52 protein-coding genes (1 of these 52 only partly in view) are annotated in these 57,264 nt (G+C 61.4%); 22 read left to right on the forward strand and 30 right to left on the reverse strand.

Features of this window, described 5'->3' with window-relative positions; genetic code table 11:
* Positions 1-20: 20 nt before the first annotated feature.
* Positions 21-605: a Fe-S biogenesis protein NfuA gene (gene nfuA, locus LCU97_RS23915; RefSeq protein ID WP_053154301.1), complete on the reverse strand. Its 585-nt coding sequence runs from the start codon at positions 603-605 to the stop codon at positions 21-23.
* Positions 606-688: 83 nt separating this feature from the next.
* On the reverse strand, positions 689-2,980 hold the full coding sequence (locus LCU97_RS23920; RefSeq protein ID WP_232777955.1) for a fatty acid cis/trans isomerase: 2,292 nt from the start codon (positions 2,978-2,980) through the stop codon (positions 689-691).
* Positions 2,981-3,133: 153 nt separating this feature from the next.
* Between LCU97_RS23920 and metH the strand changes: the two genes are divergently transcribed.
* The 4 genes from metH (at position 3,134) to LCU97_RS23940 (ending at position 9,826) form a co-directional block, all read left to right on the forward strand.
* Positions 3,134-6,844, forward strand: coding sequence for a methionine synthase (gene metH, locus LCU97_RS23925; protein ID WP_232777956.1), 3,711 nt, complete (start codon positions 3,134-3,136; stop codon positions 6,842-6,844).
* 86 nt (positions 6,845-6,930) lie between these two features.
* Entirely contained in the window at positions 6,931-7,149 is a 219-nt protein-coding gene (locus LCU97_RS23930; protein WP_024781254.1) for a DUF2970 domain-containing protein, read from the forward strand.
* 540 nt (positions 7,150-7,689) lie between these two features.
* On the forward strand, positions 7,690-9,348 hold the full coding sequence (locus LCU97_RS23935) for a nitrite/sulfite reductase (RefSeq protein WP_053154310.1): 1,659 nt from the start codon (positions 7,690-7,692) through the stop codon (positions 9,346-9,348).
* Complete coding sequence (locus tag LCU97_RS23940; protein ID WP_053154313.1) at positions 9,332-9,826, forward strand: DUF934 domain-containing protein; 495 nt, start codon at positions 9,332-9,334, stop codon at positions 9,824-9,826. The genes LCU97_RS23935 and LCU97_RS23940 overlap by 17 nt, the downstream gene beginning before the upstream one ends.
* A 125-nt stretch (positions 9,827-9,951) precedes the next feature.
* On the opposite strand, the gene sohB is transcribed toward LCU97_RS23940, so the two are convergent.
* Positions 9,952-10,983 (reverse strand): protease SohB, encoded by a 1,032-nt coding sequence (gene sohB, locus LCU97_RS23945; protein WP_053154317.1) that lies wholly within the window; start codon positions 10,981-10,983, stop codon positions 9,952-9,954.
* A 229-nt stretch (positions 10,984-11,212) separates the two neighbouring features.
* Between sohB and LCU97_RS23950 the strand changes: the two genes are divergently transcribed.
* The 4 genes from LCU97_RS23950 (at position 11,213) to LCU97_RS23965 (ending at position 15,150) form a co-directional block, all read left to right on the forward strand.
* The gene (locus LCU97_RS23950) at positions 11,213-11,923 is read left to right on the forward strand and encodes a histidine phosphatase family protein (protein WP_232777957.1); all 711 of its coding nucleotides are present in this window, start codon (positions 11,213-11,215) and stop codon (positions 11,921-11,923) included.
* 52 nt (positions 11,924-11,975) lie between these two features.
* Positions 11,976-12,293 (forward strand): SCP2 sterol-binding domain-containing protein, encoded by a 318-nt coding sequence (locus LCU97_RS23955; RefSeq protein WP_072394353.1) that lies wholly within the window; start codon positions 11,976-11,978, stop codon positions 12,291-12,293.
* 211 nt (positions 12,294-12,504) lie between these two features.
* Positions 12,505-14,223 carry a hydrogenase maturation protein gene (locus LCU97_RS23960; protein ID WP_232777958.1) on the forward strand — a complete coding sequence of 573 codons (1,719 nt, stop codon included), beginning with the start codon at positions 12,505-12,507 and terminating at the stop codon, positions 14,221-14,223.
* 63 nt (positions 14,224-14,286) lie between these two features.
* Positions 14,287-15,150 (forward strand): LysR family transcriptional regulator, encoded by an 864-nt coding sequence (locus tag LCU97_RS23965; protein WP_053154328.1) that lies wholly within the window; start codon positions 14,287-14,289, stop codon positions 15,148-15,150.
* A 64-nt stretch (positions 15,151-15,214) separates the two neighbouring features.
* Here the strand turns inward: LCU97_RS23965 and LCU97_RS23970 are convergent, their stop codons facing one another.
* Positions 15,215-15,451, reverse strand: coding sequence for a YdcH family protein (locus LCU97_RS23970; RefSeq protein ID WP_053154331.1), 237 nt, complete (start codon positions 15,449-15,451; stop codon positions 15,215-15,217).
* 230 nt (positions 15,452-15,681) lie between these two features.
* Between LCU97_RS23970 and LCU97_RS23975 the strand changes: the two genes are divergently transcribed.
* Positions 15,682-16,203, forward strand: coding sequence for a DUF4142 domain-containing protein (locus LCU97_RS23975; protein WP_232777959.1), 522 nt, complete (start codon positions 15,682-15,684; stop codon positions 16,201-16,203).
* A 69-nt stretch (positions 16,204-16,272) separates the two neighbouring features.
* Here LCU97_RS23975 and LCU97_RS23980 read toward each other — a convergent pair whose 3' ends face one another.
* From LCU97_RS23980 to LCU97_RS24010, 7 genes are all read right to left on the reverse strand, one after another.
* Positions 16,273-16,542, reverse strand: coding sequence for a hypothetical protein (locus LCU97_RS23980; RefSeq protein WP_053154337.1), 270 nt, complete (start codon positions 16,540-16,542; stop codon positions 16,273-16,275).
* Positions 16,543-16,649: 107 nt separating this feature from the next.
* Positions 16,650-18,761, reverse strand: coding sequence for an ATP-binding protein (locus LCU97_RS23985; protein WP_232777960.1), 2,112 nt, complete (start codon positions 18,759-18,761; stop codon positions 16,650-16,652).
* 168 nt (positions 18,762-18,929) lie between these two features.
* Positions 18,930-22,025 (reverse strand): error-prone DNA polymerase, encoded by a 3,096-nt coding sequence (locus LCU97_RS23990; RefSeq protein WP_232777961.1) that lies wholly within the window; start codon positions 22,023-22,025, stop codon positions 18,930-18,932.
* Positions 22,001-23,416 carry a Y-family DNA polymerase gene (locus tag LCU97_RS23995; RefSeq protein WP_232777962.1) on the reverse strand — a complete coding sequence of 472 codons (1,416 nt, stop codon included), beginning with the start codon at positions 23,414-23,416 and terminating at the stop codon, positions 22,001-22,003. The genes LCU97_RS23990 and LCU97_RS23995 overlap by 25 nt, the downstream gene beginning before the upstream one ends.
* A gap of 7 nt (positions 23,417-23,423) precedes the next feature.
* Entirely contained in the window at positions 23,424-24,056 is a 633-nt protein-coding gene (gene imuA / locus LCU97_RS24000; protein WP_232777963.1) for a translesion DNA synthesis-associated protein ImuA, read from the reverse strand.
* The gene (gene lexA, locus LCU97_RS24005) at positions 24,056-24,673 is read right to left on the reverse strand and encodes a transcriptional repressor LexA (protein WP_053154350.1); all 618 of its coding nucleotides are present in this window, start codon (positions 24,671-24,673) and stop codon (positions 24,056-24,058) included. The genes imuA and lexA overlap by 1 nt, the downstream gene beginning before the upstream one ends.
* 43 nt (positions 24,674-24,716) lie before the next feature.
* On the reverse strand, positions 24,717-25,766 hold the full coding sequence (locus LCU97_RS24010) for an AraC family transcriptional regulator (protein ID WP_053154353.1): 1,050 nt from the start codon (positions 25,764-25,766) through the stop codon (positions 24,717-24,719).
* Between the two features lie 204 nt (positions 25,767-25,970).
* Here LCU97_RS24010 and LCU97_RS24015 point away from each other — a divergent pair, with 204 nt between their 5' ends.
* On the forward strand, positions 25,971-26,915 hold the full coding sequence (locus tag LCU97_RS24015) for a SphA family protein (protein ID WP_053154356.1): 945 nt from the start codon (positions 25,971-25,973) through the stop codon (positions 26,913-26,915).
* Between the two features lie 145 nt (positions 26,916-27,060).
* Here the strand turns inward: LCU97_RS24015 and LCU97_RS24020 are convergent, their stop codons facing one another.
* The 4 genes from LCU97_RS24020 to LCU97_RS24035 all read right to left on the reverse strand — a co-directional run bounded on the left by LCU97_RS24020 (position 27,061) and on the right by LCU97_RS24035 (position 31,155).
* A complete protein-coding gene (locus LCU97_RS24020; RefSeq protein ID WP_232778001.1) occupies positions 27,061-28,317 on the reverse strand; it encodes a DSD1 family PLP-dependent enzyme in 1,257 nt (418 codons plus the stop codon).
* A 26-nt stretch (positions 28,318-28,343) separates the two neighbouring features.
* Entirely contained in the window at positions 28,344-29,642 is a 1,299-nt protein-coding gene (locus LCU97_RS24025) for a D-arabinono-1,4-lactone oxidase (RefSeq protein WP_232778002.1), read from the reverse strand.
* 117 nt (positions 29,643-29,759) lie between these two features.
* Entirely contained in the window at positions 29,760-30,119 is a 360-nt protein-coding gene (locus LCU97_RS24030; protein ID WP_232777964.1) for a c-type cytochrome, read from the reverse strand.
* A gap of 151 nt (positions 30,120-30,270) precedes the next feature.
* Entirely contained in the window at positions 30,271-31,155 is an 885-nt protein-coding gene (locus tag LCU97_RS24035; protein WP_053154369.1) for a LysR family transcriptional regulator, read from the reverse strand.
* 119 nt (positions 31,156-31,274) lie between these two features.
* Here LCU97_RS24035 and LCU97_RS24040 point away from each other — a divergent pair, with 119 nt between their 5' ends.
* Positions 31,275-32,918: a GMC family oxidoreductase gene (locus LCU97_RS24040; protein WP_232777965.1), complete on the forward strand. Its 1,644-nt coding sequence runs from the start codon at positions 31,275-31,277 to the stop codon at positions 32,916-32,918.
* 207 nt (positions 32,919-33,125) lie between these two features.
* Entirely contained in the window at positions 33,126-34,748 is a 1,623-nt protein-coding gene (locus tag LCU97_RS24045) for an MFS transporter (protein ID WP_053154375.1), read from the forward strand.
* A 68-nt stretch (positions 34,749-34,816) separates the two neighbouring features.
* Here the strand turns inward: LCU97_RS24045 and LCU97_RS24050 are convergent, their stop codons facing one another.
* Positions 34,817-35,224 (reverse strand): response regulator, encoded by a 408-nt coding sequence (locus tag LCU97_RS24050; protein ID WP_232777966.1) that lies wholly within the window; start codon positions 35,222-35,224, stop codon positions 34,817-34,819.
* A gap of 238 nt (positions 35,225-35,462) precedes the next feature.
* Here LCU97_RS24050 and LCU97_RS24055 point away from each other — a divergent pair, with 238 nt between their 5' ends.
* Positions 35,463-37,409 carry a DNA topoisomerase III gene (locus LCU97_RS24055; RefSeq protein ID WP_232777967.1) on the forward strand — a complete coding sequence of 649 codons (1,947 nt, stop codon included), beginning with the start codon at positions 35,463-35,465 and terminating at the stop codon, positions 37,407-37,409.
* 519 nt (positions 37,410-37,928) lie between these two features.
* A complete protein-coding gene (locus LCU97_RS24060) occupies positions 37,929-38,258 on the forward strand; it encodes a hypothetical protein (RefSeq protein WP_053154384.1) in 330 nt (109 codons plus the stop codon).
* 101 nt (positions 38,259-38,359) lie between these two features.
* On the opposite strand, the gene glsB is transcribed toward LCU97_RS24060, so the two are convergent.
* Positions 38,360-39,268, reverse strand: a complete 909-nt coding sequence (gene glsB / locus LCU97_RS24065) for a glutaminase B (RefSeq protein WP_053154388.1) — start codon at positions 39,266-39,268, stop codon at positions 38,360-38,362.
* A 144-nt stretch (positions 39,269-39,412) separates the two neighbouring features.
* Between glsB and LCU97_RS24070 the strand changes: the two genes are divergently transcribed.
* Positions 39,413-39,607 carry a hypothetical protein gene (locus LCU97_RS24070; protein ID WP_053154390.1) on the forward strand — a complete coding sequence of 65 codons (195 nt, stop codon included), beginning with the start codon at positions 39,413-39,415 and terminating at the stop codon, positions 39,605-39,607.
* A 9-nt stretch (positions 39,608-39,616) separates the two neighbouring features.
* On the opposite strand, the gene LCU97_RS24075 is transcribed toward LCU97_RS24070, so the two are convergent.
* Positions 39,617-40,636 carry a hypothetical protein gene (locus LCU97_RS24075; RefSeq protein ID WP_232777968.1) on the reverse strand — a complete coding sequence of 340 codons (1,020 nt, stop codon included), beginning with the start codon at positions 40,634-40,636 and terminating at the stop codon, positions 39,617-39,619.
* 109 nt (positions 40,637-40,745) lie between these two features.
* Between LCU97_RS24075 and LCU97_RS24080 the strand changes: the two genes are divergently transcribed.
* Entirely contained in the window at positions 40,746-40,913 is a 168-nt protein-coding gene (locus LCU97_RS24080; protein WP_232777969.1) for a hypothetical protein, read from the forward strand.
* On the opposite strand, the gene LCU97_RS24085 is transcribed toward LCU97_RS24080, so the two are convergent.
* The 10 genes from LCU97_RS24085 to LCU97_RS24130 all read right to left on the reverse strand — a co-directional run bounded on the left by LCU97_RS24085 (position 40,900) and on the right by LCU97_RS24130 (position 48,625).
* Positions 40,900-42,306, reverse strand: coding sequence for a saccharopine dehydrogenase C-terminal domain-containing protein (locus LCU97_RS24085; RefSeq protein WP_232777970.1), 1,407 nt, complete (start codon positions 42,304-42,306; stop codon positions 40,900-40,902). The genes LCU97_RS24080 and LCU97_RS24085 overlap by 14 nt on opposite strands.
* A gap of 126 nt (positions 42,307-42,432) precedes the next feature.
* Entirely contained in the window at positions 42,433-43,233 is an 801-nt protein-coding gene (locus tag LCU97_RS24090) for a DUF3618 domain-containing protein (protein WP_232777971.1), read from the reverse strand.
* Positions 43,230-43,661, reverse strand: a complete 432-nt coding sequence (locus LCU97_RS24095) for a phage holin family protein (protein WP_053154401.1) — start codon at positions 43,659-43,661, stop codon at positions 43,230-43,232. The genes LCU97_RS24090 and LCU97_RS24095 overlap by 4 nt, the downstream gene beginning before the upstream one ends.
* Entirely contained in the window at positions 43,658-44,314 is a 657-nt protein-coding gene (locus LCU97_RS24100) for a hypothetical protein (protein ID WP_232777972.1), read from the reverse strand. The genes LCU97_RS24095 and LCU97_RS24100 overlap by 4 nt, the downstream gene beginning before the upstream one ends.
* Before the next feature lie 213 nt (positions 44,315-44,527).
* A complete protein-coding gene (locus LCU97_RS24105; RefSeq protein WP_232777973.1) occupies positions 44,528-45,457 on the reverse strand; it encodes a ZIP family metal transporter in 930 nt (309 codons plus the stop codon).
* 73 nt (positions 45,458-45,530) lie between these two features.
* A complete protein-coding gene (locus LCU97_RS24110; RefSeq protein WP_053154410.1) occupies positions 45,531-46,412 on the reverse strand; it encodes a manganese catalase family protein in 882 nt (293 codons plus the stop codon).
* A gap of 234 nt (positions 46,413-46,646) precedes the next feature.
* Positions 46,647-47,024 carry a con-10 family general stress protein gene (locus LCU97_RS24115; protein ID WP_053154413.1) on the reverse strand — a complete coding sequence of 126 codons (378 nt, stop codon included), beginning with the start codon at positions 47,022-47,024 and terminating at the stop codon, positions 46,647-46,649.
* 471 nt (positions 47,025-47,495) lie between these two features.
* A complete protein-coding gene (locus tag LCU97_RS24120) occupies positions 47,496-47,750 on the reverse strand; it encodes a metallothionein (RefSeq protein ID WP_053154414.1) in 255 nt (84 codons plus the stop codon).
* 33 nt (positions 47,751-47,783) lie between these two features.
* Positions 47,784-48,053, reverse strand: coding sequence for a hypothetical protein (locus LCU97_RS24125; protein ID WP_232777974.1), 270 nt, complete (start codon positions 48,051-48,053; stop codon positions 47,784-47,786).
* A 62-nt stretch (positions 48,054-48,115) separates the two neighbouring features.
* The gene (locus LCU97_RS24130) at positions 48,116-48,625 is read right to left on the reverse strand and encodes a ferritin-like domain-containing protein (protein WP_053154420.1); all 510 of its coding nucleotides are present in this window, start codon (positions 48,623-48,625) and stop codon (positions 48,116-48,118) included.
* Positions 48,626-48,816: 191 nt separating this feature from the next.
* Here LCU97_RS24130 and LCU97_RS24135 point away from each other — a divergent pair, with 191 nt between their 5' ends.
* Positions 48,817-49,656 (forward strand): NAD-dependent protein deacetylase, encoded by an 840-nt coding sequence (locus LCU97_RS24135; protein WP_232777975.1) that lies wholly within the window; start codon positions 48,817-48,819, stop codon positions 49,654-49,656.
* 33 nt (positions 49,657-49,689) lie between these two features.
* On the opposite strand, the gene LCU97_RS24140 is transcribed toward LCU97_RS24135, so the two are convergent.
* Positions 49,690-50,592, reverse strand: a complete 903-nt coding sequence (locus tag LCU97_RS24140; RefSeq protein ID WP_232777976.1) for a LysR family transcriptional regulator — start codon at positions 50,590-50,592, stop codon at positions 49,690-49,692.
* A 129-nt stretch (positions 50,593-50,721) separates the two neighbouring features.
* On the opposite strand from LCU97_RS24140, the gene LCU97_RS24145 reads away from it, so the two are divergent.
* From LCU97_RS24145 to LCU97_RS24155, 3 genes are read left to right on the forward strand one after another with little or no spacing between them, the layout of a single operon-like run.
* Positions 50,722-51,420 (forward strand): CoA transferase subunit A, encoded by a 699-nt coding sequence (locus LCU97_RS24145; protein ID WP_053154429.1) that lies wholly within the window; start codon positions 50,722-50,724, stop codon positions 51,418-51,420.
* 35 nt (positions 51,421-51,455) lie between these two features.
* The gene (locus LCU97_RS24150) at positions 51,456-52,121 is read left to right on the forward strand and encodes a CoA transferase subunit B (RefSeq protein WP_053154432.1); all 666 of its coding nucleotides are present in this window, start codon (positions 51,456-51,458) and stop codon (positions 52,119-52,121) included.
* Positions 52,122-52,132: 11 nt separating this feature from the next.
* A complete protein-coding gene (locus tag LCU97_RS24155) occupies positions 52,133-53,314 on the forward strand; it encodes an acetyl-CoA C-acetyltransferase (RefSeq protein WP_053154435.1) in 1,182 nt (393 codons plus the stop codon).
* Between the two features lie 221 nt (positions 53,315-53,535).
* Here LCU97_RS24155 and LCU97_RS24160 read toward each other — a convergent pair whose 3' ends face one another.
* Positions 53,536-54,249: a FadR/GntR family transcriptional regulator gene (locus LCU97_RS24160; protein WP_053154438.1), complete on the reverse strand. Its 714-nt coding sequence runs from the start codon at positions 54,247-54,249 to the stop codon at positions 53,536-53,538.
* Between the two features lie 341 nt (positions 54,250-54,590).
* On the opposite strand from LCU97_RS24160, the gene LCU97_RS24165 reads away from it, so the two are divergent.
* Positions 54,591-55,937, forward strand: a complete 1,347-nt coding sequence (locus tag LCU97_RS24165; protein ID WP_053154441.1) for an MFS transporter — start codon at positions 54,591-54,593, stop codon at positions 55,935-55,937.
* Between the two features lie 28 nt (positions 55,938-55,965).
* Positions 55,966-57,264 carry the 5' portion of a glucarate dehydratase gene (gene gudD / locus LCU97_RS24170; RefSeq protein WP_232777977.1) on the forward strand. The gene runs 45 nt beyond the window's last position, so only the first 1,299 of its 1,344 coding nucleotides appear in the window; its start codon is at positions 55,966-55,968; its stop codon lies off the right edge, out of view.

The following is a 57,264-nucleotide window of genomic DNA, read 5'->3' on the forward strand; positions in this document are numbered from 1 at the left end:
TGGACTGCGGCGAATAGCCGTCAGTAGTAGGCGTTTTCTTTCTGGGTGTGGTCGGTCACATCGCGCACGCCCTTGAGCTCCGGAATACGCTCGAGCAAGGTGCGTTCGATGCCTTCCTTCAGCGTCACGTCCGCCTGGCCACAGCCCTGGCAGCCGCCGCCGAACTGGAGCACGGCGATGCCGTCGTCCACCACGTCGATCAGCGAAACCTGCCCGCCGTGGCTGGCCAGCCCCGGGTTGATTTCGGTTTGCAGGTAATAGTTGATGCGCTCGTTGATCGGGCTGTCGGCGTTGACCATCGGCACCTTGGCGTTCGGGGCCTTGATGGTCAGTTGGCCACCCATGCGGTCGGTGGCGTAGTCGACCACCGCGTCGTCCAGGAAAGCTTCGCTGAACGAGTCGATGTACGCAGTGAAGCTCTTGAGCCCCAGGGCAGTGTCTTCGGGTTTCTCTTCCCCCGGCTTGCAGTAGGCGATGCACGTCTCCGCGTACTGGGTGCCAGGCTGGGTGATGAAGATGCGGATCCCGATACCCGGGGTGTTCTGCTTGGACAGCAGGTCGGCCAGGTAATCGTGGGCGGCGTCGGTAATGGTTATGGCGGTCATGGAAACTCCTCGCAGGCTTGCCGGCAGTTTACGCCAAATCAGGGCGTCGGACAAAGTCCCAGTATTTTTGTCAGGAAAGCCGATCAAAGGTTCTGATAGCGATTCATATCCAACACACCCGCCTCCAGGGGCTCGGTTTCCTGGATGTACCGGCTCAGGTCATGGAAGTACTGCCAGAACTGCGGATGGCTGCGCCGGATGCCCCAGCGCTCGACAATCCGCTCGAAGGCTTGACTATCCTCGGCTTTTTCCATGGCATCGACAAACGCCGGGACCTGCCCGGCCGGGATGTTGAACATGAAATTCGGGTAACTGCTGAGTACGCCCGGGGACACCGTCAGGGTGTCCAGCCCCGGCTGGTAACGCATCGCTTCGCCCAGCAGGAAGGCTACGTTGCTGTGGGCCCGGTTGCGCAGCAAGCTATAGACCTCGCGCCGGCCGCCAGCGGTTTCGATACGCAGCAAAGTTGCCTCGGGCAAATGGTGTATCACGCCAAGCCCGGCGGCCGGCCGTGATACCAGGCGACTGAGGGCCTGTTCGGCATTTTGCAGCGCAGGATCGATGTTCGGGCGCGAGCAATAGGCGCCTTCGCAACGGTTGATCGGATCGGGTTGCGCATTGAGCTCCCCGTAGCGAAGCAGCAATTGCCTGGCGAAATCACGCTTGGGGTCCTGCTCATCGAGCTTGAGGGCGGTCGGCTTATCGTTGTCGATGTCCTCGTAATCCAACCACATCTTGAATTTGCCGCCGGACTGGTACCAGTCATCAAGGTAGCCCTGCCGTGAATCGGCTGGCATCAGGCGCAGGAAATTCAGTTCCGCGCCATTTCGGATCAGGTCGAAATACAGTCGGGTCTGGGCCTGGTGGGAGACATTGCCGAAGACATCGAAATTGACCGCCAACTGGTAGTAAGTGCGCTCCAGCAACGGGAAATCGAACAGCCACATTGTCTGCGGCACGTCACCGATCAGCCCCTTGGTGACCGAAGCGCTGTCGAAGTGCCGGAAAATGCTCAGCAGCGCGTTGTCGTTTCCGGCCCACAGGGTCGACCAACTCGGTGCCGGCAGCTCTGCGTAGTTGTCCCGGCGCAAGGCTTCGTACTCGTTGCGTTTGTCGCGGTAATCGAGCCACAAGCTGACGACACTGCCCACGTCGTCGTTCTGCCCCGGCATCGCCAGCAAGGGCGTGGCCTGGCCGCGATAGTTCGGGTCGGTGATGTAAAGATCATATTCGGGGGCCTGGAACAGCGCCCAGAAATTGTCGCGAATCACATCCGTGGCAATCTGGCCCCGGCACACCGGGCCTCGAATGAAAGTGCGGACAAAATACTCGGCATTGTCGAGCATGAACTGATAACGGGCCTGGGCCGGGATCGCCTCGAACGTGGAGAACGGGTTGGACCGCCGCTCCGGGCCGTAGCCCGGCAATGCCGTGACTTGCCAATTGCCCTTATAGAACAGGCTCTTGACCCGCGCCATTTTGGCTGCGCTCAACCCATAGGTGATGTGGGTCTTGTGCACAATCACCCCCTGCACCGGCCAGAGCCGGTAATAGAAGCGGGTGCCGGGATCGTCGTTCGGGCGGCGGGTATTGATCAGGTCGATGGGCTGGCCGGTGGGCGTGCGCGAACGCACCCACTGGAAGAAATGCCCTGGCTCGCCGTCCTTGAAGTGGATATGCGCCAGGAACCAATGCTCGAACAACCAGCGGGCGACCAGGCTTTCCCGGGCGCCAGGGGCATTGAGCAGGTTTTCCCACTGCACCACCTGCAAGGCTTCGGCAGCGCTCGGAGCAAGGGCCTGCTGGTCGATGGGGGCGCCGGCGGCCAGCCAGCGCTGCAAGGTCTGGTATTGCTGGTCGGTCAGGCCGGTGACGGCCAGGGGCATGCCTTCCCTGGGATGCGCGGCGGCATATTCAGCGAACTGCCCTGGCATTGCGCAGCTGTTTTCCCGATCCAGCCCCAATACGATGTCTTCCGGCAACTTGGCGTTGGGCTGTAGCGGCGTGCTGTGCCCCAGCTCCAGCATCTGCGCCATCAGCGCCGCCTGGCTGCCCTGGGCATCGAGTACGGAATAAAAGCCCTTTTGCTGCCAGGCACGCTTACCGGAAGCGTCATAGAACAAGCGCGTCGGAGCGGCCGCCTGGCGCCGCTCGCCGTCGTACACCGACAGCTTGCTGGCGCCCCGGGTCGCGCCCTCACCGCTGCCCAGGTTCAACTGGCAGGCGGAGTCATAGCAAGCGTGGCAGGCCACGCACTTCTCGGTAAAGATCGGTTGGATGTCGCGGGTGTAGGACAGCGCCTGGACGGGATCCTTTGCGGCCGTGTGAAAAGACAACAGCAGCAACAGACTGCCGAATAAGACGCGGTACGGCATGTCTCGATCCCTAAGCATGAATCCCGCGATTCTACCGGGCCAGCACGCCGATGCAAACATGAGCGATATTCATGTAAAAGCCACTCACGCTCAAATCCTGCACAAGCTTGCTATCATTTCCGCCTTCGTAATGGCTTTTTCCAGGTAGTCCTCATGTCTGATCGCAGCGCTCGCCTCTATCTTCTCCAGCAAGCCCTCAAGGAACGCATCCTGATCCTCGACGGTGGCATGGGCACGATGATTCAGAGCTATAAGCTGGAGGAACAGGATTACCGAGGCAAACGCTTCGCCGACTGGCCGAGTGACGTCAAGGGTAATAACGACCTGCTGGTGCTGACCCGCCCCGACGTGATCGGCGCCATTGAAAAAGCCTACCTGGACGCCGGCGCCGACATCCTCGAAACCAACACCTTCAACGCTACCCAGGTGTCCCAGGCCGACTACGGCATGCAGGGCCTGGCCTATGAGCTGAACCTGGAAGGCGCACGCCTGGCCCGCAAGGTCGCCGACGCCAAGACCCTCGAAACCCCGGACAAGCCGCGCTTCGTTGCCGGCGTGCTCGGCCCGACCAGCCGCACCTGCTCGCTGTCGCCGGACGTGAACAACCCCGGTTACCGCAACGTGACCTTCGATGAACTGGTGGAGAATTACACCGAGGCCACCAAGGGCCTGATCGAAGGCGGCGTCGACCTCATCCTGATCGAAACCATTTTCGACACGCTGAACGCCAAGGCGGCGATTTTCGCCGTGCAAGGGGTGTATGAAGAACTGGGCGTGGAACTGCCGATCATGATCTCCGGCACCATCACCGACGCCTCCGGCCGCACCCTGTCCGGCCAGACCACCGAGGCGTTCTGGAACTCCGTGGCCCACGCCAAGCCGATTTCCGTCGGCCTGAACTGCGCCCTGGGTGCTCGCGAATTGCGCCCCTACCTTGAAGAACTGTCGAACAAGGCCAGTACCCACGTCTCGGCGCACCCGAACGCCGGCCTGCCCAACGAATTCGGCGAGTATGACGAACTGCCGGTGGACACCGCCAAGGTCATCGAAGAATTTGCCCAGAGCGGCTTCCTGAACATCGTCGGCGGTTGCTGCGGCACCACGCCAGCACACATCGAAGCCATCGCCAAGGCCGTGGCCGGCTACGCGCCGCGGCAGATCCCCGAGATTCCCAGGGCTTGCCGCCTGTCGGGCCTGGAACCGTTCACCATCGATCGCAACTCGCTGTTCGTCAACGTCGGCGAGCGGACCAACATTACCGGCTCCGCCAAATTCGCCCGGTTGATTCGCGAAGACAACTACACCGAAGCCCTGGAAGTGGCCCTGCAACAGGTCGAGGCCGGTGCGCAGGTGATCGACATCAACATGGACGAGGGCATGCTCGATTCGAAGAAGGCCATGGTGACCTTCCTCAATCTGATTGCCGGCGAACCCGACATCTCCCGTGTACCGATCATGATCGACTCCTCCAAATGGGAAGTGATCGAAGCCGGTCTCAAATGCATCCAGGGCAAGGGCATCGTCAACTCCATCAGCATGAAGGAAGGCGTCGAGCAGTTCATCCATCACGCCAAGCTGTGCAAGCGCTACGGCGCCGCCGTGGTGGTGATGGCTTTCGACGAAGCCGGCCAGGCCGATACCGAGGCGCGCAAGAAGGAAATCTGCAAGCGCTCCTACGACATTCTGGTCAATGAAGTCGGCTTCCCACCGGAAGACATCATTTTCGACCCGAACATCTTCGCCGTCGCCACCGGTATCGAAGAGCACAACAACTATGCCGTGGACTTCATCAACGCCTGCGCCTATGTCCGCGACGAACTGCCTTATGCGCTGACGTCCGGCGGCGTGTCCAACGTGTCGTTCTCGTTCCGCGGCAACAACCCGGTGCGCGAAGCGATCCACTCGGTGTTCCTGCTGTATGCGATCCGCGCGGGCCTGACCATGGGCATCGTCAACGCCGGCCAGCTGGAGATCTACGACCAGATCCCGCAGGAGCTGCGCGACGCCGTGGAAGACGTGATCCTCAACCGGACCCCGGAGGGCACCGATGCCCTCCTCGCCATCGCTGACAAGTACAAGGGCGACGGCAGCGTCAAGGAAGCGGAAACCGAGGAATGGCGTAACTGGGACGTCAACAAGCGCCTGGAACATGCGCTGGTCAAGGGCATCACCACGCACATCGTCGAAGACACCGAAGAGTCGCGCCTGTCCTTCGCCCGACCGATCGAAGTGATCGAGGGACCATTGATGGCTGGCATGAACATCGTTGGCGACCTGTTCGGCGCCGGCAAAATGTTCCTGCCCCAGGTGGTCAAGTCCGCCCGCGTCATGAAGCAGGCCGTGGCCCACCTGATTCCGTTCATCGAAGCGGAAAAAGGCGACAAGCCAGAAGCCAAGGGCAAGATCCTGATGGCGACGGTCAAGGGTGACGTCCACGACATCGGCAAGAACATCGTCGGCGTGGTGCTGGGCTGCAACGGCTATGACATCGTCGACCTGGGCGTGATGGTGCCAGCGGAGAAGATCCTGCAAGTCGCCAAGGACGAGAAATGCGACATCATCGGCCTGTCCGGCCTGATCACTCCATCCCTGGATGAAATGGTGCACGTGGCGCGCGAGATGCAGCGCCAGGACTTCCATCTGCCCCTGATGATCGGCGGCGCGACGACCTCCAAGGCCCATACGGCCGTGAAGATCGAGCCCAAGTACAGCAACGACGCGGTGATCTACGTCACCGACGCCTCCCGCGCCGTGGGCGTGGCGACCCAGCTGCTGTCCAAGGAACTCAAGTCCGCGTTCGTCGAGAAGGCCCGTCAGGAATACGCCGACGTGCGCGAGCGCACCGCCAACCGCAGCGCCCGCACCGAGCGCCTGAGCTATCCGGCAGCGGTGGCCAAGAAGCCACAGTTCGACTGGAGCAGCTACGAGCCGGTCAAGCCGACTTTCACCGGTACCCGGGTGCTGGACGACATCGATCTGGATGTCTTGACGCAGTACATCGACTGGACTCCGTTCTTCATTTCCTGGGACCTGGCGGGCAAGTTCCCGCGCATCCTCACCGACGAGGTGGTGGGTGAAGCCGCTACCGCGCTGTACGAGGACGCCCGGGCGATGCTGCGCAAGCTCATCGATGAGAAGCTGATCAGCGCCCGCGCCGTGTTCGGTTTCTGGCCGGCCAACCAGGTGCACGACGACGACCTGGAAGTCTATGGCGAGGACGGCAAGCCACTGGCGCGCCTGCATCACCTGCGCCAGCAAATCATCAAGACCGACGGCAAGCCGAACTTCTCCCTCGCCGACTTCGTCGCGCCGAAGGACAGCGGCGTGACCGACTACCTGGGCGGCTTCATCACCACCGCCGGCATCGGCGCCGAAGAAGTGGCCAAGGCCTACCAGGAGGCTGGTGACGACTACAACTCGATCATGGTCAAGGCCCTGGCCGACCGCCTGGCCGAAGCCTGCGCCGAATGGCTGCACCAGCAGGTGCGCAAGGACTATTGGGGCTACGCCAAGGACGAAAACCTGGACAACGAGGCCCTGATCAAGGAGCAATACACCGGCATCCGCCCTGCTCCGGGCTACCCGGCCTGCCCGGACCACACCGAGAAAGCCACCCTGTTCCGCCTGCTCGACCCCGAGGCCAGCGAACTGAAGGCCGGGCGCAGCGGCGTGTTCCTCACCGAGCACTACGCCATGTTCCCAGCGGCAGCGGTCAGCGGCTGGTATTTTGCCCATCCCCAGGCGCAGTATTTTGCCGTGGGCAAGATCGACAAGGACCAGGTCCAGAGCTACACCGGTCGCAAGGGTCAGGACCTGAGCGTGACCGAGCGCTGGCTGGCGCCTAACCTGGGTTACGACAGCTGATCCGGAAGATCGCGGCCGGCAACGGTCGCGATCTTTTTTCGCGGGTTGTCTATGCTTGTCCCAAACACATGGCAGACGAGGGATATATGGACGATCCAGTCGACAACAAGCCGCCTACCCTGCTGCAGATGATGCACAGCGTACTGGCTGCCGCCTTCGGCGTGCAGAGCGGCAAGAACCGCGCCCGTGACTTCACCCACGGCAAACCGAGTCACTTCGTGATACTGGGCATCGCCTTCACGGTGATATTCGCCCTGACCCTGTTCGGCATCGTCAAGCTGGTGGTGCATCTGGCGGGGTTGTAACAGCCATTCCCCAATATCCTTGTGGGAGCGAGCTTGCTCGCGAAAGCGATGTGTCAGTCGACAGCAATATTGACTGAACCACCGCTTTCGCGAGCAAGCCCGCTCCCACAGAGGGTTATAGCGTGGACGAACGGATTATTGATGGCTGACCCAGAACACCGCCGTGCCTACCACCAGAATAATCAGGAACAGAATGGCCCAGGCATCAACGGTACTGTCGCTTTTCCTTGCTTTGGTCGGATTGCTCATTGCATCGCCTCTTGTCGGTTTTGTAGGTGATTGCATAGGGACTCGACCACAGTTAAGACGATGATTGCCCGCACGACAAATGTGGGTTAGGCAATAATCAAACTCATTAGTCGATTTGGTTCTTTGCATATACTCAAACATCACTTTTGCGCATATCCCAAAACAGGTATCTTGCATCGGCTCCTTTAGGAGTGCGCGGCCGTGCGCGCAGAATTGCCGAGGCAGAACCCGATTCCAGCGAGCCAACACGCAGCTGTTTCTGATCGGCCCAAGCCTGAGACCGAGACTTATATGTACGTATATGACGAGTACGATCAGCGGATCATCGAGGACCGCGTCAAGCAGTTCCGTGACCAGACCCGACGCTACCTGGCAGGCGAGCTGAGCGAAGAAGAATTCCGCCCCCTGCGCTTGCAGAATGGCCTGTATATCCAGCGTTTCGCCCCAATGCTGCGCGTGGCGGTGCCCTACGGCCAACTGGCCTCGCGCCAGGTGCGCAAGCTGGCGCAGATTGCGCGCGACTACGACAAGGGCTACGCCCACATCAGTACCCGGCAGAACGTCCAGTACAACTGGCCGGCCCTGGAAGACGTACCGGACATTCTGGCCGAGCTGGCGACCGTGCAGATGCACGCGATCCAGACCAGCGGTAACTGCCTGCGCAACGTCACCACCGACCAGTTCGCCGGTGTCGCCGCCGATGAGCTGATCGACCCCCGGCCGTGGTGCGAAATCGTGCGCCAGTGGACGACCTTCCACCCGGAATTCGCCTATCTGCCGCGCAAGTTCAAGATCGCCATCAACGGCTCGAGCTCGGACCGTGCAGCGATCGAGGTACACGACATCGGCCTGGAGGCGGTCTATAACGCCGAGGGCGAGTTGGGCTTCCGTGTACTGGTGGGTGGCGGCCTGGGCCGTACCCCGGTAGTGGGCTCGTTCATCAACGAGTTCCTTCCCTGGCAGGACCTGCTGAGCTATCTCGACGCCATCCTGCGGGTGTACAACCGCTACGGCCGCCGCGACAACAAGTACAAGGCTCGAATCAAGATCCTGGTCAAGGCGCTAACGCCTGAAGTGTTCGCCGAAAAGGTCGAGGCCGAAATGGTTCACCTGCGCGGCGGCCAGACCACGCTGACCGAAGCCGAAGTTCACCGGGTGGCCAAGCACTTCGTCGACCCGCAGTACAAGGCCTTGAGCAATCAAGACGCCGAGCTGGCTGCGCTGGACAAGGAATATCCAGGCTTCGCACGCTGGCGCACCCGCAACACCCTGGCCCACAAGAAGCCAGGCTACGTTGCGGTCACCCTGTCCCTGAAGCCGACCGGCGTCGCACCGGGCGACATCACCGACAAGCAGCTCGATGCCGTGGCCGACCTGGCCGACCGCTATAGCTTCGGCCTCCTGCGCACGTCTCACGAGCAGAACATCATCCTGGCGGATGTCGAGCAAAGCCAACTGTTCACCTTGTGGGGCGAGTTGCGCGAGCAAGGCTTCGCCACGCCGAACATCGGCCTGCTGACCGACATCATCTGCTGCCCGGGTGGCGACTTCTGCTCCCTGGCCAACGCCAAGTCGATTCCTATCGCCGAATCGATCCAGCGTCGTTTCGATGACCTGGACTACCTGTTCGACATCGGTGAGCTGGATCTGAACATTTCCGGCTGCATGAACGCTTGTGGTCACCATCATGTGGGCCATATCGGCATTCTGGGCGTGGACAAGAAAGGCGAAGAGTTCTATCAGGTTTCCCTGGGCGGCAGCGGTTCCCGTGACGCCAGCCTGGGCAAGATCCTCGGCCCGTCCTTTGCACAGGATGACATGCCCGACGTGATCGAGAAGCTGATCGACGTGTACATCGAACAACGTACCGAAGACGAGCGCTTCATCGACACTTACCAACGTATCGGCATCGACCTCTTCAAGGAACGCGTCTATGCAGCGAATCATTAAGAACAACGAGGTCATCGACGAAACCTGGCACCTGCTGCCCAAGGACGCGACCCTCGACGGTATCTCCAATTGCGACGATCTGATCGTCCCCCTGGCGCTGTGGCGGGATCACGCTCGCGCCCTGCAGGCCCGTGACGGCGGCCTGGGCGTATGGCTGGACGCGGACGAGGAAGCTGAAGAAATCGGTGACGACGCCAACCAATTCCAGGTCATCGCCTTGAATTTCCCGGCGTTCACCGACGGGCGCAGCTATTCCAACGCTCGCCTGCTGCGTGACCGTTACGGCTTCAAGGGTGAACTACGAGCCATTGGCGACGTACTGCGGGACCAGTTGTTCTACATGCGCCGCTGCGGTTTCGATGCCTTTGCCCTGCGCGCCGACAAGGACCCTTACGAAGCCCTCGAAAGCCTCAAGGATTTTTCGGTGACTTACCAGGCGGCCACTGACGAACCGCTGCCGCTGTTTCGTCGTCGCTGAGACTGCTCCAAATAAAAAGCCCTGATCCGGTCATGCCGGTTCAGGGCTTTTTTTGTCGTCGATGACCAGCGGCCTCTTGTGGGAGCGAATCTGCTTGCTCCCACAAGGGATTGCGATGATTGGTATTACCAGAACCGCTGCTGAGTCAGGCGACTCCACCAGTTCAGCAGCAGCCGGTCCACCGAACCGCTGGCAGCCACGCCGATACGCTCCTGCAAGCTTTTGCGTTCGGCGTAGTGCAAGTGGTAGAGCTCGGCAGTCTTGGCGCGTTCGGCCAGGTACTCGTCACTGGTCTTCAATTCGTCCACCAACTGTTTGCCCAACGCTGCGACCCCTAGCCAGACTTCACCGGTCGCTACTTCATCAATGGCCAGTTGCGGCCGGTAGCTGGACACGAAACGCTTGAACAACTGGTGGGTGATGTCCAGGTCTTCCTGGAATTTCTCCCGGCCCTTCTCGGTGTTTTCGCCGAATACCGTCAACGTGCGTTTGTATTCACCGGCCGTCAGGACTTCGAAGTCGATGTCATGTTTCTTCAACAGGCGATTGACGTTCGGCAACTGTGCCACCACACCAATGGAGCCGAGAATGGCGAACGGCGCGCTGATGATCTTCTCGCCGATACAGGCCATCATGTAGCCACCGCTGGCCGCGACCTTGTCGATGCACACCGTCAGGGGTATGCCGGCTTGCCGGATCCGTGCCAGTTGCGAAGAGGCCAGGCCGTAGCTGTGGACCATGCCGCCACCGCTTTCCAGCCGCAGTACCACTTCGTCCTTCGGGGTCGCCAGGGTCAGCAACGCGGTGATTTCATGACGCAGGCTCTCGGTGGCCGATGCCTTGATATCGCCATCGAAATCCAGCACGAACACCCGCGACTTGGCCGCCGGCTTGTCCTTCTGTTTCTTTTTGGCCTTTTCAGTCTTGCCTTCGCTCTTGCGCAGGGCCTTGAGCTGATCCTTGTCCAGCAGCGTCTGTTCCAGGCGCTCACGCAATCCTTTGTAGAAATCGTTGAGTTTGCTCACCTGCAACTGGCCGGCCGACCTGCGCCGCCCCTTGCTGCGCAATGCAGCAAAACTGGCCAGCACCACCAGTATGGCGATCACCAGCGTCACGGTCTTGGCCAGGAACCCGGCGTATTCGATAAAAAACTCCACGATGACTCCTAATAGATTCAACTCACCGCTCGGGGGCGGATACCAGACGCTCCCAGCATACCCATGCACCCGCATCGCTGCCAGCCGGGAAACCTGTGGTTACCTTACGCCGGACGAGGCCGGACAAGGCTGTAACGAGCATTTCAAACAAGCGTATGTTTTTTCATTGACAGCTCTCCGTCATCCTCATAACCTCGCCAGACCTTCAACGTACCGGGATGACGCGGACGTGGGCAGTATTTATCTGATTCGACATGGCCAGGCCTCCTTTGGTGCGGACGACTACGATGTTCTGTCGCCCAATGGTGTCCGCCAGGCGCAAGTGCTGGGAAGTCACCTGGCAGAGCTCGGTGTCGTGTTCGATCGCTGCCTCTCGGGCGACCTGCGCCGCCAGCAGGACACCGCCACGGGCGCGCTGGGCCAGATGTCCGCCGCCGGGCTGCCGGTGCCTGGACTGGAAATCGACCCGGCGTTCAACGAATTCGACGCCGACGCGGTGATCCGCGCCCTGCTGCCGGACATGTTGCCCGAAGAACCCGAGGCCCTGTATATCCTGCGCAACGCCGCGCAGAACCGCGCCGAATTCCAGCGTATCTTCGCCTTGATCATCGAGCGCTGGCTCAGCGGCCAGTACGACCCGCCAGGACTGGAAAGCTGGTCGGGTTTCGTGGAGCGGGTCCAGACCGGCCTGCATCGTCTCCTGGATCAGGCCGACAACACCCACAAGATCGCCGTGTTCACCTCCGGCGGCACCATCACCGCCCTGCTCCACCTGATTACCCGGATCCCTGCCCCGCAGGCCTTCGAATTGAATTGGCAAATCGTCAACACCTCGCTCAACCACCTGAAATTCAGGGGCCGCGAGGTCGCCCTGGCTTCCTTCAACAGTCATGCCCATCTACAACTGTTAAGGACCCCGGACCTCATCACTTTTCGCTGAGGTCGAATTACCACAGACCCTTGCTGTATCCACCCGAATAAGGATCGAAACCATGACCTCCGTAGTCGACGCCGTACAAAAGATGAAAGCCAAGTTCAACGCCGAAGCCGCCAAAGGCCTGGACCTGGTGTTCGGTTTCAACATCACCGATGAAAACAAGCAGTACGCCCTCATCGTCAAGAACCAGACCTGTGAATTGCAGGAAGGTGAAAACGCCGATGCCAACTGCACACTGGTCATGGACAGCGAAACCCTCAAGGGCATCGTCAGCGGCGAAACCGACGGCATGCAGGCCTTCATGGGTGGCAAGCTGCGCGTCGAAGGCGACATGATGCTGTCGATGAAGCTGTCCGAACTGTTCCCGGCCTGAGACCAGGCGCCCTCGCGGGCGCTGCCCGGCTGCCAACGAATCCCGCCCCGAGGCGGGATTCGTGTTTCTGCCCTTCCGAATCTCCCAAGGGCACACAACCTTGATCCTCGTCAGTTCATCCTCATCCCTCAACCGCTAACTTGGCGTCTCCATCAAGGCCAGGGACGGCTCATTCGGAGCCTGTGCCCGCTCATCTCAAGGAAAGAGACCCATGCCTGCACTGAAGATCATTCTTCTGTCGACCGCCTTCAACGGCCTGTCCCAACGCGCCTGGCTGGCGCTGCGCGAAGCCGGTCATCGTCCCAGCGTGGTGCTGTTCACCGATAGCGACTCGGTCTGTCGACAAATCGAAGCAAGCGACGCCGACCTGGTGATCTGCCCGTTTCTCAAGGATCGCGTCCCCGAGCGGTTGTGGCGCAATCCCCGCCGTCCGGTGGTGATCATTCACCCTGGCATTGTCGGCGATCGCGGCGCCAGCGCTCTGGACTGGGCCATCATGCGGCAAGTCGAACGCTGGGGCGTGACGGCACTGCAAGCGGTAGAAGAGATGGATGCCGGGCCGGTCTGGGCCACCTGCGAGTTCAACCTGCCCGAGGGTTTGCGCAAGTCCGAGCTGTACAACGGCCCGGTCAGCGATGCGGCTATCCAGTGTATCCATGAAGTGGTGGAGAAATTCACCAATGGTTTCGCACCGATACCACTGGATTACAACCGTCGTGACGTGATCGGCCGTCTGCAACCGAACATGACCCAGGACGACCGGACCTTCAGTTGGCACGACAGCACTGCATTCATCAAACGGTGCATCGACGCCGCGGACGGCCAGCCCGGCGTGCTGGCAAGTCTGGCCGGTGACCAGTTCTATCTCTACGACGCCCATGCGGATGTCCGCCGTGGCTTGCCCGGCACGCTGCTGGCCGTGCGTGACGATGCGGTGCTGGTGGCGACCGGCGATGCGAGCCTGTGGATCGGTTCCCTGCGTCGCAAGCCACAACCCGGCGAGCAGAACTTCAAGCGACCGGCGCGCCACGTACTGGCGGGGCAACTCGACGATGTCCCGGTGCTCGACGGCTCGCTGGCCCGGCATCCCTTCAGCGATGAGGCCTACCAACCCATTCGCTACCGGGAATGCGGTCATGTCGGGGAGCTGACGTTCGAGTTCTATAACGGCGCGATGAGCACCGAACAATGCCGACGCCTGGTGGACGCACTGCGCTGGGTCAAGTCCAGGGATACTCGGGTCCTGCTGATCCGGGGCGGACGCGGCAGTTTTTCCAACGGTGTGCATTTGAACGTGATCCAGGCTGCCACCGAACCCGGCCTGGAAGCCTGGGCCAATATCCAGGCCATCGATGACGTCTGCCTGGAGTTGCTGAACGCCCGGCAACTGGTGGTCTGCGGGCTGACGGGCAACGCCGGGGCCGGCGGTGTGATGCTGGCCCTGGCCGCCGATATCGTGTTGGCGCGCAGCGACATCGTGCTCAATCCCCACTACGCGACCATGGGTCTGTACGGCTCCGAATACTGGACCTACAGCCTGCCGCGCGCGGTCGGCCCGGACATGGCCTGGAAGCTCACCCAGGACTGCCTGCCCATCAGCGCACGCCAGGCGCTGCGCTACGGCATGGTCCAGGAGATTGGCCCACGTTGCCTCGATGAATTCGGCCTTTGGTTGCTGCAACGGGCCAATGGCGCGTGGCTCGATCCGGCCTATGAAGCCATCCGGACCCGCAAGGCCGAACGGAGCCTGCCGGCGATCCAGGCGTGTCGTGACGGTGAACTCAAGGAAATGCGTCACGACATGGTGGACAACCGCCGCGGTTTCGCCGAGAAGTGTCGCCACTTCGTCTTCAAGCACAAGGCCTGCCGTACGCCCGAGCGCCTGGTTGCGCCATGGGCGCGGGTGGCGCAGGTCGAAGCCGTCCAGTGACTGCCGGTATCGGGGAGGCGAGCCAGCTCTTACAATGCCCGCTTCCCCAGCATCGGCTTGAACATGGACATCGACCTCGCCCGCACCTTCTTGGAAATTGTCCGCCACGGCAGCCTCGCCGCCGCGGCTGACAAGCTGCACGTCACCCAAACGGCGATCACCGCCAGGGTCCAGAAGCTCGAAAGCCAGTTAGGCTGCGCGCTGTTCGTGCGCAATCGCGCCGGCGCACGCTTGACTCCAGACGGCGAGGCCTTCGTCGTCTACGCCAATCAACTTGTGCAGACCTGGGAAGCGGCCCGTCGGGACTTGCCATTGCCCGAGGGCTATCGCAATGTCCTGCACATCGGCGGCGAGGTCAGCCTGTGCAACCCGTTGATGCTCAGTTGGGCCCGGGAACTGCGCCAGAAAATCCCCGGCCACGCCTTGCGGATGGACATCCGCGATGGCGAAAAACTGCTGCAGCAACTGGAATTGGGTCTGCTGGACGCGGCGGTGGTGTATCAACCCGAGTACTGGCCAAGACTGCAGGTGGAACAATTGCTGGAGGAGAAACTGATCCTGGTGCGCCTGGCCACGTGCCCCGAGCCCTACGTGTACATCGACTGGAGCAGCGATTTCCGTCGCCAGCACGACACGGCCTTGCCGGACAAAGCCAAGGCCGCCGTGACCTTCAACCTGGGCCCACTGGCCCTTCAATACATCCTGGAAAACGGTGGCAGCGGCTACTTCCGCACGCGCGTCGTGCAAAGCTACCTGGACAGCGGAATTCTCGAACGGGTACCCAAGGCACCTGAATTCAACTACCCCACTTACCTGGTTTATTCCCGGGATCGGGATTCAGCGGCCTTGCAACAGGCGTTCGAAGTGCTGCGAGCCATCATCAGGAGCGGCAGCGACTGGTCCCAGCGCTGGGACCCGTTGAGCTGATCGCCCCTGGAAAAACCGTTGAAAGGGCCGCTCGCGGCCCTGTGGGATGACCCTCGCCACCCGTTTATTTCTTCAGGTGCAGCACGATTTGGTCCTTGATCATCAACCGCTCCTTCTTGAGTGTCTCCAGGGCAGCGTCAGGCATTCCCGCGGATGTCGGCTTCTCGGCCTCTACGACCTCGGCATCGAGTTGGGAGTATTTTTGGAGTAATGAATCCAGTCTTGGATTCTCGCTGCGCTTTTGCTGGATCTCGTCCTTGGTGAAGTTGAGATCCTGGGACAAATCATGGGGCACCGGCATGGAACACCTCCTTTGGTGGTTCGGTGGCAAGCACCTTGACGGGGCTCGTCAATTATCAGGATGGCCTCGCCAACGGGGTTCTGTCGACCGTCAATCCGACCAGCGGTGACCGTTCGTCGTACCGCAGCGCTTTCCAATCAAACCTTTGCCCGCACGCCGTCCTCCATTGAACAGTGATACCAAGAATCACGCGTACAAACTGTTCGTACAACCTGTATGGAGATTGACCAATGGACGGAATTACCCTGCGCCGACTCGGCCTGGCAGTAGCCCTGAGTACCAGCATGGGCATGGCTTGGGCCGCGAGTTCCAACGACTTCGTCGACGACGCCGCGGTCGGTGGCATTGCGGAAATCGAAACCAGCAAATTGGCCCTGGAAAAAAGCGCCTCGGCGGATGTGAAAGCATTTGCCAACACAATGATCACCGACCACACCAAGGCCAACCAGGAACTGATGTCGCTGGCCAAACAACACGACATCGAAGTACCGGACGAAACCACGCTGATGAAGAAGGCCAAGGCCAAGATCCTCGAAGTACGCGACGAATCCTTCGATGCCGCCTATGCGAACAATCAGGTCAAGGCCCACGAAGAAACCATCGCCTTGTTCAAGAAAGAAGCCGAGACCGTGACGGACGACAAGAAAGCGGGCAACACCGAGCTCAAGGCGTTCGCTCAGAAGATGTTGCCGCACCTGCAAGAACATTTGGAAATGGCCAAGAAACTCCAGGCCGCTCATCCCAGCAAATAACGTTTTGCTACCTGCATCGTGAGTAAAAAAGGGTCGTCCCAGGAGGACGACCCTTTTTGCGTGATGCCATCAACCGCCGTCGGTGTCGATATCGGCGTCGGTACTGTCACCCGATTTCGGCCGGTCTGGATCGGGCTTGAAGCCCGGGCTGAAGGTATTGTCGTTCTCGTGGTGATGTTGTTTCTGATCGACCTCCTCGGCAGCGCTCTGCGCCTGGTCCGCTCCCGCCGGGCCGACCGGACTGGCACCCGGCACCTGGGGATCGATAGCCGGGTCGTTACGCGGTGATGAGGTCTGCGTCTGACCTTGATGCTGAGTGTTTGCAGGCTTGTCGTTCATGGACACCTCTTCCCGACAGGGGCTCTTGACAGGGGCCGGCGCGATGACCGGCCTTGATCATTCGAAGGGAGCCTTGCAGCTTCGGTTCCATTTGTTTGAGCCCGCGATCAGCCGTTGAGCACCGCCCTGACCATCTGCGTCAGGGCGTCCGGCCCGTAGGGTTTGCTCAGCAGATGAGTGTCCGGGCTCAACTGGTGGTTGCGGGAGATGATGTCCCGGGTGTAACCCGAGGTGAACAGCACCGGTACCGGCGGGGTCTGTACCTTCGCCCACGCCTCCAGGTCCGAACTCTTGATCAGACCGGGCATGACCACGTCAGTAAAAATCAGGTCCACCGAGGCGCCTTCGAGCAGCAACTTCATGGCCACGTCGGCGTTGGGGGCCGTGATGGTTCGATAACCCGCCTGTTCCAGCAGCTCTACCGATGCACCACGCACGTCGTCGTTGTCCTCCACCACCAGGATCGTCTCATGCTTGCCAGGTGCCAGTGGGTGACAGTGTATTTGTTCCCCGGTTTCTGGCTTGTGGCTGCGGGGGAAATACATCTGCGCCCGCGTGCCCTCGCCTACGTCGCTGGTTATCTCGATATGACCGCCGCTCTGCTTGACGAACCCGAACACCATGCTCAGTCCCAGGCCGGTACCCTGGCCGTCGGTCTTGGTGGTGAAAAACGGTTCGAACACTTGATTCAGTACATCGGGCGGCATGCCTGCGCCGCTATCGATCACCGACAGTCGCACATAATCACCTGCCGGGATGCCCTTGCCGGCACAGTCCGACTCATCGAGCACGATGTTCTCGCCGACCATGCGGATGGTGCCCTCGCCGCCCATGGCATCGCGGGCGTTGATCGCCAGGTTCAACAGCGCGTTTTCCAACTGATTGCGATCCACGTGGATGCACCAGGGATCGTCGGGCAAGGTCACTTCGATCCGGATGGTCTCGCCCAAGGCCCGCTGCAGCAATTCGACCAGACCATCGAAAATGCGCCACGGGTTGTAGACCATCGGCGACAACGGCTGGCGACGAGCGAACGCCAACAGTTGCGAGGACAACTTGGCGCCCCGCTCCACGGCTTCAATGGAAGCACTGACCCGCCGCTGCACGTTACGGTTGTCCGGTTCGTGGCGCGCCAGCAAATGCAGGTTGCCGGCGATCACTTGCAACAGGTTGTTGAAGTCATGGGCCACGCCGCCGGTGAGCCCGCCAATGGCTTCCAGTTTCTGCGATTGACGCAACTGCTCCTCGGCCGCCAACCGCGCCTGGACCTCATCGGCTACCCGTTGCTCCAGGTCTCGGGTAAACCTGAGCAGCGACGCTTCGGCAGTCTTGCGCTCGTTGATGTCGATCAGCACGCCAGGGAAACGCAAGGGCCTGCCCGCCGCATCGAACTCGCACCGGCCACTGGCTTGTACCCATAGATCGTCATCCCCAGATCGACGAACCCGATACTCGGCATTGAAAGGGCCGCCCGTGCGCAAGGTCAGCTCGATCCGTTGGTTGAGCTCATTCAGGTCGTCGGGATGAATGCGCTGGCGGGCGACCTCGATGGGCAGCGCATCCAGCGACGTGTCCGGCGGGTAGTTGAAGGTACGGGCGAAACGCTCATCGCCCGACAGCGTATCGGATTGGATGTCCCAGACGAACGAACCCAGCAAAGGCCCGGCGGAAAGGGCCAACTGAATACGCTCGTTGACGGCACGATAACTGCGCTCCGCCTCCTGGCGCGCTCGCTCGGACAAAACCAGTCCGGTGGTTTCCACGACAATCGCCAGCACACCGGCCGGGGCCTGGTCATCGTCGGGCACGGGGCTGTAGAACAGGTCCATCCACACATCTTCGGGCTTGCCATTGCGCAGCAGCACCAGCTCCTTGCTGCGATAGGACAGAGTGCCACCGGCCAGGCAGACGTCCAACACGTGACGGTTGAACTCGGCCACCTCCGGCCAACCCAGTTCCACCGCGCATCCCAACAGATAGGGGTGACGCCCGCCGGCAAACTCGGCGTAGGCGTCGTTGTAAATCATGAAGCCCTGGCGCCCCCACAACATGACCATCGGCAAGGGCGAAGCCAGCAACATCTGGACGGCACTGCGAAGGCTGGCGGACCAGTGTTCGATAGCGCCCAGTTCAGTCTGGCTCCAATCGTACGAGCGGATACGCCGGGCCATTTCACCGCCCCAACCGGGACACCCGTGGTGTTGGGATAAGAACTGCATGGGTCGACTCTGAACCTCGAATACCTGCCGGGAAATCGGCTTGCGAACTTCTTGTGTTCAGAGCTTCGAGCATGGGGTTGGCGTTTGGTTTCATGTTCAAGCCATGGCGATGGCAGTAAAGTCAGAATCCATGGGCACAGACACACCGCCATCGCGAGCAGGCTTGGGTCAACGAAAATCGCGACTGCGTACGTTGATGCCTGCCAACAGCCCGGTCAGGTCGCTCAAGCGTCCGGCGATCAGGTGGCGCACTTCGCCGACGCTTTCCCAGCGTCCATCGACCCTGAGCAATTGCGACCCCACCAGGATTTTGCGTTGGCGCTCGGCCAGGTCGCGCCAGACCACCACGTTGAGGTTGCCGAATTCATCCTCCAGAGTGACGAAAGTCACGCCGCTGGCCGTGCCGGGGCGCTGGCGGCCGGTGACCAGACCGGCGACGCTGACGTTGCGTCCATGTTCCACGTCCTGCAATTCCCGCGAACTGCGACAACGCCGGGCGCGCAGTTCAGGACGCAGCAGGGCCAGCGGATGGGGGCCCAGTGTCGTACCGAGCGTGACGTAATCGGCGAACAGATTTTCGCCGACCGACGGTTTGGGCAGCATCACAGGCGGCTCTTCCTGGCTGGGCAAACCGGCGAACAGGCCCAATTGTTTTCGCACCCCGGCCACCTCCCAGCGGGCGCGATGACGATCCCCCGCCAGGCCGCGCAAGGCACCGGCATCGGCCAATTGTTCCAAGGCCCGTGCATCGAGTTGCGCACGCTCGCCCAGGTCAGCCACGTCATGGAAAACCCGTTGCCGACGTGCCACTTCGATGCGCCGGGCATCGTCCTCGCGAAAACCCTTGATCAGCCGCAAGCCCATGCGGATCGCCGGTTGCCGGCCTTCCAGGGGCTCCAGACTGCAATCCCAGTCACTGGCGCGCACATCCACCGGACGGATCTGCAATCGATGCCGGCGGGCATCCTGCAGGATCTGGTCCGGGCTGTAGAAACCCATGGGCCAGCTATTGATCAGGGCACAGGCGAACGCCGCCGGTTCGTGGCATTTGAGCCAACTGCTGACGTAGGTCAACAAGGCGAAACTGGCGGCGTGGGACTCGGGAAAACCGTAATTGCCGAAGCCCTTGATCTGCTCGAAGAGTTGCGCGGCATATTCAGGGCTGTAGCCGTTTTTACGCATTCTGTCGGCCAGACGTTCCCGATGAGGCTCAAGACCACCGTGGCGCTTCCAGGCAGCCATGGAACGGCGCAACTGATCTGCTTCGCCGGGCGTGTAATCGGCAGCAACGATGGCGATCTGCATGACCTGCTCTTGGAACAGCGGGATACCCAAGGTGCGCTCAAGCACCTCTTCCAATTCTGGCGAAGGGTAGATGACAGCCTCCTCCCCGTTTCGCCGTTTCAAGTACGGATGCACCATTCCGCCCTGGATCGGGCCTGGCCGAACGATAGCCACCTCGATCACCAGGTCGTAATACTTGCTGGGCCTGAGCCGAGGCAACATGGCCATCTGCGCCCGTGACTCGATCTGGAACACACCGATGGTGTCGGCGCGGCTGATCATCTCGTAGGTGGCCGCATCGTCACGGGGCAAATCCGCCAGGGTGTAGCGCTGCCCCCGATAGCGCTCGATCAGGTCGAAACAACGGCGGATCGCACTGAGCATGCCCAACGCCAGGATGTCCACCTTGAGCAGCCCGACCGCATCCAGGTCATCCTTGTCCCACTGGATGATGGTGCGCTCGGCCATGGCAGCGTTTTCCACCGGGACCAGGGTGTCCAGGGGTTGTTCGCTGATCACGAAGCCACCGGGGTGTTGGGACAGGTGGCGGGGAAAGCCGATCAGTTGTTGGGTCAGGCTCAGCACCCGGCGTAACACTGGGCTGTCCGTGTCGAAACCACCCTCACGCAACCGATCCAGCGGCGGAGCTTCGTCGCTCCAGCGGCCGCAACAATCGGCCAGGGCGTTGACCTGATCCGGCGGCAGGCCCAGGGCCTTGGCGACGTCCCGCACCGCACCGGCCCCGTGGTAACTGCTGACCACCGCCGTCAATGCCGCACGGTGACGACCGTAGCGCTGGAAGACGTACTGCAACACTTCTTCGCGGCGCTCATGTTCGAAATCGACGTCGATGTCCGGCGGCTCGTTGCGCTCCCGGGACAGGAATCGCTCGAACAACAGGTTGGTCTGGCTCGGGTCGATTTCGGTGATACCCAGGGCATAACACACCGCCGAGTTGGCCGCAGAACCACGTCCCTGGCAAAGGATGTTCTGCTTGCGAGCGAAGCTGACGATGTCCTGTACGGTGAGGAAATAGCTGTCGTAGCCCAGTTCGGCAATCAACGCCAGTTCGTTGTCGATCTGCCGCCGGACCTTGTCTTCCACACGTCCTTTCCAGCGTTCACGGATGCCATGTTCAGTCAGCTCTCTCAGCCAGGACGCCGGATCATGCCCTTGCGGCACCAGTTCACGAGGATATTGATAACGCAACTGGCCGAGGTCGAAGGTACAACGCCGAGCGATGTCTAGGGTCTCGTCGAGCAATGCGCGAGGGTAGAGATCGGCCAGGGCCTGGAGACTGCGCAAGTGCCGCTCGCCGTTGGGGTGCAGACGCTGGCCGGCCTCGGCCACCGTGACGTGGTGGCGGATGGCGGTCATGGTGTCCTGCAAGGCGCGACGTCCACGTACGTGCATGTGCACGTCGCCCGTCGCCACGGCGGGAAGCCCAAGGTGCTCGGCCAGCGCCAGCAGGTCGGTCAGGCGACGCCGGTCGTCCTGCCCGCAATGCAATTGAACGGACAACCACAAGCGCCCGGCAAAAATCGATTGGAGCCAACGCCCCTGCTCCTCGGCGCTCTCGTCAGGCACCCACAGCACCAGCAGCCCCGGCAAGGGTTCATCGAAATCCTCCCGCACGATGCGATAACGGCCCTTCTCGCTGCGACGCCGGGCGCGGGTGATCAACCGGCACAGGGCTTGATAGCCCTCCAGGTTTTCCACCAGCAACACCAGTTTCGGACCGTCCTCGATCTGGATCTCACTGCCGACGATCAAGTGCAGTTTCAGTTCCCTGGCCGCCTGCCACGCCCGGACGATCCCGGCCAACGTGCATTCGTCGGTGATCGCCAGGGCCCGATAGCCCTGTTGACTGGCCCTCCGGCACAGCTCCAGCGCACTGGAGGCACCGCGCTGGAAACTGAAGTTGGACAGGCAATGCAGCTCGGCATATTCGACGCTCATGCGAACCAGCCTTGCAGCCACAGCGGCCCGCCCTCGCCCACCGGTCGATAGGCCCAGCCGCGTTGCCCGGCGCGGGTTTCGACCAGGTAGTAATCCCGACGCACGTCGGCCCCGTCCCACCAACCGGTCTCGATACGCTCCGGGCCCATGAGGATACGCGCCTGGCCTTCCGGCAAGACCTGGCATTCGTCCAGCAACCAGCCAGGACGCTGTACACCGGCGCGCACGGGACAGGGCTGGGGCTGGGACGACATCTGCCAGGCACATTCAGGCCGGTGGTCATCACGAAAACCCAGGCCCTGCACCGCCTCATCGCCCAGTCGTGCCCGCAGCCGTTCCCGCAGTTGCTCCCAAGGCAAGGATTGCTGAGGGCGCTCATCGAACAATTCCAGACGCTGGGGTACGAAACTCGGCAGGTCTTCGGCACACAAGCGAAAGCCACGCACCGGCGCCTCGACCTGCACCTGCTCCAACCGGCCACGGGCCAGTTCGAAGAGCATCGACGGCTCGCGTTCGGCGCTGAGCAGGCCGACCTTGATCACGGTGTCCGGCAACCCGGCATGCTCCAGGTGCAGGTCAAAACGCTGCACACCGCTGTCGCGACCACCCAGGAAGGCCGACAGATCCCCCGTCAATCGACGTAACGGAAACAGCAGCGCCTGGTGGGACTGGACGTCGTAATTGAGTTCGATGCGCACATCGAAACGGTCCGGCGGCAAGTAGAACGACAGCGCCAGGGTGCGGCTGCCGATCAACGCATCGAGGTGCTTGAGCACCTGGGCTTCGAAGCGTCGCGCCAGGGTGTGCCGGGGCAAGGACTGGACCTGCCCCAGGCAACGCAGCCCCATGCGCGACAATGCGGTGGCGACGTCGGGCGCAAGGCCGATCCGGTCCACCGGCATCTGCGCCAGGCGTTGTTGCAGGGTTTCGGCATCGGGCACCACCAAGGCATCGTGGGCATTGGCGAGCACCCGGGCCGCCACCGGGTTCGGAGCAGCGACGATGCGATGACGAAACCCCAGCTCGGTCAGTTCGGCCCGCAGCCGCGCCTCGAACACCGGCCAGGGGCCGAACAGGCCCAGGCTCGACTCGATCTCGAACAACACCGTGCGCGGGTAATGCACGCTGACCTGGGAGCTGAAACGATAGGCCCAGGCCGCCAGGAACTGTTGCCAGCGCTCGATCTGCGCTGCGTCGTATTCGGCGGTGGCAAAGCCTTTGCTCAAGGCCTGGGCGGCGGTCATGGTCTGGCCGGGGCGCAAACCCAGGGCCCGTGCCGAGTCATTGACCGCTTGCAGCACCCGACGCTGGGGCGGGCCGGTCAGCAGCGCCAGGGGCTCCTCGGGATCGGGGCGCTGGCGCAGCGCGGCGTCCAGCGCCAATTGCGGGAAAAGAATGCAGACCCAGCGCATCGCAACCTCAATACCCGGTTCGTGATGCAGGTGTAGCGAAGGCAATCGGCCCGGAATGGGCCAAGCCACCTCGGCATTTGAGCACGCGCAATTGCCCGGGCCGAGCATCGATGGCGATGCGCAGTGCGGCCGGCGACGGGTTGACGGCTTCCTGGATCGAGCGCCAGGCGAATGCCAGGGTCTGGCCGGTTTCCGCCGCCACTTGCAGGCGGCGCAGGGCCCGGTCGTCCGCCTGGCGAGGCCAGCACAGGACCGCGCCGCAACTGCCCGAACGCAGGCACTGTTCGGTGGCCCAGAGGGCATCGCGCTCGTCGGCCCGGATCACCGACAACTGGCGCAGGTCTATCCCGGCATTCTGCCAGGCCTGGGGATAGGGCACGAACGGCGGCGCCACCAGCACGATCCGCTCCCGCGCCGCCGACAGCCGCGCCAGGGTCGGCCACACCAGTTGCAACTCGCCTACGCCCGGCGCGGCCAGGAGAATTTCCGTCAGCGCCGCCTCCGGCCAGCCGCCGCTGGGCAACGCCGCGTCCAGGGCGGCATGGCCGGTGGGTTGCGGGCTGGCGGCCGGCGGCGCAGGGCGGCCCTTCCAGACCTGGCCGCCGTTGAACAGCGTATCCAGCGCAACGACCGCTCCCATCAGCCTTGCCTCAACAGGCCACAAAACACCCCTTCTATCGCCAGGTCCCGGTCGGCCTCGACGATGATCGGCTGATAGGCCGGGTTGCGCGGCAGCAAACGCACCTGTTCGCCGACTCGCTCGAAGCGCTTGATGGTGACCTCACCGTCGAGCCGTGCCACCACGATCTGCCCGTTCGAAGCCTGAGGCGTGCGTTGTACGCCCACCAGGTCACCGTCGAGAATGCCGTCGCCGATCATCGAGTCGCCCTGGACTCGCAACAGGTAATCGGGCGCTTTACTGAATATCGCCGGGTCCAGCATCAGGCGGTCATGAACCTCGGCATCGGCACCGATGGGCAGGCCGGCGGCCACCCGTCCCAGCACCGGCACGTCCAGCAGCTCCGGGCGCGGCGGCTGGTTCAGCAATCGGATGCCCCGGGCCTGGTGCGGATTGACTTCGATAAAACCGGCTTCGGTCAGCGCCAGCACATGCTTGCGCGCCACGCTACGGGAGGCAAAACCGAACGCCTCGCTGATTTCAGCGAGGCTGGGAGGCTGGCCCTGATCGGCGATGCGCTCGCGAATGAAGGTCAGGATGGCGGTGCGGCGGGGAGTGAGTGTCGTCATGGAGTACATTTGTACTCTTGTCGGTTTTTTCTGACAAGCGCCGCCAGTCAGTTCACAGGGTCGTGCTGTGAGCCTCGGCCCCTTCACTGCGAAACGCGCTGGGGCTCATGCCGGTCCAGCGTCGGAACGCCCGGCGGAAACTGCGCACATCGCTGTAGCCCACCTCCTCGGTGATGCGTTCGATGGACAATCCGGGATTGGCCAGCAGGATGAGGGTCCGTCCGCGCCGCACCTGCTCCAGCAAGGCTTCGAACGTCAGGTTGTGTTCGGTCAGACGACGGCGCAGGGTGCGGCTGCTCATGTTGAGATCGCCGGCGATTTTCTCGATGTGGCTGCCCCGGGTCAGGTCCCGGGCAATCGCCCGTTCCACGGCCTGGATCAGGTCGATCTTCTGATGCCCCTCGGCGGCCTCCTGTTCCAGCAAAGCCAGGGCCTGACGCAGGGCCAGCGGGTGGTGATTGGGCAGGCGCAGGTCCAACCAGCGGACATCGATCAGCATGCGATTGTGCCGGCATCCAAAGCGCACGACGGGGCCCAGTATGCGCTGATACTCCTGGGCATAGGACGGCGCGGCATGCATGAACTCCACGGCTTCGGGCTTGAAATCCGACCCTGCCAGTGCCCGGCCATAAACCATCAGGCTGGCGAAGAATTCTTCCACCGCGAACACCTGGATCTCGGCAAAGGGCAGCCGACAGCTCGCCTCGACCATGATCCGCTCCGGGGTTTCTTCGACGCTGGTCACCGCGATTCCGCCGGTGGTGTGCTGGTAACGCACTCCCAGGGCGAAGGCATCGCGCAGGGTTTCGCACAGCGACAAGACATGCCCCAACAAGCCCAGGGTGCCCAGGACGTTGCGATCGCCGACCCACAATCCCAGGCCCTTGTCGGGCAACAGCTTGAGCGCCCGTTGAATCATGACGACGGCCTGACGATAGGAAATTCGTTGCGCAGGATCCTGTAGATCGTCGAGACCGAACCCCAGCCCGCGACACAGGCCGGCCGCGTCGAAGCCTTTGTCCGTCACGACTTCAGCCAGGGTTTGCAGCAGGAACGGCGACACCAGCGCCAGTTCATAGGTAGGGTCGATGACTTTGAGCATGGGCGGGTCCGGGGCACGTTAGGAGGCGTTTTTGTAACCGGTTATTTCATGAACGTTAGCATGAGCCAATGCAACGGGGGATACAAAATGTGGCCGCCCAAGTCCCCTGTGTGGCCGCCAATACCCTGCCCTACCGGTCACGAACGGCTTATTTCTATGGCTCGGACTTTAGGTGCTTCTCCAACAATAATAACGAGCTCCCCCATGAACCCGATCCGCACGACATTCGCCTTGCAAATGACCCTGGGCCTGGCCTGCGCTTGCGCTTTGCCGGCACTGGCCACCGAAACCGGTGTCGATAACATCGGTCCCGGCACCGACGGCTTTTTCGTGTTGCCGCTGGAGGTCGACAGCCTTCCGGACAACATGTTCGCGTTCAACCTGTATTACAACCATTACAAGGCTCGGAAATTCAACATCAGTTCATTGGGCGGTGAAGTACCCAATGTGGAGATCGAATCCACGGCAGTGGTCCCGCGTATCGATTACCTGAGCCCGCTGCGGGTGGCAGGCGGACGGTTTGGCATCTATATCGCCCAGCCCTGGCTCAAGCAGGAAATCTCGGTGTTCGGTCTGCAGGACACTCGCGAAAGCATGGGCGACACCACGATTTCACCCATCGTGCTGTGGGACATGGGCAAGAACCTGACCCTGGCCGCCGCCGTGGAAATCACTGTGCCGACTGGCGAATACGACGCGGATCGCCTGGCCAACACCAGCACCAACTTCTACACCTACAAGCCGCTGTTCTCCTTCACCTGGCTGCCCACGGAAAGAACCGAGGTGTCAATGAAGACCACTTACAGTTTCAACCGCGAAAACAAGGACACCGATTACCGTTCGGGGCAGATTTTCCACTTCGATTATTCCGTCAGTTACCGCGTGACTGACAACCTGCGGCTGGGCCTAAACGGCTATTACCTCAAGCAGACCACCGACGACAAACAGTACGGACGCACCGTGCAATTCGCCGGGCAGGATGTGGACGATGGCGTGCGCGGACAGGTGTTCGCCATCGGCCCGGCGCTGCACCTGACGTTCCTCAAATACGCCAGCGCCGAGATCCGCTGGGCCAAGGAATTCGACGTGGAAAACCGGCCCGAGGGCGAAATGCTGTGGGCCAAGGTCAGTATTCCGTTTGAGCTCTGATTGACATCAATCATCCCGTGGGAGCGGGCTTGCTCGCGATAGCGGACTGACATTCAACATCGATGTCGACTGGACCTCTGCTATCGCGAGCAAGCCCGCTCCCACATTGGATCTGTGGCAACTCTTCTATCTCTCTGGTTGTCGGTCAGCTGTAGACCGGCCACGTCTCGACAATTCTTCCCCCACGCACCGCCAGCAGATCGCCGAATTGCAGCAACACCGACTCGGTCTGGGTCGGTCTCAGGAACACCTGGTCTTCCACCGCCAACCCTACTGCTTCGGAGCCGTTGACCATTTCCTGGTTGGAGCTGCGGCCATACAGGCCGTTGCTCTTCAAGCCGGGGGGCGATTCGAGGTCGGCCATCCAATTGCCCCCGTAGATGAAAAACGTGGCGCGCTGGTTCACGTCCCACCAGGAAAAAATCCGCGACGTGTCATCCAGCGCCGGGATATTCACCGCGCCGGTACGTTTCAACACTGGCGTAGCGATGTAGGCCGCCGGTACATGTTCACTCAGCGACGGCAAATCGTAATGGCTGGGCTTGAGCATGGCGGTGCCCACCGAGACTTCGGTGCTGAGGTTTTCCCGCTCATGCAGGCGATAGCTTGGGCTGCCGGCGGTGTTGAACGTCAGGCTCGGGTGCCACAGGTCGGGGTAGCGCAAGCGGAGGAGATCCACCCGAGCGTTATAGATTGCCATGACCCGGGCCAGCAGGGTTTCCGGGCTCGCCAGCAGCTCCGGCACACCCATCCCGACGAAGGGGTCGTAGCCCATGAATCCGGCGAACTCCAGCTGCGCCGGGTGAGCGCGGATCAGCTTGAGCATCGCCTCCAGCGCCCCGTCATCGGTCACTCCGCCGCGATGCAGCCCCACATCCAGTTCGATATTGATCCGCATGCGCGTGCCGAGCCCCTGGGCCAGGGCCCGGTACTGCTCGAGACGTTCGGGCGTGTCCAGCAGCCATTGCAACTGGCGCGACGGATCGAACGCGCCTTTGTGAAGTCGATAGAACAGCTCGGCGGAACGCACCGGCAGGGGCTTGCCCAAGAGAATATCGGCCTCGGGAAACTGCCGCGCATCGTGATTGAGGAATGGCTGGTGGAATGACATCAATCGTCGGGTCTCGGCCCGCCGACCGATGTAATCGAGTAACCCGGGTGCCGGCAGGGATTTTTCCACCAGCCGCAATTGCTTGCCGGTGCGTCGGACCGAAGCCTTGACCACGTCGATGTTGTGATCGAGTCGATCCAGGTCGATCAGCATGACCGGTCGCATGGGGCCATGGGCCTTGAGTTCACGGTTCAGTTGGTGGAAATAATCGCTGTAGCCGCTGCCTTGATCCGTCGGCCGTAGCCAAGCCCCGGCACCCACCAGCAAGACCCCGGTGCCCAGCGTCCCCATGAGGAAACGACGACGATTGAAGCCCATCAGCTCACCCCCAGAATCGATGAAAGGTGCCCGTTGAGAAATTTCCCGTCAGGGTCCAGGGCCTGGCGCACCTGAGCGAATTCGTTCCAGCGCGGATACAGCGCCCGAAGCGCCTTGGCGTTGAGCGAATGCAATTTGCCCCAGTGCGGACGGCCCTGGTATTTCCAGAAGATCGGTTCGATGGCCGCGAAGAAGTTGTGGTGATCCATCTGGTAATGCTGGTGCACCGAGATCGAACAACTGTCGCGGCCCTCGAACATGCTCAAGGCAATGTCGTCGGCCCGCACGTAACGGTATTCGATGGGAAACCAAGTGCGCAGGTCCTTGTCACGGATCAGCGCAAGGATCTCTCGCAGGCACGCCGGGCCGTGTTCGGCCGGCACCGAATACTCCATCTCGTTGAAACGCACGGTGCGGGCATTGGCATAGATGTCATGGGAATCGCCGACCCGGTCGTCAAAATCCGCCACCAGCCGAAGGCTATTGAGCAGGGCCCGTCGTGTGGCCGGAAAGTCGCTGCCATACTTGTCGAGCTTTTCGATCAGGGTGACGAATTCGTTGCCGCCCTCTTCTTCGGGGCTGATGGGGGGCGTGGCCGGGTCCTCGGTTTCGTTCAGGGCTATCGACAGTGCGTAGTCGGAATGGGTCACCACCTGCATTTCCCAGTGTTGGTTGTCCCTGGTGTTGGTTTCCACGTCCTCCAGCAACTCTTCGGTTTTCGCCACCCATTGGCGCTCGCGCAACCGATACGCGGCACGGTTCTGCAGGCGTACGCGGGTCACCAGCCCCAACGCGCCAAGCGATACCCTGGCCGCCTTGAAGACGTCCGGATGGCGATTGGCATCGCAATCGAGCACCTCGCCACGGGCGGTCACCATCTGCAAGCCAACGACCTGAGACGCATACGAGCCAAAGGCCTTGCCGGTGCCATGGGTCGAGGTGGCAATCGCGCCCGCCAGGGTCTGGTAATCCACGTCCGCCATGTTCGGCAGTGCCTGGCCGATGGCCTTGAGTGCCGGCCCCATGCGCGACATTGGCGTACCACCGCCGAACTCGGCTTGCAGGCTCGCCGCGTCGTGATCCAGCAGACCGCTGAAATGACTCAGCGACAGCAGCGTCCCATCGGTGGGCACCAGCGCGCTGAAGGAATGGCCGGAGCCCACCGGACGAATCCGTCCTTCGGCACGGCTCACCACTTGCACCAGCTCATCGAGATCCTTGGGCGCCAGGCGCGCTGCCGGAAGGCAACTTTGCCCGCCAGACCAGTTGCGCCAGGGAATCAGGCGCGGGGCGCGCATCAGGTCGGCCAGCACGCCCTGGCTGCCCAGAGCCGTGAAGGCGGCGACAACACCCGCCTGCTTCAACAAGCGGCGCCGTGAATAACTCATCGTCATGCCTGGGTACCCATCTTCTTGTTATTGGAATTGTTGGCCGGACATAAAGGCGATCAATGCCATGAACTGCTCTTCGGAACAGTGCATGCACAACCCCATCGGCGGCATGCCGTTGTAGCCGTTGATCGCGTGGTCCAGCAGGGTGTCGGCGCCCTGGGCCACTCTGGGCGCCCAGGCATTTGTGTCACCCGTCAGGGGCGCTCCGGCGCCAGGGTTGGCATGGCAGAGCTTGCAACTGCTGTCGTAGATCTGGGCAAGCGCCGCGTCGGCGGGCATGGCCGTGAACACAGTAGGTGCGGGAGGTCTGGCGTCTTCGCCGCAGCCTGCGAGCAGCACAAAAGTAAGGACCTGCAACAACGTCCAAGGGATTTTCGCCGACATGGGAGCTCTCTTATTGTGGTCTGGCGGTTACCACACTAAGACATGCAGAGCCATCGGCTGAGGTCATTGCCGGCCAATAAAGGGGACTTGAACGGCCAGCGCAGACGAGCCTTGCTCCCCACAGGACAGCCCTCCTTTGGGGATCGCCCGCTCAGGGAAGCAATACCCCCTGCTCGCGCTCGCACAACTGCACCACGTAATCCCACAGCACGCGCAGGCGCACGGACCTGTGCAATTCGCGACGGGTACTGATCCAGTAGCTGCGCCGGATGGTTTCGTCGGGCAGGAGGGGCACCAGCGCCGGGTCGCTGCTGGCCATGAAGCAAGGCAACACGGCGATGCCCAGCCCCGAGCGCGCAGCCTGTTGCTGGGCGATGACGCTGGTGCTGTGGAACACCACCCGTGGGTTACGGCAGAAACTGTTGAGGAACATCAGTTCCTGGCTGAACAGCAAGTCGTCGACATACCCGATCCAGGCATGACGGGCCAGGTCGTCGCGACTGCGCAACGGCGGCGAGCGATCCAGGTAGGCTTGGCTGGCGTACAGCGCCAGGCTGTAGTCAGTGAGTTTACGAGTCACCAAAAGGTCGGCCGCCGGCCGTTCGAGATGAATGCTGATTTCCGCTTCGCGGTTGAGGATGCTGACGAACCGAGGCACCGCCACCAGCTCCACTTCCAGGCCCGGATAGCGCTGGAACAGGCTGTCCATGCGACTGGCGAGGAACATGATGCCCAGCCCTTCGGTCACGCCCAGGCGGATCTTGCCCAAGGGCGCACTGGACTGGGTGATGTCCTCCTGAGCCAACAGCGCCACGTTCTCCATGGCCTCGGCATGCTTGAGCAGCGTCTCGCCGGCCGGCGTCAGTTCGTAGCCTTGGGCATGCTGGACGAACAGCGCGGTGCCCAGGCTCTTTTCGATGGCCTCGATGTGCCGAGCCACCGTGGCATGGGTGGTGTTGAGGCGTCGTGCGGCGGTCAGCAAGCGGCCGCTGCGTTGCAGTTCCAGAAAATAACGCAGGTCATTCCAGTCGAACATGTCAGCTCCCTTGCACCTTGCTGTTTGTAAACGCACAGCGGGTGCGTGAAAACTAACATTTTTCAAACGAAAACTAACAACTAGGATGGGTACCACAAGAACAAGAAACGAGGTCGCGGATGCAACCTGTCATCGATGAATACGATTATGTAATCGTGGGCGCCGGCCCTGCCGGATGCCTGTTGGCCAACCGGCTTTCGGCCAATCCACAACACCGGGTACTGTTACTCGAAGCCGGGGCGCGCGACAACTATCCCTGGATCCATATCCCCGTGGGTTATCTATTCTGCATCGGCAACCCGCGTACCGACTGGTGCTTCAAGACCGAAGCCCAACCTGGCCTGCAAGGACGTGCCCTGAGTTATCCGCGTGGCAAGGTACTGGGCGGCTGCTCCTCCATCAACGGCATGATCTACATGCGCGGCCAAGCGGCGGATTACGATGGTTGGGCCGCAGAGGGCAATCCCGGCTGGGCCTGGAAGGACGTACTGCCACTCTTCAAGCAAAGCGAAAACCACTTCGCCGGAGCCTCCGAACTGCACGGGGCCGCCGGCGAATGGCGGGTGGAACGCCAGCGCTTGTCATGGCCGATCCTCGATGCCTTCCGTACCGCCGCCGAACAGAGCGGCATTCCCAACGTCGACGACTTCAATGGCGGCGACAATGAAGGCTGCGGTTATTTCCAGGTCAACCAGAAAGCCGGGGTGCGCTGGAACGCCGCCAAGGCCTTCCTCAAACCGGTACGCCAGCGTGCCAACCTCAGGGTACTGACCGAGGTTGAGGTCGACCGCGTACTGCTGCGCGACGGTCGGGCCGAAGCCGTCAGCGCACGCTGTCAAGGCAAGGCGATAAACTTCAAGGCGCGCAAGGAAATCGTGCTGTGCGCGGGGGCCATTGGCTCGCCAGGCATCCTGCAACGCTCCGGGATCGGTCCGCGCCATCTGCTGCAACGGCTGGGTATCGGTGTGGCCCAGGAGTTGCCCGGCGTAGGCGGCAATCTGCAAGACCACTTGCAACTGCGCTTGATCTATCAATTGGAAAACGCCCGCACCTTGAACCAGATCGCCGGTAGTTTATGGGGCAAGATGGGCATGGGCCTGCGCTACCTATATGACCGCAGCGGCCCGCTGTCCATGGCTCCCAGCCAGCTCGGCGCCTTCGCCCGTTCGGGGCCGGAACAGACCTCGGCCAACCTTGAATACCACGTTCAGCCATTGTCCCTGGAACGCTTCGGGGAACCGCTGCACACCTTCCCGGCCTTCACGGCCTCGGTCTGCGACCTGCGTCCGCAAAGCCGTGGCCGGGTGGACATCCGCTCGGCGGCCCCGAACGAGGCGCCGCTGATCCAGCCCAATTACCTGAGCCATCCCGAGGACCTGCGAGTCGCCGCCGACGCCATTCGTCTGACTCGCCGTATCGTCGCCGCCCCGGCCTTGCGCGTCTTCAAGCCGACGGAATACCTGCCGGGCCCGAGCCTGCAGACGGAAGAAGAACTGCACCAGGCCGCTGCCCGGATTGGCACGACGATTTTTCACCCGGTGGGCACCTGCCGCATGGGCCAGGATCGCGAAGCGGTGGTGGATGCGCAGTTGCGCGTGCATGGCATCAAAGGCCTGCGCATCGCCGACGCCTCGATCATGCCGCGCATCACCTCGGGCAACACCTGCTCACCGACGCTGATGATTGCCGAGAAGGCGGCGCAGATGATGCTGGAGCAGCAAACCCGGAACACTACAGTGCAAAAGGAAACCGCTACGGTCTGAGGGAATAATGAAAATCCGGTGTGGGAGCGGGCTTGCTCGCGAAAGCGGTGTGTCAGCCAACATCGCCGCTGACTGATAGACCGCCTTCGCGAGCAAACCCGCTCCCACATGGGACGTGCGCCGATTTCAAGGAATGCAGCAAGCAACAACGCCAATACCGGCGTCGACAGTGGAACAACAAAAACAATCACTGTGAGGGATACCGCTATGTCCGAACATGTTCAGCCCCTGGAAGCTACGCGCAGCATGGGCACCAGCCAGGAAACCCAGAAAGTCATCTTCGCCTCGTCCCTGGGGACGGTGTTCGAGTGGTACGACTTTTTCCTCTATGGCGCCCTGGCCGCGGTGATCAGCAAGCAGTTCTTCGCCGGCGTCAACGACACCACGGCGTTCATCTTCGCCCTGATGGCCTTCGCCGCCGGCTTCATCGTGAGGCCATTCGGCGCCCTGGTGTTCGGGCGGCTGGGGGACATGATCGGGCGTAAGTACACCTTTCTGGCCACCATCGTTCTCATGGGCCTGGCGACCTTCTGCGTCGGCCTGCTGCCCAACTACGCCAGCATCGGCATCGCCGCGCCGATCATCCTCGTCGTGCTGCGCATGCTCCAGGGCCTGGCCCTGGGTGGAGAATATGGCGGTGCGGCCACTTACGTCGCCGAGCACGCGCCGATAGGCAAACGCGGTTTCCACACCAGCTGGATCCAGTCCACCGCCACCCTTGGGTTGTTGCTCTCGTTGCTGGTCGTGCTGGGCTGCCGTTATTTCACCGGCGATCAGTTCGAAGTCTGGGGCTGGCGCATCCCGTTCCTGCTGTCGATCCTGCTACTGGGCATTTCCACCTGGATCCGCCTGAGCCTGCATGAGTCGCCAGCGTTCCTGAAAATGAAAGAAGAAGGCAAATGCTGCAAGGCGCCGATTCGCGAATCCTTCGGCAAGTGGGAAAACCTCAAAGTGGTGCTGATCGCCCTGTTCAGCATCAATGCCGGCCAAGCCGTGACCTTCTATGCCGCACAGTTCTACGTGCTGTTCTTCCTCACTCAGTTCCTGAAGATGGACCCGGCCCTGGCGAACAGCCTGCTGATCGTCAGCGTGATCATCGGCGCGCCCTTCTTCATTTTCTTTGGCTGGTTGTCGGACAAGGTCGGACGCAAACCGGTACTGATGGTGGGTCTGCTGCTGGCGACGGCGTTGTACTTCCCGATCTTCAAGACCCTGGCCCATTACGCCAACCCGGCCATCGACCAGGCCAGCCGCCAGGCACCGATCACCGTGGTCGCCGACCCGGCGACCTGTACGTTCCAATTCGATCCCGTGGGCAAGGCGCGCTTCGACAGCCCCTGCGACAAGGTCAAGACCTTTCTGGTCAAGCAAGGCCTGCCCTACAGCAGCGTCGCGGCCCCGGCCGGCAGCACGGTGCAAGTCAGCGTGGGCGACGTGAAGCTGGAAGGCTTCGACGAAGCCGCCCTGCGCGGCGCGGTGACCCTGGCAGGCTACCCGCAAAAAGCCGATGCCCAGCAGATCAACCGCACGATGATCGTCGTGCTGATCGTGGCGCTGATCATCATTTCGGCGATGTGCTACGGCCCACTGGCGGCGCTGATGGTCGAACTGTTCCCCACCCGCATCCGCTATACCTCCATGTCGTTGCCCTACCACATCGGCAATGGCTGGTTCGGCGGTTTCCTGCCCACCGTGTCATTCGCCCTGGTGGTCTACACCGGGGATATCTTCTATGGGTTGTGGTACCCCGTGGTCATCACCGCGGTGAGCCTGATCGTGGGCATGCTCTGCCTGCGGGAAACCCGTAACGTGGACTTGGACAAAAACTGAGGGAACGGCGGCGGTCCGGCACATCTGTGGGAGCCAACCTGACTTCCACAGAGGCTCCTCATTCTCCATCAATGGACCTGGTGATTCTTCACCGTGCTTTCTACCAGATCCAGCATCTGTCCCAACGCCCATGGCTTGGCAATGAACGAAGCGTGGTGCTTGATACCGGCGCTTTCCGGCGTTTCGTAGCCCGACATGATCAACAGCGGGATCTGCGGCCAACGGTCCCCGGTGAGGTTGGCCAGGTCCGCGCCGTCGATCTTGCCGGGCATGGTGATATCGGTGAGCAGCAAGTCCACGTAATCGGCGCTCTGCTCAAGGAATGTCAACGCTGAGTCAGCACTTTCCCGGGGTTCCACGACAAAACCCTCGTCCTCCAGTATCTCGCACAAGAACTCCAGGATGGTCGGGTCATCTTCAACGACAAGAATCAAACGTGTGGTCGCCTGCCCGTTGCCGTTTGGCATCGAATTCATGTGATTGACTCTCCTTGCCCTCGGAAATTTTCACGGTTTTTACCGCTCTGCCATTTATGAGTTGCACCTTTTCCATTAATTCATTCTGCTTGCCGCTACACCCGCCGAACGTCATGCCAAACGCTCTGCTGCAACGCAGCGCAACGTTTTATCTGTATATGCATACAGATAAAACTTGCCCTCGGGCCGATCCCTGACCATGCTACGGCCTCAGTAAACCGTTAGGAAAACAGGCGTCATGCAGCTCTACCTCTGTGAAAAACCGTCCCAGGCCAAGGACATCGCCGCCGTACTCGGTGCAAGGCGGCGGGGTGACGGTTGCTGGGTAGGAGCAGGCGTCACGGTCACCTGGTGCATCGGCCACCTGCTGGAAACCGCCCCGCCCGACGCCTACGATGCGCGGTACAAGCGCTGGGTGCTGGCCGACCTGCCAATCGTGCCGACGCAATGGAAAATGACCGTCAAGCCGAAGACCGCCAGCCAGTACAAGGCGGTCAAGCGCCTGCTCGGAGAAGCCAGGGAACTGGTGATCGCCACCGATGCCGACCGGGAGGGCGAGATGATCGCTCGGGAGCTGGTGGAACATTGCCGTTATCGCGGGCCAATCAAGCGTCTGTGGCTATCGGCCCTGGATGAAGCCTCGATCCGCAAGGCCCTGGCCGCCCTCAAACCGGGTGCCGAAACGTTCAACCTGTACCATTCGGCCCTGGGTCGCTCCCGGGCCGACTGGCTGATTGGCATGAACCTGAGTCGCCTGTTCACCTTGCTGGGACGGCAATCCGGCTACCAGGGCGTGTTGCCGGTAGGCCGTGTGCAGACACCGACCCTGCGGCTGGTGGTGGACCGCGACCGCAGCATCGCCGATTTCGTGCCGGTCGCCTATTGGGCCATCGACGTCCAGCTGCGCCATGCCGGCACCGGGTTCACCGCTCAGTGGCGGGCCGATCCGCAAGCCTGTGACGACCAGGAACGATGCCTGAACCAGGCCCTGGCCCGCGAAGCCGCCCAGGCCATGAGCACCGCCGGGACCGCGCTGGTCACCCAGGTACGGACCGAGCGCCTGCGAGAAGCGGCGCCGTTGCCCTTCGACCTGGGCACCCTGCAGGAAATCTGCTCGAAGAAGCTAGGCCTCGGAGCCCAGGAAACCCTGGACATCGCCCAGTCGCTCTACGAAACCCACAAGCTCATTACCTACCCGCGCAGCGATTGTGGCTACCTGCCGTTGAGCCAGCACAGCGAAGCGCCGGCAATTCTTGCCGCCCTCGCCCAGGCCGACCCGAGCCTCGTGCCGCTGGGCGAGCATCTGCAGCCGCAACGCAAATCCCGGGCGTGGAACGACGCCAAGGTCAGCGCCCACCACGGCATTATTCCTACCATTGCCGCAAAGAACCTCGACAAGCTCGCCGGCAAGCAACGAGCCGTTTATACCCTCATACGTGCGCGCTATCTGGCGCAGTTCCTGCCGCTCCATGAATACGACCGCACCCAGGCCGATTTCGCGTGCGCCGGTCAGGTGCTGCGTGCTGTGGGCAAGCAGATCGTCGAGGCCGGCTGGAAACGCGCCCTGCCCGAAGCCCTGGCTCCCGCACGAGGTCGGGAAGCCCCGGCACCGCAAACCTTGCCGGCATTGATCGAAGGCCATGACTGTGCCGTGGATGAAGTGACGCTCAAGGACCTGTGGACCCAGCCGCCCAAGCCATTCACCGAGGGCGACCTGATCAAGGCCATGAAGAACGTCGCCAGGCTGGTGGAGGATCCGCTGCTCAAGCAGAAGCTCAAGGACACCACCGGCATCGGCACCGAAGCGACGCGGGCCTCGATCATCCAGGGCCTGCTCGATCGCGGTTACCTGATCAAGCATGGCAAGGCATTGTCGGCCACCCCCGCGGCTTTCAGCCTGATCGACGCAGTGCCCCGCGCCATTGCCGACCCGGGCACCACCGCCATCTGGGAACAGGCGCTGGACATGGTGCAAAGCGGGGAAATGAGCCTGGAAGAATTCGTCACACGCCAGGCCGCCTGGATGAGCAAGCACATCGCCCGCTGTCAGGGCATGAGTCTGACCATCAGCGGTCCGGCCAGTCCCGCCGGTCGCAGCGCCACGCCCTGGAAGAACAAACGCAAACCGGCCAAGCGCAAGGCTGCCGGCACACCGCGCAAAGCGACCAAAGCCAAGGCAACCTGAACAAACCGGCCATCGCACCCAGGCTAGCCTTTTCATACCCAAATCATCTTGTCAGACAATATGTAGTGAACAAAAATAATCACTACAAAACCGTTGACGATACAGATTTGCCCTTGCATGATGCAGACGTCTCCCCGATCGGGAGCACAGGTAACCGTTTGAGCAAGCTCGTCTGACCGCCGAGCTGTTTTTTGGATAAGGGACTGCCCACAAGGCAGATTGAAGGTGCTGACCTGGCATGACCGTCCGGAAACAAGGACGAGAAACGCTGGCGAAAATCCTCATGACGCGCGGGTCGACCCTCGAAAGTTGACGATGCCTGAATGGTTCTTCGCTGTTTCTCTTCGTTGTAGCGCATTTGCGTAGCAGCCCTTCGATAGCACTACACAGCCGTTTGACGACACCGCCGAAGCTCGACGGATGAATGCTGACGGCCTGGTTTCGGTACCCGACTTACCGAATGGCGAAGTTTTTTGCGAACCACCAGACAGATCAACCGAATGGTCAAGGGGCTTACACATGAATCTGAACAATCAACCATCTATTGATGAACTGGCTCGCATGTTCGCTGCACACAAGGACACCCTCGACAGCCATATCCTGTGGATCAGCAAGACTGGTCAGGTACATATGGATTGCCTGTCGCCGTACACCCAGGAAGACGAGTTCGAAAGGAACACGCAAGACCTGTGTGCCCGGCTGAAGATGTATCGCCGCGGGCAGGGCTACGTCGGCAAGAAGGCCGCCGCCGACAAAGACTACATCGGTCGCGTACTGCAGACGCTGACCCAGGCCTGGCAAACGGTGCAAAACACCTCGCAGGTGCAGGTCATCGACCGCCTCTACTGATTGCTCCTGAATGAAAAGGGCCCGATTCCTCACCAGGAACGGGCCCTTTTTCGTCTTCCTTCATAGGACATGATCATCGCGCTGGCGCATTTCCGACAAAGCTAGAACACCGACCAGCCGATCCGCTGGCTCATCAGTTCCAGCGCTGCCATGCCGGCCAGTGAGTTGCCTGCGCCATTGAGTTCCGGCGACCAGACACATACCGTGAAACGCCCCGGCACCACGGCCACGATCCCGCCACCTACCCCGCTTTTGCCAGGCAGACCGACGCGATAAGCGAAATTGCCGGCCTCGTCATACAGCCCGCTGGTGGCCATAATGGAGTTGACCTGCTGGGTCTGGCGGGCGCTCAGGATCTGTTCGCCGCTGTGCTTGCAGAAACCGTCATTGGCCAGGAAACAGAACGCCCGGGCCAGGTCGATGCAGTTCATACGCAACGCACAGTGACTGAAATAGCTGCGCAGCACCGCCTCCACGTCGTTATGGAAGTTGCCGAACGATTGCATCAGGTAAGCCATCGCCGCGTTACGGGCGCGATGCTGATACTCCGACTCGGCGACCTTGCCGTCCACCATCACTTGGGGATTACCCGACAAGCGCCGCACGAAATCGCGCATCGACAACGCCGGAGCGGCAAAACGCGACTGGTTGATGTCACAGATCACCAAGGCACCGGCATTGATGAACGGATTGCGCGGGCGGCCGCGTTCGAACTCCAGCTGTACCAGGGAGTTGAAGGGCTGGCCGGACGGCTCATGGCCCAGGCGTTCCCAGATCGCTTCGCCGGAGTGTTGGATGGCCTGCACCAGGCTGAAAACCTTGGAAATACTCTGCACGGAAAATGGCGTTTCGGCGTCGCCGGCGTAATACATCTCGCCGTCGTTGCCATACACGGCAATGCCCAACTGATTGGCGGGCACGGTGCCCAGGGCCGGAATGTAGTCGGCCACCTTGCCCTGACCGATCAGGGGGCGGACCGCATCGAGGATCTCGTTCAACAGTGCTTGCATGGGTGCGGGGGTCCAGTCATTGCCCGTTCGTATGCGGGGATACAGACCCTAGACGTCGACAAGCGGGAACAGAGCACACTCATGCCCGCATCAGTCGTCCAATCGGGCGGTCTATAGTGAAAGATCAACCGGCAGGAGCACACGATGCGTCAGATCATGCAAAAGGAACCCTGGTGGGCGTCGCCACCCCAGCCGGGACAGGACGAGAGCGAACTGGAATGGGGCTGGCTGGTGATATACAGCGAAGGCGAACCGCGCTTCGAATTCATCAAGGAACGGCCCTCGGACGAACAGATCCGTCAACGCAAGGGTTGCCGCATCACCCTTGGGACGGAATGAGCCCGTCATCTACGGCTTGAGCTGTGGCAACTCTACGGGCCGGTTTGTCAGTTCCATTTCCACCAGGCTGTCTCTGATTTCTTCGTCCAGGTAATAGACCGGCGCCAGCACGCCGCTGAGGGGGTGCTTGAGCGACTTGAACCACGCCTCGTCGAAAGCGGCGCTCAGGCTTTTGCGGATCTGCGCTTCCATTTCCGGCCGCTCGCCCTCGTGAATGATTGCGCGAATGCCCGCCACTCCCACGGAAATCAAAGCCCCCGCCGCCTTCCCTGCCACGGCCGCGGCCGCACCGGTCGCTCCCCGCGTGGCGAACTGCCCTTCGATCTTTTCACTGGTGCGTTGCGCCACCGTGGCGATCACCGCGTCCGATGGGCCCGAACCCGTGGCGGCGGCTTTATTGACGTGATCGATCAAGGCAGCGTAGGCCGGCAAGGTATTCAGCGGGTCGGTGTGGACCAACTCGTACAGCGAAGCATTGCGCGCCGCTGGCGGTCCCAGGTTGATCGCCGGAATGCCGTGCAGACGACGGTTCATCAGCTCCAGCGGGATACGATGACGCTGGGCGATCACGGGGACCTGCTGATTGAGCAGGCTCGCGTAATAACTCGTTGCGTTGGCCCGGATCGCTTCGGGAGCGATTTCCACAGCGACAGGTTCCAGCACTTGCTCGCGATATTGCTCCTGCAGGTAGGTCGCCAGGCGCCTGGACGGGGAATCCGCCTCCCCTTCGGCACTGGCGGCATACCAACTGACTTTCACCGCCAGCCATTCCTGAGTCCAATAACTGCTGAACCAGGGGATGAACTCCGCCTCGGTCCGTTCGTAGACCAGCACCCGCCAATGTTCCATCGACCCACGAGCGTAGCGTTCGGCCTGCTCGATGGCACTCTTGGACGCCGCGACTATCTCCCGGTCAGCCTGCCGCCAGGTGTCCTGGGCAATCGCCACGGTGTCCGGCTGTTGACCGCGCTGCGGCATGGCGCACCCCGCCAGGACGATCAGGACCGCCAGCATCAGCGAACGCAGCACGATTGCGCCCCCCGGGCTCATGTCATGGTAATGAGTATAGGCCGCCGAGGGCGTGGCACCGCCTCATTAAGGCCGGGCTCGCGGCCCTGTCGTCACGGCTTGATGCACCGTGGCTGGTTGCGATTACCCTTGCCGGACTACCATCGATCACCAATGGCAGGAGAACCAGGGCCAGCGCCCGGTCAACAAGGTGGCCGCCGTGGTGATCGTATTGCTCTGGCTAGCCGCGCTGGTGGGGGTGTGGTTCCTGTTCCGAGACTCGTTCAGAGACGCGTGAACTGCTCGAATTGCCAATCCTCGACCGTCCCCTCCCCTGACGCCTCGTGATGGTTGCCGCTGGGCGTCCAGTCGGTGCGCTGGCCGACCAGGGTGCCCAGGTAGGGCCTGGCCACTTCCAGCACACGCTCATAATCCATCTGTTCCGGCTCGACAATGCCACGCGCCGGATGCTCAACGGCCCAGACCACCCCCGCCAGCACCCCGGCGGCCACTTGCAGGCTGGTGGCATTGTTGAAGGGCACCAGCGCTCGGGCTTCATCGACGCTCAATATCGAGCCGAACCAGTAGGCATTCAGCGCATGCCCCATCAGCAGAACGCCCAATGCATCGCCCCCACCACTTTCGATCTCGCTGTTGAGGATGCGCTCCTGGCGCTGGGTCTGCCATCCGCGCCCGATCAACTCATGGATGGATAACAGCGCGTCGTTGCACGGGTGATAGGCGTAATGCACGGTGGGCCGATAGACCAGGCTCTGACCCTTTTTCACCGTCAGCAGGTCGGCGGTGGACGCAATTTCGTGGTGGGTGATCATCAGCCCCAGGCAGGGGCCGCCCAAAGGGGTCCAGGTCTTGACCCGCACGCTGGCGCTCGGGCGTTCGAGGTAGATGGCGTTGCGCGCACCAAAGCGATGACGCCTGGCGGATGCTGGCCAAGTTCGCTCGTGACTGCCCCAGCCCAGCTCCGCCGGTTGGCTGCCCTCGCTGATGAACCCCTCCACCGACCATGTATTGACGAACTCATCGTCCTGCTTGATCCGGTGAGAAACCTGGGTGTCGCGCTCGGCGAAATGAATGACCTTGATCCCCGTTTCCATGCACAGCCTGGCCCAGTCCACACCGTCGCGATTCTGCGGTAGCGGGTGGTTCAATTGCAGCGCCAGGTCCACCAGCCCGGCCTTGAGCAGATGCGTGATCAGGCCGGGGTTGGCACCGTGCGCCACCACGGCCGTCGGACCTTTGCCCAGCTTCTTGCGCAACGCCAGTACATCGTGACGCAACGCGTAGTTGGTGCGACGCGAAAGCTCCAGGCGGGGATCGTCATAGCCGCCCGCCCAGGGTTCGACACAGGTGTCGAGATACAACGCGCCTCTGTCGAAGGCATACGTGATGAGTGCCAGTGAACTGACTTCCACGGAAAGATTGACGATGAAATCATCCTGCCGGACGACACGGTCCAGGACCTGGACAAAAGAGTGTTCAGTCAACGCCTGGCGGACAAAGCGGATCCCCCGCTCCTTGAACCAGATGTTGTGGTCGATTATTGGCGCGATGACGGTGATGCGCTTGACCGGGATGTGTTCCTGGCTCAACAGCAACGGCAGGATGGCTCGGGCAATGGTGCCAAAACCGATGAAAATCAGATGTCCGCTGAACGAAACCTGATGCTCCATGCGCTGTTCCCCGAAGCTGCGGTCATTGAAGCCATGAAATACCGGTCATGGCGCCTTGGCTACTGTCAGTCTCGACAGTCGATGGCGCAGGCTCGCGCAGCACCTGCGCCGATCCGGTGCCCTGGTCTATGACGTGCCCAGCCCATCGGACAGGTCCGTAGCGGAGGAGGCCTGGGTGCGAGCGGGTGGTTCCTGGCGATGCTCGGTGGTCTTGCTCACGGTATCGCGCACCGTTTCATAGCCCTCACGCGCTGTCCGCCTGGCCTTGTCAGCGAGGTCGGCGCTGGTCCTGCCCATCACCCGTTGCTCCGTAGCGGTGGCGGGCAATGCCGCGCCGAGCATGGCGCCCAAGGCGATGCCCGCCGCAGCCATCATCAGCGGTTGCTCCTTGAGCAGGCGACTGAACTGATCGCCCAGGTCCTGTGAGCCCTGGCTCAGGCGCTCACGGGTTTCCCGCGCACTGTGACGGGCATGGCGGGCATTGGCGCCGAGGCCGTCGGCCAAATGCGCTGCCTTGTCCTTGAGATGATGGAAACCATCGCGCAGTGAGTCGCTGGTGCTGTGCAGATGCTCCCTGGCGCTGCCAAGGCCATCGGCAAGCCCTTCGGCCCATCCGGAAGAATCCTGGTCCGGCCCGACACGGTAACCGACGCGTGGCGGATGGTTCTGGCCGAGCATCAGCCAGCACAGTCCCACCGTGGTCAGTACGGTGGGCACCGGGTTGTTGCGCACGGTGGCGCCCAGGTTGCCAAAGAACTCCGAGCCGTTGCCCTTTACCAAAGTCAATGCCTGGTCAAGCATTTGACCCGGCGTGAACTTACTGCCCAAGGCATCGACAATATGGCTGATATGAGCCCTCTGCTCGTCGATTTCCCGTTCGATGGTTTCCGGGCTCTTCTGCGATTCGGTTTTGAATTCATCCTTCATGAGGCTTTCCTCCGCAAGGCGTCCTGATCTTTGTTCAGCGCATCGAGCGTGCGGTCAGGCTTGAAGTGGGATGGCTCGAACTGCTTTTTGCCCGACTGCACCATGGCAAAACCGATGACCATGACCACCACACCCACGATCAGCGCCGCCAACCATGGCTGCATGATCGTGCTCAGGCCATAGACCACTGCCATCAGCAGAATGATGAAACCGGCCAGCAGCACGATTGCACCGCCCGCCACGGCGGCAATACCGGCCTTGAGGGTGGTGAGGCTGGCCTGGAATTCGGCCTTGGCCAACGCCAGTTCCTTGGTGAACAGCGAGGGGACTTCATGGGTCAGTTGCTTGAGCAACCCCACCACGGAGGCATCGTTATCGGTGACAGAAGCGCCCGTCGAACGCTGGATATCTGGGTCAGGTCGATTCATTGCAATTCTCCTCTGCTGTTGGCCGAGCCCGGCAGCAAGCCGGTGGGGGCATCACCGGGGTGATCCTGGACATTGGGGGACGTGGGGGTGATGCCGGTGGCCAGGCCAGTGGCGGTGCCGGCGCCAGGACCGATGGGGTCGGGGATCGGATCGAAGGGCTCGCGTCCGGCAAAACCACCCTGCGGCGGGTTGGAATGACCGGCGGCCGGATCCTCGATCTCCGCGCTCACCGGCGAATTACCCGCCTTGAGAAACCGCGACAGCCCGAAGCCCACGGCGATGCTGCCGGCCAGGAACAGACCCGGGTTTTCCTTCGCCAGCCGGGAGCCGTCATGCAGCAGTTGCTCGGCGCTCATGTTGCGCAGTTTCCCGGCCAACCCGGTCATCGAATCCGCCATGTCCGCCAGGTAGTGGGACAAGCCTAGGGTGTCATTGGCTTCGAGTTCCGACATGGCCGACTTGGCACCGCGCGCCAGGGCGTCGATCTGGTCCGCCGCCGTATCGCGGTAACGGCCGAACTGCGCGTCGGCCTGTTCGCGGGCGCTGCCGAGGGTCTCGTTCACGTCCTCCTTGATGTGGTTCAGGTGATCTTCAGGCCGGGGCTGGCCCGAATTACCGCGTTGTCGCTCGGAGTTGTTGTCCGGGATAGTCATGTCTGTCTACGCCTGCTCGATGAAAACTCATTAACGGGCAACCACCAAAGCGATGCCCGACTATGTGCCTCTCAGAACAAGTGACGGAGTGCGGCGAAGGGTAGTTCCAACGAGTTTCGGCATTGGACGCTGTGCGGTATGCATCCCCGCTTGATCACGTGCAGGCGAAAAAAAATCGGGCCAGTGCCCGATTTTTTTTGGCGGCAATCGCCTTCAACCCAGCGCCGTATCGAGAAACATCATCACCGCAAACCCCATCATCAACCCCAGGGTTGCGGGCGTTTCGTGACCATTGCGGTGAGTCTCGGGAATCACCTCGTGGGACACTACGAAAATCATCGCCCCGGCCGCCAGGCCCAGACTGATGGGATAAGCCACGGCCACACCCGAGGACATGCCCAAACCAATCACCGCGCCCAGCGGTTCCATCAGCCCGGAACCCACCGCGATCAGTGCAGCGCGCAAAGTGCTGATACCGGTGACCCGCAGCGCCATGGCAATGGCAAGTCCCTCGGGGATGTCCTGGATGGCAATCGCCGTGGTCAGCGGCAGACCGACCTTGAAGTCGCCGTCGGCGAAGCTCACGCCAATGGCCATGCCTTCCGGCAGGTTATGCAGGGTGATCGCCAGCACGAACAACCAGACCCGGTTGATGCGCTCGGATTGTGGGCCTCGCCGGCCACTCAACTCGTGTTCGTGTGGGACGAAACGGTCGAGGCCGATCATCAGCGCAACGCCGAGCCCCAGGCCGAGCACGACGACAAACGCGGCGAGCAACTGATTGCCGCAAATGATCTGGGCGGCTTCGATGCCAGGCAGTATCAGCGAGAACGAACTGGCCGCCAGCATCATGCCTGCGGCGAACCCCAGCATGATGTCCTGGGTTCGCGACGAGATGTCCCGCAGCACCACCGCCATCATGGCGCCAAGGGCCGTGGCGGCGAATCCGGACGTGCCGCCCAGTACCGCATAGCCCAGGTTATGGCGATCGGCCCCCACCAGCGCGTTGTAGCCGCTATAGAGCAGCAGCGCCGCGACCATGATCAACCCGAACCAGAAGCTCGCCCCCAGCAACGGATTGTTTTGCACCGGGTCCAGCCAGGTACGCCAGGGGGATCGGATCCGGGAAGTGGGCTGGTCCATCGAATATCCTTAAAAGTGTCAGGCGAGGAAGCCAGGCCCCCTCGCCGTTTTGTTTCTACAGGTCGCTTTGTTTCTATAGTTTGTCACCTTGCATCCCCGAACCCAAGTCGGCACCCGTGGTTGGGTCACTTTCAGGGTTGGACATCGTCCGCGCTTTCATGTCCATCAGCAGCGCTTCATCCTCTTCGCTCAGTTGCACGCTGGCCATGCCGTCACCGCCATCCACTGCCGGCGTCGGGTTCTCGACGAATTCCCACTCATCGCCCTGGTTCCAGGGTCCGCGCACGGTCGGTTCGCCTTGCGACATATTGAAGTACACGTTGGTGAACTCCGGCATGCCTGGCAATTTACCCTGCGGGAAATTGGGCTGAATCGAGTGCAAGGCTTTCTCGAACGACATCTGGTGCGCAATTTCGCGCGTCATCAAAAAGCCCAGCGCTTCTTTCACACCTGGATCGTCAGTAAGGTTCATCAGACGCTCATAGACAATCTTCGCCCGGGCCTCGGCAGCAATATTGGAGCGCATGTCCGCAGTGGGCTCGCCAATGGTGTCGACATAGGCAGCGGTCCAGGGCACGCCGGCCGAGTTGGTCAGCGGCGCACCGGCACCGTAAAGCAGGCTCGTGACGTGGGAGTCATTGCCGGCGCCGTTGATGTCACGGTACAGCTGGCCTTCCTCGTCAACGCCTTCGGCCATTTTGCCTTTGGCGCCCTTGTTCAACATCACAATGATCGAACCGATCACTTCCAGATGGCTGAGTTCCTCGGTGGCGATATCCATCAGCAGATCCTTGCGACCTGGATCGTCCTCAGCCAAGGCCTGGGTAAAGTAACGCGAGGCCGCTGCCAGCTCACCCTGCGGACCGCCGAATTGCTCCAGCAACAAATTCGCGAGTCCCGGGTTAGGCTCGGCGACACGCACGGTGTACTGCAATCGTTTGTTATGTAAAAACATGATTGAACTCCTCGATCAGGGCACGGGTCATGAGCAGGCTGCCAAATAGCAGGCCCATTAACGTCTGAAGAAATCAAATGAATAAAATTTATCTTTTATTCAATAAACGAGACGGACGGTAATTTATACGAATCGTATAAATCATCACGCAATAAAATTATTATACGGAGCGGCAATATATAACCGACCGTTGCAGGCCCCAGCTAACAGCCGGGACCCGCAAGGTTTCAGCACTTAAGATTTGCGACCGCCGCCGTGGCTGTTTTCGCCACCTTTTTTACCGGCTTCGGAGGCTTTCTCACGGTCATTGGCGAAGTTGCCGCCAGAGGCCTGACCACCTTTTCTGCCGGCTTCCGAGGCGCGCTCAGGGTCGTTGGCGAAATTGCCACCGGAGGCTTGGCCGCCTTTACGGCCGGCTTCTGCGGCGCGCTCGGGGTCGTTGGCGAAATTGCCGCCCGAGGCTTGTCCACCTTTGCGTCCAGCCTCGGCTGCGCGTCCCGGATCATTGGCAAAATTGCCTCCCGACGCCTGGCCGCCTTTTTTGCCGGCTTCCGATGCCTTCTCACGATCGTTAGCGAAATTGCCAGGGTTGTTATTGCCTGTGTTAGCCATTTCATTCACCTCGTTAGTTGCTGTTAGCGAACCAGTTGGCTCGTCTTATTCGGAAAGCTTGCGCAGACCAAGGTTTTAACTAACTGTCGCAAGCGGCGACGAACGGTCGACGCCATCGAGTTCACGTTTATTTAATAAAGCCACTGCATAAGCACACCCTATTGAACAAACGGCATTCGATAAATAGTTTTAAACTTTTCGACAATCAGACACTGTCTTGTGGGAGCGAGCTTGCTCGCTCCCACAAGAAGTTTGTCTATCAATCCGCCGAATAAAAAACAGTGCGTGTCTTTCCACGCCGTCTGCCAAAGGTCGGGCGGCGCCGGCACCCCATTGCACCGGTCTCGTCACCCTGGCCTCGCGCCGTTCCAGGAAGCCAAAACTCGCGGGCTGCCGGTGTTGTCCTGCACCACCGCACTGACCGGCTTGCGGTGTCCGGATACCCTGTCGCCGATACCCGGATAAAAATGCTCACGGAGAAATCGGATCGCTGGCCGGAAACGTTTCCTCCAGCGCATCGTCCAGTTGGTTATTGGTGATGTCCCGCTCATCGACCTTGCCGCTGCGCTCACAGTGGCAATCGGGCGATGGACAAGGCTCGCCGTTGGGGTGTTGTTCCGCACAGGCCTGACAGCAATATGCCTCACCGTCGTGATTGAACACCCGTTGTGGGTCGACCTCGCATTGACAATCGGGACAGCCGCATTTCAATTTCGATTCGCTCATGCTCCTTCTCCTGGGTACGCTTCATGGCCCCATTCAAGAACCCACCAGCAACTGGACTTCCAGGTTGGCGGCCGCAACGCCGTGCTTGACCACATACACCTCGGCGCTCCAGCCCTTGGTCAAATTGCGATAGGGCTGGCTGCCCAGGGCGTCGCCACTGTCCCATTCGAGAATGTCGCCGATATCGATGTCCTGGGCCGAACGCAGTTCAAGCACGGTGTGGCCATCCTGTTCCGTGACGTACACCCCCGCCATCGCGCTCTGTCGATTGATGGCCCGCACCTCACCGGTGGTTTGCTTCATACCTCTTCTCTTCCTGGCAAGTTCAGGGAGCGCCCGGACATGGCCGAGCGCTTTTTGTTATCTCAGCGCTTGGCTTCGGTATGCGGATTTGCCGAACGCTCGAGGAACGCTTGGGTAATTTCCGGCAGATGGTCGCGCAGCCAATCGGCCATGGCGATTTCCTGGGGCAGGATCTGTTCGCAGGCCCGCTGCGTTTCGACGTCGCCGGCCACTTTCGCCGCTTCGATCAGCACCGTGTAGGAGGCAATTTCCAGGTTCTCGAACACATAGCCGCTCATGGCGCCCTTGACCACCTCATCGCTCATCGTCATGCCACCGACCGCCTGACCGAAGGCCATGAGTTTGCCGGCCATGTCCTTGAGCATCGAAGTGCTGCCGCCCAAGCGCTGGATGCATTGCTCGACCAGTTTCTGTTGCCCGAGGGTTTCCTGGAGGTGCTCTTCGATCCGGGCTTTGAGTACCGGGTAATGTTCCAGGCGCTCGGCCTGGGCCTTGAGCATCTTCTCCGCTTGCTGCTCCATGGCATGGGCGTCGTTGAGCCAGTCCAGCAGGTTCTCTTTAGGCGTTGCCATTTCCTTCTCCTTACCCGTGGTCGCACAGCATTGCAGCGCGACGGTTCTGAAGTACCGCACATAGAGGTGGATGTTCCGGGCAGGAAGAAAGTTTGAAGCAACGTTGGCCCAGGGCGACGAAAGGCGTCGTGAGCGACCACACGCCAAACCCAGTGCTAATCTCAACCGCTCCAGGACAATGGAGAACACAGATGCCCGACGATCTGCACCTCGAACCGATCGATCAGCTACAGGCTCAAATGACCGGACGCCGTTTCCTGGTGCTCACCGGAGCGGGGATCAGCACCCCCTCCGGCATCCCCGACTACAGGGACAGCGACGGTGTACGACGGGGTCGGCAACCCATGATGTACCAGGAATTCCTCGCCAGGCCCGAAGCGAGACGGCGCTACTGGGCCCGGGCGATGCTCGGCTGGCCGCGCCTGCAACAGGCCCGGCCGAACGCGGCTCATGAGGCGTTGGCAGTGTTGCAGGCACAGCAACGCATCACCCACCTGCTCACTCAGAATGTCGACACCCTGCATGACCGGGCCGGCAGCCGGGACGTGATCGAACTCCATGGCAGCCTGCACCGTGTGCTGTGCCTGGATTGCAACCAGCGCAGCGAACGCCAGCAGATCCAGAAACTGATGGAGACTGAAAACCCTTACCTGGCCGGCATCGACGCAACCCAGGCGCCCGATGGCGATACCCTGCTGGATCCGACATTCGAAGCACGCTTCCAGGTGCCCCGCTGCCCTCACTGCGAGGGTGATCGTCTGAAGCCCGACGTAGTGTTTTTCGGCGAAAACGTCGCCGCCCCCACCGCCACCCGCGCCACCCAAGCCGTCGAGTCGGCGGACGGTCTGCTGGTGGTGGGTTCGTCGCTGATGGCCTGGTCGGCGTTTCGCTTATGCCGTGCGATCAAGGACCAAGGCAAGCCACTGCTGGCGATCAATCAGGGCAAGACCCGGGCAGATGAGTTGCTCGATCTGAAGGTGGAAGAGCCTTGCGAACGGGTGTTGCCGTTGCTCGCCGAGCGCCGAACCTGATGATCACCGCAGATCCCCTGTGGGGGACGGTGCTCAGCCTCTGGTTAGTTGTACGCCCAACTGCTGATCCCTGAATGTGTCGAACAACGCCTGCGCCGCCGCTGATAATTCATGCCCCGGTTTGGTCAACACACCGATGGCCCGCTCGACCACCGGATCGCTGAGGGTGATGCAACGCGCTCCCAACTCATGCATCTGCCCGACACACAGCGCTGGCACCGCGCTCACTCCCAGCCCGCTGGCGACCATGCGCCCGACCGTCGCCAACTGGTGGCTTTCGAACTCCACCGGCAGCTTCATGCCGCGGGCCTGTAGATGCTCTTCCAGCATCACCCGCACGGTGGAGGGCCGTTGCAGGGTGATGAACGGCTGCTCAAGTAACGTCTGCCACTGAACATCGCTGCGGTGGGCCAGAGGAGAATCCAACGGCACCACCGCGACGAAACGGTCCAGGTACAACGGCGTAAATGCCAGGGACGAGCCCTGCATCGGCTCGAACGCAACGCCCAGTTCGACGTGGCGATCACGCACCATCTCCAATACCTGTTCGTTGATCACATCGTTGACTGTGACGTTGACGTTCGGATAGCGGACGCGGAAAGTCTTCAGGATCGGGGGCAGCAGATTGCCGGCAAACGACGGCATCGCCGCCAGTGTCACGCGGCCTCGCTGGAGGGTGAAGCGCTGACGCATTTCATCCTCGACGTTATCCCAGTCGGCAATCAACCGTCGTGCCAGCGGCAACAGGGATTCGCCTTCGGGGGTCAGCGCCACATTGCGGGTGTTGCGGCTGAACAGGCGGCCACCCAGGCCATCCTCCAACGCCTTGATGGTCAGACTCAAGGCGGATTGGGACAGGTGCAACCGCTCGCCGGCCACGGCGAAACTCAGGCTCTGGGCCACGGCGAGAAAGGCGCGGATCTGCTTGAGGGTCATTGGCGCTGAGCTCCCATTCAATTATTGAGTTTTACCAATCAATCTACCTTAAAAATCAACTTAACAAATATATGACTTGACGCAACACTGCGTTTCATTGCGACCCCATCAAGAATAAAAGAGGTATCTATGGCAGGTTTCGACAAACGCGTGAGCTCTTATGAAGAAGCGCTGGAAGGCTTGAAGGATGGCATGACCGTCATCGCCGGCGGCTTCGGCCTGTGCGGCATTCCGGAGAACCTGATCGCCGAGATCAAGCGCAAGGGCATTCGCGACCTCACCGTGGTTTCCAACAACTGCGGCGTCGACGGTTTCGGCCTTGGGGTGCTGCTGGAAGACCGGCAGATACGCAAGGTGATCGCTTCCTACGTGGGTGAAAACGCTCTCTTCGAGCAGCAATTGCTCAGTGGCGAAATCGAAGTCCAGCTCACGCCCCAAGGCACCCTCGCGGAGAAAATGCGCGCCGGCGGCGCGGGCATCCCGGCTTTCTTCACTGCAACCGGCGTCGGCACCCCCGTGGCCGAAGGCAAGGAAACCCGTGAATTCCACGGTCGCCAATACTTGATGGAAGAGTCCATTACCGGCGATTTCGCCATCGTCAAAGGCTGGAAAGCCGACCATTTCGGCAACGTGGTCTATCGCCATACCGCTCAGAACTTCAACCCGCTGGCCGCAACGGCGGGCAAGATCACCGTGGTGGAAGTCGAGGAAATCGTCGAGCCCGGCGAACTGGACCCGACGCAGATCCATACCCCAGGCATCTACGTCGACCGGATCATCTGCGGCACGTTCGAGAAGCGCATCGAGCAACGCACCGTACGCAAGTGATCCCCTGCCCCCGGCCCGAATGAAGGAATAACACCATGGCACTTTCCCGCGAACAAATGGCCCAACGCGTCGCCCGCGAACTGCAGGACGGCTACTACGTGAACCTGGGCATCGGCATCCCCACCCTGGTCGCCAACTACATCCCCGAAGGCATGGAAGTCATGCTCCAGTCGGAAAACGGCTTGCTCGGCATGGGTGCGTTCCCGACCGAAGCCGAAGTCGACGCCGACATGATCAACGCCGGCAAGCAGACCGTCACCGCGCGTATCGGCGCTTCGATCTTCTCGTCGGCCGAATCGTTCGCCATGATCCGCGGCGGTCACATCGACCTGACCGTGCTCGGCGCGTTCGAGGTGGATGTGCAGGGCAACATTGCCTCGTGGATGATTCCCGGTAAGCTGGTCAAGGGCATGGGCGGCGCCATGGACCTGGTGGCCGGTGCCGAAAACATCATCGTCACCATGACCCACGCGTCCAAGGACGGCGAGTCGAAACTGCTGCCACGTTGCACCCTGCCACTGACCGGCGCCGGTTGCATCAAGCGTGTACTGACGGACCTGGCTTACCTGGAAATCCAGGACGGAGCCTTCATCCTCAAGGAACGCGCCCCAGGCGTCAGCGTCGAGGAAATCGTCGCCAAGACCGCCGGCAAACTGATCGTGCCGGACCACGTCCCTGAAATGCAGTTCGCTGCCCAGTGAGGAGAGATTCGATGCAAGAAGTCGTGATTGTCGCCGCTACCCGTACCGCTATCGGCAGTTTCCAGGGTTCGCTGGCTTCCATCCCCGCGCCGGAGCTCGGGGCAGCGGTGATCCGTCGCCTGCTGGAACAGACCGGGCTGTCCGGCGAGCAGGTCGATGAAGTCATCCTCGGCCAGGTACTGACCGCCGGCTCAGGGCAGAATCCGGCCCGCCAGGCGTCAATCCTCGCCGGCCTGCCCCACGCCGTCCCGGCGCTGACCCTGAACAAGGTCTGCGGCTCGGGCCTCAAGGCGTTGCACCTCGGGGCCCAGGCGATCCGCTGCGGCGACGCCGACGTCATCATCGCCGGCGGCATGGAAAACATGAGCCTGGCCCCCTACGTGTTGCCGGCTGCGCGCACCGGCCTGCGCATGGGCCACGCGCAGATGATCGACAGCATGATCACCGATGGCCTATGGGATGCATTCAACGATTACCACATGGGCATCACCGCCGAGAATCTGGTGGACCAGTACGGCATCAGTCGCCAAGAGCAGGATGCCTTTGCCGCCGCGTCTCAACAGAAGGCCGTTGCAGCCATCGAAGGCGGTCGCTTCGCCGATGAAATCACACCGATCCTGATTCCTCAGCGCAAGGGCGATCCCGTGGCATTCGCCATCGACGAACAGCCTCGGGCCGGCACCACCGCCGAATCCCTGGCCAAGCTCAAGCCTGCCTTCAAGAAAGACGGCAGCGTGACCGCCGGTAATGCGTCCTCGCTCAATGATGGCGCAGCGGCCGTCGTGCTGATGAGTGCGGAAAAAGCCAAGGTGTTGGGCCTGCCAGTACTGGCGAAAATCAGCGCCTACGCCAACGCCGGCGTCGACCCGGCCATCATGGGCATCGGGCCGGTCTCGGCCACTCGCCGCTGCCTGGACAAGGCCGGTTGGTCGCTGGAGCAACTGGACCTGATCGAAGCCAACGAAGCCTTCGCCGCCCAGTCATTGGCGGTGGCAAAGGAACTGAAGTGGGACATGGACAAGGTCAACGTCAATGGCGGCGCCATTGCCCTGGGCCATCCGATTGGTGCGTCCGGTTGCCGGGTGCTGGTGTCATTGCTGCATGAGATGATCAAGCGCGACGCCAAGAAGGGCCTCGCGACACTGTGCATCGGCGGTGGACAAGGCGTGGCCCTGGCACTGGAACGGGCCTGACAGAAGCGGGTTCAACGGTGGCCGTGCGGCCCCACGAATAGCCGCACGGTCATCGGCAACAGCGCCGGCGCAACTTGGGTTGCGCCGGTTTTTTTTGCCTGTTGTTTTATCCGAGAACTTGCCCTGTGGGAGCGGGCTTGCCCGCGAAAGGGCCATTACATTCAGTATCGATGCAAGCTGACCCACCGCTTTCGCGAGCAAGCCCGCTCCCACAGAGGATCTCAGGACCTGGCACCAAACCGGTCGCGGCTGTTGGTCAGGTGCAACCACATCGCGGCGCGGGCCGCGTCGGGGTCCTGCCGTTTGATGGCGTTGAAAATCGCTTCGTGTTCCAGGTTGGCCAACTGCGCCAGTTTCCCCAGGTCCGCCTGGCCGCGCTCTGCCATGTTCACCCGGGTCCTCGGAATCATTGCACTGCCCAAGTGCTGCATGATTTCGACAAAACAGGTGTTGTCCGTCGCCTCGGCAATAAGCAGGTGAAAGCGCCGGTCGGCTTCCACGCAACTGTCGTTGTTGCTGAGCAGCCGTTGGTAGTCATCCAGCGCCTGGCGCATTTGCTGCAACTGGCGCTCACTGCGGCGCTGGGCCGCCAGGGCCGCCGCCTGGGTTTCCAGGCCCAGCCGCAGTTCCAGAATCCCCCGCACGCCAGCCGCCGTGTCGACATTGAGACGCAGCCCCGGCTCGCCGGTTTGCTCCAGCACGAAGGTACCGATGCCATGCCGGGTTTCCACCAGCCCTGAAGCCTGCAGTTTGGAAATGGCCTCGCGCACCACCGTGCGGCTGACGCCATGCTCCTGCACGATGGCGCCTTCCGATGGCAGCTTCTGCCCCGGTTTCAACTGACCCAGCAAGATGCTCTGGCTGAGCTTTGCCACCAGCTCATGGGCCAGGTTATGGGTACGTTTGCGCAGGGGCGCGTCGGTGTCTTGCGGCATCGCCAGAATTTCCTCGGATACAGACCTGAGATCCTATCACCAGCGCCCACTGGAGTATGCATGCTTGACGCGCCAACTTGTATGACAACACTCATCACTGCGCGTTTTTTGCGGCCTTATTGACATCGTGCATAGCAGTCAGCATCTCCTTCGGCGCCCCACTATAAATTAAAAATTCGCCAAAAAACCCAGCAAACAAAGGTATAAGAACTTCAACCATCCGATCCAATCGTGATCAAAAAGCCCTTGTCATCGAAAAAAATCAGGTTGTATGATGTCTATCAACATCGACACGCATTGTGCGATGCCCCGCATAAAAATAAAGAGTGGGAGAAATACCAGTGAACACATCCAGCCTCCAGGCAAATGCTGGCGCGGATCCGGTGCTGCTGTCGGCCATCGCCAAGGTCAAGCGCCACATCCTGCCGCTGTTCGTCATCATGTTTATCGTCAACTACATCGACCGAGTGAACATCGGCTTCGTGCGCACGCACATGGAGCACGACCTGGGGATCGGTGCCGCGGCCTACGGCTTTGGCGCCGGCCTGTTCTTCATCGGCTATGCGCTGTTCGAAGTCCCGTCCAACATCCTCCTGCAACGAATCGGCGCCCGTATCTGGCTGACTCGCATCATGCTCACCTGGGGCCTGGTCGCGGCAGCCATGGCCTTCATCCAGAACGAAACCCACTTCTACATCCTGCGCTTTCTGCTGGGCGTGGCCGAGGCCGGTTTCTTCCCTGGCGTGATCTATTACTTCACCCGCTGGTTACCCGGCGCTGAGCGCGGCAAGGCCATCGCCATTTTCCTCAGCGGCTCGGCCATCGCCTCGCTGATCTCCGGCCCGTTGTCCGGGTTGCTGTTGCAGATCAACGGCCTGGGCATGCACGGCTGGCAGTGGATGTATTTCATCGAAGGGATGTTCTCGGTGTGCCTGTGCGCCTTCGTCTGGTTCTGGCTGGACTCCAAGCCTCACGATGCCAAATGGCTCAACCGCGATGAGCAGGACGCCCTAGTCAAGGCCATCGACGATGAACAACGGGCACGCGAAGCGGCCACGCCGATCAAACTGTCCATCGGCCAGTTGCTCAAGGATCGTCAGATCATCCTGTTCTGCCTGATCTACTTCTTCATTCAATTGACGATCTATGCCGCCACGTTCTGGCTGCCGAGCATCATCAAGAAGATGGGCGAACTCAGCGACCTCCAGGTCGGGATGTTCAACTCCATCCCCTGGCTGCTGTCCATCGTTGGCATGTACGCCTTCGCTTCGATGTCCGCCAAATGGAAATTCCAACAGGCCTGGGTGGCCACTGCCCTGCTGATCGCAGCGACCGGGATGTTCTTGTCCACTACGGGCGGGCCGATCTTCGCGTTCGTCGCCATCTGCTTCGCGGCACTCGGATTCAAGTCGGCCTCGTCGCTGTTCTGGCCGATTCCCCAGGCTTACCTGGACGCACGGATCGCTGCCGGTGTGATTGCACTGATCAACTCCGTGGGCAACCTCGGTGGGTTCGTCGCACCGACCACATTCGGCCTGCTGGAGCAGCACACCGGTTCGATCCAGGGCGGCCTCTACGGCCTGGCAGCAACTTCGATCATCGCCGCGATCATCGTCTTCGCAGCACGCAATACACCCAAGCCCAAATCCGCAACGACGCCGACCGACACTGCGGCCAGCCACGTCTGACATTAGATTCGTTCAAGGATAAGTACACATGAGTCCACAAGAAGCCAGCAAAGCCCCGATCATCACCAGCATGCAAGTCGTGCCCGTGGCCGGCCATGACGGTATGCTGCTGAACCTCAGCGGCGCCCATGGCCCGTTCTTCACCCGCAATATCGTGATTCTCAAGGACAACGCCGGTCGCACCGGCGTGGGCGAGGTGCCCGGTGGCGAACGCATTCGCCAGACGCTGGAAGACGCTCGTGCGCTGGTGGTCGGCAATCCCATCGGTACGTACCAGAAGATTCTCAACAGCGTTCGCCAGGCGTTCGCCGACCGCGATGCGGGTGGCCGTGGTTTGCAGACATTCGACTTGCGCATCACCATCCATGCCGTCACCGGCCTGGAAGCAGCGCTGCTGGACCTGCTGGGCCAGCACCTGGACGTACCGGTCGCGGCCTTGCTTGGCCAGGGCCAGCAACGCGACGAAGTGAAGATGCTCGGCTATCTGTTCTATGTGGGCGATCGTCAACAGACCGACCTGCCTTACCGCAGTGAGCCGGACGCCGACAATGACTGGTTCCGGGTCCGTCACGAAAAAGCCTTGGATGCCGACGCCGTGGTGCGCCTGGCCGAAGCGGCGCATGCGCGTTATGGCTTTCAGGATTTCAAGCTCAAGGGCGGCGTGCTCAAGGGGGATGAAGAGATCGAGGCCGTCACTGCCCTGGCCGAACGCTTTCCCCAGGCCCGTATCACGCTGGACCCGAATGGTGCGTGGTCGCTCAAGGAAGCGATCCGCTTGTGCCGTGACCAGCACAAAGTCCTCGCCTATGCGGAAGACCCTTGCGGCGCCGAGAACGGCTATTCGGGCCGTGAAGTCATGGCCGAGTTCCGCCGCGCCACCGGGCTGAAAACCGCCACCAACATGATCGCCACCGACTGGCGCGAGATGGGCCATGCGGTCACCTTGCAGTCGGTGGACATTCCCCTGGCCGACCCACACTTCTGGACCATGCAGGGCTCCGTTCGCGTCGCGCAGATGTGCAATGAATGGGGCCTGACCTGGGGCTCTCACTCCAATAACCACTTCGATATCTCCCTGGCAATGTTCACCCACGTGGCCGCCGCCGCGCCGGGCGACATCACCGCCATCGACACCCACTGGATCTGGCAGGACGGCCAGCGCCTGACCAAGGCGCCTTTGCAGATCCAGGGGGGTTGCGTGCAAGTGCCGAAAAAATCGGGATTAGGGATCGAGCTGGACACGGATCAACTGGCCAAGGCTCATGAGTTGTACAAAGGCATGGGCCTGGGGGCACGGGACGATTCGGTGGCGATGCAGTACCTGATT

The sequence above is a fragment of the Pseudomonas uvaldensis genome (assembly GCF_021271205.1).
Taxonomy (GTDB): domain Bacteria; phylum Pseudomonadota; class Gammaproteobacteria; order Pseudomonadales; family Pseudomonadaceae; genus Aquipseudomonas; species Aquipseudomonas uvaldensis.

Bases quoted from the DNA above. Each gene is read 5' to 3' on its own strand.
- nfuA (WP_053154301.1), bottom strand. From the start codon at position 605: ATGACCGCCATAACCATTACCGACGCCGCCCACGATTACCTGGCCGAC.
- LCU97_RS24030 (WP_232777964.1), bottom strand. From the start codon at position 30,119: ATGTCGGCGAAAATCCCTTGGACGTTGTTGCAGGTCCTTACTTTTGTG.
- LCU97_RS24070 (WP_053154390.1), top strand. From the start codon at position 39,413: ATGCGTCAGATCATGCAAAAGGAACCCTGGTGGGCGTCGCCACCCCAG.
- LCU97_RS24060 (WP_053154384.1), top strand. From the start codon at position 37,929: ATGAATCTGAACAATCAACCATCTATTGATGAACTGGCTCGCATGTTC.
- LCU97_RS23985 (WP_232777960.1), bottom strand. From the start codon at position 18,761: ATGCAGTTCTTATCCCAACACCACGGGTGTCCCGGTTGGGGCGGTGAA.
- LCU97_RS23960 (WP_232777958.1), top strand. From the start codon at position 12,505: ATGCCTGCACTGAAGATCATTCTTCTGTCGACCGCCTTCAACGGCCTG.
- LCU97_RS24110 (WP_053154410.1), bottom strand. From the start codon at position 46,412: ATGTTTTTACATAACAAACGATTGCAGTACACCGTGCGTGTCGCCGAG.
- glsB (WP_053154388.1), bottom strand. From the start codon at position 39,268: ATGCAAGCACTGTTGAACGAGATCCTCGATGCGGTCCGCCCCCTGATC.
- LCU97_RS24160 (WP_053154438.1), bottom strand. From the start codon at position 54,249: ATGCCGCAAGACACCGACGCGCCCCTGCGCAAACGTACCCATAACCTG.
- LCU97_RS24085 (WP_232777970.1), bottom strand. From the start codon at position 42,306: ATGGAGCATCAGGTTTCGTTCAGCGGACATCTGATTTTCATCGGTTTT.
- LCU97_RS24020 (WP_232778001.1), bottom strand. From the start codon at position 28,317: ATGGGGACGCTGGGCACCGGGGTCTTGCTGGTGGGTGCCGGGGCTTGG.
- LCU97_RS23975 (WP_232777959.1), top strand. From the start codon at position 15,682: ATGGACGGAATTACCCTGCGCCGACTCGGCCTGGCAGTAGCCCTGAGT.
- LCU97_RS24045 (WP_053154375.1), top strand. From the start codon at position 33,126: ATGTCCGAACATGTTCAGCCCCTGGAAGCTACGCGCAGCATGGGCACC.
- LCU97_RS24035 (WP_053154369.1), bottom strand. From the start codon at position 31,155: ATGTTCGACTGGAATGACCTGCGTTATTTTCTGGAACTGCAACGCAGC.
- LCU97_RS24145 (WP_053154429.1), top strand. From the start codon at position 50,722: ATGGCAGGTTTCGACAAACGCGTGAGCTCTTATGAAGAAGCGCTGGAA.
- LCU97_RS24015 (WP_053154356.1), top strand. From the start codon at position 25,971: ATGAACCCGATCCGCACGACATTCGCCTTGCAAATGACCCTGGGCCTG.
- LCU97_RS24140 (WP_232777976.1), bottom strand. From the start codon at position 50,592: ATGACCCTCAAGCAGATCCGCGCCTTTCTCGCCGTGGCCCAGAGCCTG.
- LCU97_RS23955 (WP_072394353.1), top strand. From the start codon at position 11,976: ATGACCTCCGTAGTCGACGCCGTACAAAAGATGAAAGCCAAGTTCAAC.
- LCU97_RS24040 (WP_232777965.1), top strand. From the start codon at position 31,275: ATGCAACCTGTCATCGATGAATACGATTATGTAATCGTGGGCGCCGGC.
- LCU97_RS24095 (WP_053154401.1), bottom strand. From the start codon at position 43,661: ATGAATCGACCTGACCCAGATATCCAGCGTTCGACGGGCGCTTCTGTC.
- LCU97_RS24090 (WP_232777971.1), bottom strand. From the start codon at position 43,233: ATGAAGGATGAATTCAAAACCGAATCGCAGAAGAGCCCGGAAACCATC.
- LCU97_RS23995 (WP_232777962.1), bottom strand. From the start codon at position 23,416: ATGCGCTGGGTCTGCATTCTTTTCCCGCAATTGGCGCTGGACGCCGCG.
- LCU97_RS24150 (WP_053154432.1), top strand. From the start codon at position 51,456: ATGGCACTTTCCCGCGAACAAATGGCCCAACGCGTCGCCCGCGAACTG.
- LCU97_RS23935 (WP_053154310.1), top strand. From the start codon at position 7,690: ATGTACGTATATGACGAGTACGATCAGCGGATCATCGAGGACCGCGTC.
- LCU97_RS24025 (WP_232778002.1), bottom strand. From the start codon at position 29,642: ATGCGCGCCCCGCGCCTGATTCCCTGGCGCAACTGGTCTGGCGGGCAA.
- LCU97_RS24050 (WP_232777966.1), bottom strand. From the start codon at position 35,224: ATGAATTCGATGCCAAACGGCAACGGGCAGGCGACCACACGTTTGATT.
- LCU97_RS24100 (WP_232777972.1), bottom strand. From the start codon at position 44,314: ATGACTATCCCGGACAACAACTCCGAGCGACAACGCGGTAATTCGGGC.
- LCU97_RS24155 (WP_053154435.1), top strand. From the start codon at position 52,133: ATGCAAGAAGTCGTGATTGTCGCCGCTACCCGTACCGCTATCGGCAGT.
- imuA (WP_232777963.1), bottom strand. From the start codon at position 24,056: ATGGGAGCGGTCGTTGCGCTGGATACGCTGTTCAACGGCGGCCAGGTC.
- LCU97_RS24115 (WP_053154413.1), bottom strand. From the start codon at position 47,024: ATGGCTAACACAGGCAATAACAACCCTGGCAATTTCGCTAACGATCGT.
- LCU97_RS23980 (WP_053154337.1), bottom strand. From the start codon at position 16,542: ATGAACGACAAGCCTGCAAACACTCAGCATCAAGGTCAGACGCAGACC.
- LCU97_RS24135 (WP_232777975.1), top strand. From the start codon at position 48,817: ATGCCCGACGATCTGCACCTCGAACCGATCGATCAGCTACAGGCTCAA.
- LCU97_RS23920 (WP_232777955.1), bottom strand. From the start codon at position 2,980: ATGCCGTACCGCGTCTTATTCGGCAGTCTGTTGCTGCTGTTGTCTTTT.
- LCU97_RS23970 (WP_053154331.1), bottom strand. From the start codon at position 15,451: ATGCCGGTGCCCCATGATTTGTCCCAGGATCTCAACTTCACCAAGGAC.
- LCU97_RS24055 (WP_232777967.1), top strand. From the start codon at position 35,463: ATGCAGCTCTACCTCTGTGAAAAACCGTCCCAGGCCAAGGACATCGCC.
- LCU97_RS24130 (WP_053154420.1), bottom strand. From the start codon at position 48,625: ATGGCAACGCCTAAAGAGAACCTGCTGGACTGGCTCAACGACGCCCAT.
- LCU97_RS24010 (WP_053154353.1), bottom strand. From the start codon at position 25,766: ATGCTCAAAGTCATCGACCCTACCTATGAACTGGCGCTGGTGTCGCCG.
- LCU97_RS23940 (WP_053154313.1), top strand. From the start codon at position 9,332: ATGCAGCGAATCATTAAGAACAACGAGGTCATCGACGAAACCTGGCAC.
- LCU97_RS23930 (WP_024781254.1), top strand. From the start codon at position 6,931: ATGGACGATCCAGTCGACAACAAGCCGCCTACCCTGCTGCAGATGATG.
- LCU97_RS23965 (WP_053154328.1), top strand. From the start codon at position 14,287: ATGGACATCGACCTCGCCCGCACCTTCTTGGAAATTGTCCGCCACGGC.
- LCU97_RS24105 (WP_232777973.1), bottom strand. From the start codon at position 45,457: ATGGACCAGCCCACTTCCCGGATCCGATCCCCCTGGCGTACCTGGCTG.
- metH (WP_232777956.1), top strand. From the start codon at position 3,134: ATGTCTGATCGCAGCGCTCGCCTCTATCTTCTCCAGCAAGCCCTCAAG.
- LCU97_RS24120 (WP_053154414.1), bottom strand. From the start codon at position 47,750: ATGAGCGAATCGAAATTGAAATGCGGCTGTCCCGATTGTCAATGCGAG.
- LCU97_RS24125 (WP_232777974.1), bottom strand. From the start codon at position 48,053: ATGAAGCAAACCACCGGTGAGGTGCGGGCCATCAATCGACAGAGCGCG.
- lexA (WP_053154350.1), bottom strand. From the start codon at position 24,673: ATGTACTCCATGACGACACTCACTCCCCGCCGCACCGCCATCCTGACC.